The 57093-nt window shown below is 42.5% G+C and carries 57 protein-coding genes and 1 riboswitch (2 of these 58 running past the window's edge); of the genes, 28 read left to right on the top strand and 29 right to left on the bottom strand.

Annotated elements, in window-relative coordinates; genetic code table 11:
- Nucleotides 1-676: the beginning of a gamma-glutamyltransferase gene (ggt, locus tag CHA01nite_RS12655; protein ID WP_146941894.1), read on the bottom strand. Its footprint begins 1010 nt before the window's first position; only the first 676 of its 1686 coding nucleotides appear in the window; the start codon lies at nt 674-676; its stop codon lies off the left edge, out of view.
- Between the two features lie 90 nt (nt 677-766).
- Here ggt and CHA01nite_RS12650 point away from each other — a divergent pair, with 90 nt between their 5' ends.
- The 3 genes from CHA01nite_RS12650 (at nt 767) to CHA01nite_RS12640 (ending at nt 3185) form a co-directional block, all read left to right on the top strand.
- Nucleotides 767-1732: an NAD-dependent epimerase/dehydratase family protein gene (locus CHA01nite_RS12650; RefSeq protein ID WP_146941892.1), complete on the top strand. Its 966-nt coding sequence runs from the start codon at nt 767-769 to the stop codon at nt 1730-1732.
- Nucleotides 1733-1806: 74 nt separating this feature from the next.
- The gene (locus CHA01nite_RS12645; protein WP_146941890.1) at nt 1807-2559 is read left to right on the top strand and encodes a polysaccharide deacetylase family protein; all 753 of its coding nucleotides are present in this window, start codon (nt 1807-1809) and stop codon (nt 2557-2559) included.
- 2 nt (nt 2560-2561) lie between these two features.
- A complete protein-coding gene (locus CHA01nite_RS12640) occupies nt 2562-3185 on the top strand; it encodes a hypothetical protein (RefSeq protein WP_146941888.1) in 624 nt (207 codons plus the stop codon).
- Between the two features lie 18 nt (nt 3186-3203).
- Here CHA01nite_RS12640 and CHA01nite_RS12635 read toward each other — a convergent pair whose 3' ends face one another.
- A complete protein-coding gene (locus tag CHA01nite_RS12635; protein ID WP_146941886.1) occupies nt 3204-4409 on the bottom strand; it encodes a metallophosphoesterase in 1206 nt (401 codons plus the stop codon).
- 65 nt (nt 4410-4474) lie between these two features.
- The gene (locus CHA01nite_RS12630) at nt 4475-5542 is read right to left on the bottom strand and encodes a 3-oxoacyl-ACP synthase III family protein (RefSeq protein ID WP_146941884.1); all 1068 of its coding nucleotides are present in this window, start codon (nt 5540-5542) and stop codon (nt 4475-4477) included.
- Between the two features lie 100 nt (nt 5543-5642).
- Between CHA01nite_RS12630 and CHA01nite_RS12625 the strand changes: the two genes are divergently transcribed.
- The 6 genes from CHA01nite_RS12625 (at nt 5643) to rny (ending at nt 10257) form a co-directional block, all read left to right on the top strand.
- Complete coding sequence (locus CHA01nite_RS12625; protein WP_146941882.1) at nt 5643-6212, top strand: hypothetical protein; 570 nt, start codon at nt 5643-5645, stop codon at nt 6210-6212.
- Between the two features lie 3 nt (nt 6213-6215).
- Entirely contained in the window at nt 6216-6947 is a 732-nt protein-coding gene (gene ubiE / locus CHA01nite_RS12620; protein ID WP_146941880.1) for a bifunctional demethylmenaquinone methyltransferase/2-methoxy-6-polyprenyl-1,4-benzoquinol methylase UbiE, read from the top strand.
- Between the two features lie 4 nt (nt 6948-6951).
- On the top strand, nt 6952-7734 hold the full coding sequence (gene porT, locus CHA01nite_RS12615; protein ID WP_146941878.1) for a type IX secretion/gliding motility protein PorT/SprT: 783 nt from the start codon (nt 6952-6954) through the stop codon (nt 7732-7734).
- Nucleotides 7735-7873: 139 nt separating this feature from the next.
- The gene (locus CHA01nite_RS12610; RefSeq protein WP_146941876.1) at nt 7874-8176 is read left to right on the top strand and encodes a hypothetical protein; all 303 of its coding nucleotides are present in this window, start codon (nt 7874-7876) and stop codon (nt 8174-8176) included.
- Nucleotides 8176-8463 carry a cell division protein ZapA gene (locus tag CHA01nite_RS12605; protein ID WP_146941874.1) on the top strand — a complete coding sequence of 96 codons (288 nt, stop codon included), beginning with the start codon at nt 8176-8178 and terminating at the stop codon, nt 8461-8463. Before CHA01nite_RS12610 ends, CHA01nite_RS12605 begins: the two co-directional genes overlap by 1 nt.
- Before the next feature lie 225 nt (nt 8464-8688).
- Entirely contained in the window at nt 8689-10257 is a 1569-nt protein-coding gene (gene rny / locus CHA01nite_RS12600; protein WP_146941872.1) for a ribonuclease Y, read from the top strand.
- Between the two features lie 550 nt (nt 10258-10807).
- On the opposite strand, the gene CHA01nite_RS12595 is transcribed toward rny, so the two are convergent.
- From CHA01nite_RS12595 to CHA01nite_RS12570, 6 genes are read right to left on the bottom strand one after another with little or no spacing between them, the layout of a single operon-like run.
- Nucleotides 10808-11632, bottom strand: a complete 825-nt coding sequence (locus tag CHA01nite_RS12595) for a GLPGLI family protein (RefSeq protein ID WP_146941870.1) — start codon at nt 11630-11632, stop codon at nt 10808-10810.
- On the bottom strand, nt 11616-12716 hold the full coding sequence (gwsS, locus tag CHA01nite_RS12590; RefSeq protein WP_146941867.1) for a grasp-with-spasm system SPASM domain peptide maturase: 1101 nt from the start codon (nt 12714-12716) through the stop codon (nt 11616-11618). Before gwsS ends, CHA01nite_RS12595 begins: the two co-directional genes overlap by 17 nt.
- Nucleotides 12716-12904, bottom strand: coding sequence for a hypothetical protein (locus CHA01nite_RS12585; RefSeq protein ID WP_146941865.1), 189 nt, complete (start codon nt 12902-12904; stop codon nt 12716-12718). The genes gwsS and CHA01nite_RS12585 overlap by 1 nt, the downstream gene beginning before the upstream one ends.
- Nucleotides 12897-13895: a grasp-with-spasm system ATP-grasp peptide maturase gene (gene gwsG, locus CHA01nite_RS12580; protein ID WP_146941863.1), complete on the bottom strand. Its 999-nt coding sequence runs from the start codon at nt 13893-13895 to the stop codon at nt 12897-12899. Before gwsG ends, CHA01nite_RS12585 begins: the two co-directional genes overlap by 8 nt.
- Nucleotides 13892-14431, bottom strand: a complete 540-nt coding sequence (locus tag CHA01nite_RS12575; protein ID WP_146941861.1) for a hypothetical protein — start codon at nt 14429-14431, stop codon at nt 13892-13894. Before CHA01nite_RS12575 ends, gwsG begins: the two co-directional genes overlap by 4 nt.
- A 2-nt stretch (nt 14432-14433) precedes the next feature.
- Entirely contained in the window at nt 14434-14616 is a 183-nt protein-coding gene (locus tag CHA01nite_RS12570; RefSeq protein WP_146941859.1) for a hypothetical protein, read from the bottom strand.
- Between the two features lie 452 nt (nt 14617-15068).
- Here CHA01nite_RS12570 and CHA01nite_RS12565 point away from each other — a divergent pair, with 452 nt between their 5' ends.
- Nucleotides 15069-16310, top strand: a complete 1242-nt coding sequence (locus CHA01nite_RS12565; RefSeq protein ID WP_146941857.1) for an MFS transporter — start codon at nt 15069-15071, stop codon at nt 16308-16310.
- 161 nt (nt 16311-16471) lie between these two features.
- The gene (locus CHA01nite_RS12560) at nt 16472-16660 is read left to right on the top strand and encodes a hypothetical protein (protein WP_146941855.1); all 189 of its coding nucleotides are present in this window, start codon (nt 16472-16474) and stop codon (nt 16658-16660) included.
- Nucleotides 16661-17038: 378 nt separating this feature from the next.
- Here CHA01nite_RS12560 and CHA01nite_RS12555 read toward each other — a convergent pair whose 3' ends face one another.
- The 4 genes from CHA01nite_RS12555 to CHA01nite_RS12540 form a co-directional block, all read right to left on the bottom strand.
- A complete protein-coding gene (locus tag CHA01nite_RS12555; protein WP_146941853.1) occupies nt 17039-18343 on the bottom strand; it encodes a voltage-gated chloride channel family protein in 1305 nt (434 codons plus the stop codon).
- A gap of 31 nt (nt 18344-18374) precedes the next feature.
- Nucleotides 18375-18447: riboswitch (Fluoride riboswitch) on the bottom strand.
- 19 nt (nt 18448-18466) lie between these two features.
- Nucleotides 18467-19294: a GLPGLI family protein gene (locus CHA01nite_RS12550; protein ID WP_146941851.1), complete on the bottom strand. Its 828-nt coding sequence runs from the start codon at nt 19292-19294 to the stop codon at nt 18467-18469.
- 29 nt (nt 19295-19323) lie between these two features.
- Nucleotides 19324-20193 carry a sugar phosphate isomerase/epimerase family protein gene (locus CHA01nite_RS12545; protein ID WP_146941849.1) on the bottom strand — a complete coding sequence of 290 codons (870 nt, stop codon included), beginning with the start codon at nt 20191-20193 and terminating at the stop codon, nt 19324-19326.
- A gap of 1 nt (nt 20194) precedes the next feature.
- Nucleotides 20195-20662 (bottom strand): acyl-CoA thioesterase, encoded by a 468-nt coding sequence (locus CHA01nite_RS12540; protein WP_146941847.1) that lies wholly within the window; start codon nt 20660-20662, stop codon nt 20195-20197.
- 99 nt (nt 20663-20761) lie between these two features.
- Between CHA01nite_RS12540 and CHA01nite_RS12535 the strand changes: the two genes are divergently transcribed.
- The gene (locus tag CHA01nite_RS12535; protein WP_146941845.1) at nt 20762-21124 is read left to right on the top strand and encodes an arsenate reductase family protein; all 363 of its coding nucleotides are present in this window, start codon (nt 20762-20764) and stop codon (nt 21122-21124) included.
- A gap of 848 nt (nt 21125-21972) precedes the next feature.
- Here CHA01nite_RS12535 and gcvT read toward each other — a convergent pair.
- The 4 genes from gcvT to CHA01nite_RS12515 all read right to left on the bottom strand — a co-directional run bounded on the left by gcvT (nt 21973) and on the right by CHA01nite_RS12515 (nt 24869).
- Nucleotides 21973-23049: a glycine cleavage system aminomethyltransferase GcvT gene (gcvT, locus tag CHA01nite_RS12530; RefSeq protein ID WP_146941843.1), complete on the bottom strand. Its 1077-nt coding sequence runs from the start codon at nt 23047-23049 to the stop codon at nt 21973-21975.
- A gap of 9 nt (nt 23050-23058) precedes the next feature.
- A complete protein-coding gene (locus CHA01nite_RS12525) occupies nt 23059-23535 on the bottom strand; it encodes a hypothetical protein (protein WP_146941841.1) in 477 nt (158 codons plus the stop codon).
- Entirely contained in the window at nt 23532-24050 is a 519-nt protein-coding gene (idi, locus tag CHA01nite_RS12520; protein ID WP_146941839.1) for an isopentenyl-diphosphate Delta-isomerase, read from the bottom strand. Before idi ends, CHA01nite_RS12525 begins: the two co-directional genes overlap by 4 nt.
- A 177-nt stretch (nt 24051-24227) precedes the next feature.
- Nucleotides 24228-24869, bottom strand: coding sequence for a hypothetical protein (locus CHA01nite_RS12515; RefSeq protein WP_170234730.1), 642 nt, complete (start codon nt 24867-24869; stop codon nt 24228-24230).
- 209 nt (nt 24870-25078) lie between these two features.
- On the opposite strand from CHA01nite_RS12515, the gene CHA01nite_RS12510 reads away from it, so the two are divergent.
- Together CHA01nite_RS12510 and CHA01nite_RS12505 are read left to right on the top strand one after the other, a co-directional pair.
- The gene (locus tag CHA01nite_RS12510) at nt 25079-25489 is read left to right on the top strand and encodes an LNS2 domain-containing protein (RefSeq protein WP_146941924.1); all 411 of its coding nucleotides are present in this window, start codon (nt 25079-25081) and stop codon (nt 25487-25489) included.
- Between the two features lie 89 nt (nt 25490-25578).
- On the top strand, nt 25579-26538 hold the full coding sequence (locus CHA01nite_RS12505; protein WP_146941835.1) for a D-2-hydroxyacid dehydrogenase: 960 nt from the start codon (nt 25579-25581) through the stop codon (nt 26536-26538).
- A 181-nt stretch (nt 26539-26719) separates the two neighbouring features.
- Here CHA01nite_RS12505 and mscL read toward each other — a convergent pair whose 3' ends face one another.
- Nucleotides 26720-27109: a large conductance mechanosensitive channel protein MscL gene (gene mscL, locus CHA01nite_RS12500; protein WP_146941833.1), complete on the bottom strand. Its 390-nt coding sequence runs from the start codon at nt 27107-27109 to the stop codon at nt 26720-26722.
- Between the two features lie 188 nt (nt 27110-27297).
- On the opposite strand from mscL, the gene CHA01nite_RS12495 reads away from it, so the two are divergent.
- Nucleotides 27298-28812, top strand: coding sequence for an NAD(P)H-hydrate dehydratase (locus CHA01nite_RS12495; protein WP_146941831.1), 1515 nt, complete (start codon nt 27298-27300; stop codon nt 28810-28812).
- Between the two features lie 362 nt (nt 28813-29174).
- On the opposite strand, the gene lgt is transcribed toward CHA01nite_RS12495, so the two are convergent.
- Both lgt and yidD read right to left on the bottom strand, forming a co-directional pair.
- Nucleotides 29175-30041, bottom strand: coding sequence for a prolipoprotein diacylglyceryl transferase (gene lgt / locus CHA01nite_RS12490; RefSeq protein ID WP_228458411.1), 867 nt, complete (start codon nt 30039-30041; stop codon nt 29175-29177).
- A gap of 435 nt (nt 30042-30476) precedes the next feature.
- A complete protein-coding gene (yidD, locus tag CHA01nite_RS12485; protein ID WP_174771824.1) occupies nt 30477-30719 on the bottom strand; it encodes a membrane protein insertion efficiency factor YidD in 243 nt (80 codons plus the stop codon).
- Nucleotides 30720-30907: 188 nt separating this feature from the next.
- Between yidD and CHA01nite_RS12480 the strand changes: the two genes are divergently transcribed.
- Nucleotides 30908-32185 (top strand): replication-associated recombination protein A, encoded by a 1278-nt coding sequence (locus tag CHA01nite_RS12480; protein WP_146941829.1) that lies wholly within the window; start codon nt 30908-30910, stop codon nt 32183-32185.
- A 47-nt stretch (nt 32186-32232) separates the two neighbouring features.
- Here the strand turns inward: CHA01nite_RS12480 and CHA01nite_RS12475 are convergent, their stop codons facing one another.
- The 5 genes from CHA01nite_RS12475 to CHA01nite_RS12455 all read right to left on the bottom strand — a co-directional run bounded on the left by CHA01nite_RS12475 (nt 32233) and on the right by CHA01nite_RS12455 (nt 37629).
- Nucleotides 32233-32673, bottom strand: a complete 441-nt coding sequence (locus tag CHA01nite_RS12475) for a hypothetical protein (protein WP_146941827.1) — start codon at nt 32671-32673, stop codon at nt 32233-32235.
- 102 nt (nt 32674-32775) lie between these two features.
- Nucleotides 32776-34998, bottom strand: coding sequence for a DUF2339 domain-containing protein (locus CHA01nite_RS12470; protein WP_146941825.1), 2223 nt, complete (start codon nt 34996-34998; stop codon nt 32776-32778).
- Between the two features lie 149 nt (nt 34999-35147).
- Nucleotides 35148-35891, bottom strand: a complete 744-nt coding sequence (locus CHA01nite_RS12465) for a hypothetical protein (RefSeq protein WP_146941822.1) — start codon at nt 35889-35891, stop codon at nt 35148-35150.
- A gap of 340 nt (nt 35892-36231) precedes the next feature.
- Nucleotides 36232-37080, bottom strand: a complete 849-nt coding sequence (gene pheA, locus CHA01nite_RS12460) for a prephenate dehydratase (RefSeq protein WP_146941820.1) — start codon at nt 37078-37080, stop codon at nt 36232-36234.
- 138 nt (nt 37081-37218) lie between these two features.
- Complete coding sequence (locus CHA01nite_RS12455) at nt 37219-37629, bottom strand: acyl-CoA thioesterase (RefSeq protein ID WP_146941818.1); 411 nt, start codon at nt 37627-37629, stop codon at nt 37219-37221.
- A gap of 137 nt (nt 37630-37766) precedes the next feature.
- On the opposite strand from CHA01nite_RS12455, the gene dnaA reads away from it, so the two are divergent.
- The 3 genes from dnaA (at nt 37767) to CHA01nite_RS12440 (ending at nt 40492) form a co-directional block, all read left to right on the top strand.
- Entirely contained in the window at nt 37767-39221 is a 1455-nt protein-coding gene (gene dnaA, locus CHA01nite_RS12450) for a chromosomal replication initiator protein DnaA (RefSeq protein WP_146941815.1), read from the top strand.
- A gap of 83 nt (nt 39222-39304) precedes the next feature.
- On the top strand, nt 39305-39754 hold the full coding sequence (locus CHA01nite_RS12445; RefSeq protein WP_146941813.1) for a low molecular weight protein-tyrosine-phosphatase: 450 nt from the start codon (nt 39305-39307) through the stop codon (nt 39752-39754).
- A gap of 39 nt (nt 39755-39793) precedes the next feature.
- Entirely contained in the window at nt 39794-40492 is a 699-nt protein-coding gene (locus CHA01nite_RS12440; RefSeq protein ID WP_146941811.1) for an SAM-dependent methyltransferase, read from the top strand.
- A gap of 359 nt (nt 40493-40851) precedes the next feature.
- On the opposite strand, the gene CHA01nite_RS12435 is transcribed toward CHA01nite_RS12440, so the two are convergent.
- Nucleotides 40852-41673 carry a DUF4349 domain-containing protein gene (locus CHA01nite_RS12435; protein WP_146941809.1) on the bottom strand — a complete coding sequence of 274 codons (822 nt, stop codon included), beginning with the start codon at nt 41671-41673 and terminating at the stop codon, nt 40852-40854.
- 121 nt (nt 41674-41794) lie between these two features.
- On the opposite strand from CHA01nite_RS12435, the gene CHA01nite_RS12430 reads away from it, so the two are divergent.
- Entirely contained in the window at nt 41795-42862 is a 1068-nt protein-coding gene (locus CHA01nite_RS12430) for a DUF2891 domain-containing protein (protein WP_146941807.1), read from the top strand.
- A 113-nt stretch (nt 42863-42975) separates the two neighbouring features.
- Here CHA01nite_RS12430 and CHA01nite_RS12425 read toward each other — a convergent pair whose 3' ends face one another.
- A complete protein-coding gene (locus CHA01nite_RS12425; protein ID WP_228458410.1) occupies nt 42976-43449 on the bottom strand; it encodes an Mpo1 family 2-hydroxy fatty acid dioxygenase in 474 nt (157 codons plus the stop codon).
- Between the two features lie 70 nt (nt 43450-43519).
- On the opposite strand from CHA01nite_RS12425, the gene CHA01nite_RS12420 reads away from it, so the two are divergent.
- The 6 genes from CHA01nite_RS12420 to CHA01nite_RS12395 all read left to right on the top strand — a co-directional run bounded on the left by CHA01nite_RS12420 (nt 43520) and on the right by CHA01nite_RS12395 (nt 50079).
- On the top strand, nt 43520-44365 hold the full coding sequence (locus CHA01nite_RS12420; RefSeq protein WP_146941803.1) for a helix-turn-helix domain-containing protein: 846 nt from the start codon (nt 43520-43522) through the stop codon (nt 44363-44365).
- A gap of 89 nt (nt 44366-44454) precedes the next feature.
- A complete protein-coding gene (locus tag CHA01nite_RS12415; RefSeq protein ID WP_146941799.1) occupies nt 44455-45765 on the top strand; it encodes a TolC family protein in 1311 nt (436 codons plus the stop codon).
- A 16-nt stretch (nt 45766-45781) separates the two neighbouring features.
- The gene (locus CHA01nite_RS12410) at nt 45782-46897 is read left to right on the top strand and encodes an HlyD family secretion protein (RefSeq protein ID WP_146941797.1); all 1116 of its coding nucleotides are present in this window, start codon (nt 45782-45784) and stop codon (nt 46895-46897) included.
- Nucleotides 46898-46967: 70 nt separating this feature from the next.
- Nucleotides 46968-48557, top strand: a complete 1590-nt coding sequence (locus CHA01nite_RS12405) for an MFS transporter (RefSeq protein ID WP_146941795.1) — start codon at nt 46968-46970, stop codon at nt 48555-48557.
- Between the two features lie 173 nt (nt 48558-48730).
- On the top strand, nt 48731-49273 hold the full coding sequence (locus tag CHA01nite_RS12400; RefSeq protein WP_146941793.1) for a P-loop NTPase family protein: 543 nt from the start codon (nt 48731-48733) through the stop codon (nt 49271-49273).
- Between the two features lie 101 nt (nt 49274-49374).
- On the top strand, nt 49375-50079 hold the full coding sequence (locus tag CHA01nite_RS12395) for a class I SAM-dependent methyltransferase (protein ID WP_146941791.1): 705 nt from the start codon (nt 49375-49377) through the stop codon (nt 50077-50079).
- Here the strand turns inward: CHA01nite_RS12395 and CHA01nite_RS12390 are convergent.
- Nucleotides 50052-50738, bottom strand: coding sequence for a hypothetical protein (locus tag CHA01nite_RS12390; protein WP_146941789.1), 687 nt, complete (start codon nt 50736-50738; stop codon nt 50052-50054). The two genes, CHA01nite_RS12395 and CHA01nite_RS12390, sit on opposite strands and share 28 nt — an antisense overlap.
- 35 nt (nt 50739-50773) lie before the next feature.
- Complete coding sequence (gene metG, locus CHA01nite_RS12385; RefSeq protein ID WP_146941786.1) at nt 50774-52813, bottom strand: methionine--tRNA ligase; 2040 nt, start codon at nt 52811-52813, stop codon at nt 50774-50776.
- A gap of 334 nt (nt 52814-53147) precedes the next feature.
- On the opposite strand from metG, the gene CHA01nite_RS12380 reads away from it, so the two are divergent.
- Nucleotides 53148-56006, top strand: coding sequence for a SusC/RagA family TonB-linked outer membrane protein (locus tag CHA01nite_RS12380; RefSeq protein ID WP_146941784.1), 2859 nt, complete (start codon nt 53148-53150; stop codon nt 56004-56006).
- An 11-nt stretch (nt 56007-56017) separates the two neighbouring features.
- Nucleotides 56018-57093 carry the 5' portion of a RagB/SusD family nutrient uptake outer membrane protein gene (locus tag CHA01nite_RS12375; RefSeq protein WP_146941782.1) on the top strand. Its footprint extends 484 nt past the window's final position, so only the first 1076 of its 1560 coding nucleotides appear in the window; the start codon lies at nt 56018-56020; the stop codon falls past the right edge of the window.

Raw genomic sequence — 57093 nt, 5'->3', positions numbered from 1 at the left:
CGTAAAAGCCTTTTAAACCATCTTTCTGAATCAATCTTAACGTAGCAGCCAACTCCTTCTGGACCAGGATATCACCTGCTTTCCATGGGGTCTCTTTAACAAAAGCGTTGGAAGCCTGATTATACTTACGAAAAGTTTCTTTATGAGCATTCAGGAGACCGGCCTCCTGTTCGGTAACGGCAAATCCTTTTTCAGCAAGGTCGATCGCGGGCTGAATCAGCTGACTCATCGGAAGTTTTCCGTACTTTAAAGTAGCAAAGAACCCGGCAACACTTCCGGGAACCCCTACAGCCAGTCTGCCGTTCTGGGAAAGATCCGTATCGGCTTTTCCGTTTTTGTCTACATACATATCATGCGCGGCTTTGCGCGGAGCCGTTTCCCGGTAATCAATGGTGAATGTTTCACCGTTGTTTTTTACACCGACCAAAAATCCGCCGCCGCCGATATTTCCGGCTTGGGGATAGACCACCGCCAAAGCACACTGCGTAGCGACAATCGCATCGTAAGCATTGCCTCCGGATTTCAGGATTTTTGCACCGGCGTCACTGGCCAGGGGATGCGCCGAAACGACGACGCCTTTGTTTTTTACCTTAATTTCCTTTACAATGCTGATGTCTGTATATTGTGCTGATAATGTGCAGGTAAACAGAATAAGCGAAAAGACGATCTTTTTCATTTGCAGATTTTGTAACCTAAATTACAATTTTGTTTTAAGATAGGGCTTAAAATATCTATTTTTGTTTTCGATCAACTTAATATAATTAAAATGGAATCCCACACGGAAAGAATATTGATTACAGGTGCTTTAGGACAGATTGGCACCGAGCTTACCAACCGACTCGTTGAAATCCACGGAGCAGACAATGTAGTTGCTTCAGGGCTGGACCGATGGCAGAAGGGAATTACCGCTGCCGGCCATTACGAAAGAATGGATGTTACCAATACCCAGCTGGTACGGCAGATTGTAAAAGATTATGAAATTACTACGGTCTATCACCTGGCTTCATTGTTGTCCGGTACCTCAGAAAAGCAGCCGGTTTTTGCCTGGAAACTGAATCTTGAACCTCTGCTTCATTTTTGTGAAATGGCTAAAGAAGGGCTGATCCAAAAGATTTTCTGGCCAAGTTCCATCGCGGTATTCGGAAAGGGGATCCCAAAGGAGCATGTAGGCCAGGATGTCGTGCTTAATCCTACCACTGTTTACGGGATCTCTAAAATGGCAGGGGAGAAATGGTGCGAGTATTATTTTGATAAGCATGGAGTAGATGTAAGAAGTATCCGTTATCCGGGACTGATTTCATGGAAGACGCCGGCCGGAGGCGGAACCACCGACTATGCCGTGGAAATTTTCTATGAAGCGATCGAAGAAGGCAAATATACCAGCTTTATTTCTGAAAACACCGGAATGCCGATGCTGTATATGGATGATGCCATTGATGCCACGTTACAGTTAATGGACGCACCGAAAGAAAACCTGACTGTCCATTCGTCTTACAATTTAGGTGGCATGTCTTTCACTCCAAAACAGCTTGCAGAAGAAATCAGGAAAGAAATTCCGGAATTTGAAATTGATTACAAACCGGATTTCAGACAGGCGATTGCCGATTCATGGCCGGCGTCCATTGATGATTCCGTAGCGAAAAAAGACTGGGGCCTGAATTATAAGTTCGGGATCAGTGAAATGACCGGAGACATGATTAAAAATCTTAAAGCGAAATTAGGGAAAGCTTAATTTTACTTTAAATGAAAGGTGCTTTAACATCTGGTTTCTAAATCAGTATAAAATTTATCTAAAATTTAATTGAAATGGTATTGTTTACTTTCAACATTGTGGATGTAGAAGCTGAGGCTAAAAAAGGGGCCTCAATAACAGTTGAAGAAAGACTTGCAGTTACAGAAAACAATTCCAGGGCCATTCTCAGAATTTTGGATATCCATGATGTAAAAGCCAGTTTTTTTATTGAAGTTTCGATTGCAGAAAAACTGCCGCATCTCATAAAAGCAATTTCATCCAAAGGGCATGAAATTGCTTTTTACCATACGGATTCCAGCCTTCAGAAAATTGAGGAAACTAAAAAATGGATCGAGGATGTATTGGAAAAACAGATTAAAGGAATCCGCCAGAAGGATCACAAACTTCCGCACGAAGAACTGAAGATGCTGGGCTTCGGCTATGTTTCAAACATCGATCATGCCGATATTCTTTTTCCCTTCAAACGTCTCAAAAGAGATACCGAAATCGTTGAGGAAAACGGACTGAGCATTGTCCCTGAAAGCATTTCTCCGTACAGTCAGCTGCCGTATAATGATTTCGTATTTCAGGTAGTACCGATGAAGTATTACAAGAATATGGTCTTTGAAACGCTGAAGAAAGATGACTTCGTTTTGATCTATCTCAGTTCCTGGCAGTTCACCGACTTCAGCAAATACCGGTTCGATGTTCCTTTTTACCGGAAGTGGAATTCAGGAAAAAAAATCGAAGACAAACTCGACAAGCTTCTCTGCTGGATCAACGATAATGAAATGGCTACGGCAAGAATGAAAGATTATATTTTTTAAAAATGAAACCTACTTTAGAATTACCTCAAACGATAAGATTAGCAGACCGGGAGGAAATTCCCAATAATCCTGAAGTTTTAAAAAGATGGACAGAAAGCCAATCTGCTAATATTGTTCAGGGATATACCTTTCAATCAAATGAAAATAGTCCCGAAAATAAGTCGATCGGTTTTAATTTCTATTCTGAAATCAATATTGATAACTCAAACCTTTGGAATCTGGCTGTAGCCTTATCGGAAACATTACCTGATGTGGCAGCTGTATTATTCGGCCACATTGATTCTGATCTTAATTATGGCAATTACGGAGGAAAAGAAGAGGTGTTGGAATTTATCAGTCAGTATAAAAAAGAAATAACGCAGGATGCTTTCATCAGTTTCGGATTGATTTATCAAGATGATGAAAATCTCATTGAAATATTTGTCGACGAAAGTAAATATCTGAAATACTGGGGCGTGAGCGAAACCTGTTTCAGAAAGATCATGAAAGGTTTTAATCTGGAAGAAATTGAAAATCTTGAGTTTATTGATGAATATCCCAAGGTCCGGGAAGTTTTGACAGGATTTGAAAAAGATGCGGTTGATTCAGAAGCTCTTATTGAAATATTCAGTAAGCAGTATCTCTGAACGAACCGCATTTATCAGTTAAGCTAGTTCGAACAGCGTAATTTCCGGCAGGACACCCACTCTTCCGGGATAGCCGAGAACGCCGAAGCCTCTGTTCACGTACAGCATTTTTCCTTCGCTTTCATACAGGTCTGCCCATTTCGGGTACTTATACTGCACCGGCGACCATTTTACATTTTTCAGATCCAGGCCGAATTGCATCCCATGCGTATGTCCGGAAAGTGTCAGGTGAACGTTCGCAGGGTGTTTTTTCACGACATAATCAAAATGGGTAGGGTCATGGCTCATCAGGATTTTAACCGCCGATTCCGGCACGCCTTTTAAAGCATCATCCAGTCTTCCGAATTGCGGAAAAGGTTTCAGTCCCCAGTTTTCAACGCCGAGGATGTATATTTGCTCGCCGTTTTTCTCGATCACGCGGTGTTCGTTTCGGAGCATATCGAATCCGGCCTGCCTTTCATAACTGATCAGCGTTTCCAGGTTTTTCTTTTTGGCGTCCGGGGAATCCCAGGTCACATAATCTGCATAATCGTGGTTTCCCAACACGGCAAGTTTCCCGTCTTTCGCTTTGATCTTTGAAAACAATGGGATAAAAGGCCTGAATTCATCCGCCACATTGTTCACCATGTCTCCGGTAAACAGGACAAGATCAGGATTCTGTTCGTTGATCAGGTGGATGGCATGTTCCAGTTTACCCGGATCAGAGAAGCTTCCGCTGTGCACGTCTGAAATCTGGACGATTTTGTAGCCTTTAAAGCTTTTCGGCAGATTGGCAAAATTGATTCTGACCCTTCTCACTTTATGCCGGTATTTCCCGAAGGTAATGCCGTCGATAAAAAGCGCGGAAAGAACACCGCCCAGCCCAAGTCCCATCAGGCTTAAAAACTTTCTTCTTTCAGGGAAGAAGTTTTCGGAAGAACGCGTCATTCCGATCAGGTAGCTTCCGGTCCTGAAGAGGTCATCGATCAGTAAAAACAGGACAATGAAAATTTTAGGAAGGATAAAAACCAAAAAGACGGAGATCATGATCTGTGCGCGCACCATGCTTCTTTCCCCTTTGCTGAAATGCGCCATTTCGTAGGCAAAGAATCCGTAGATGGCTAATGAAACGGCCGCATATCCGATTTTGATCCAGGAATTATCGGTTAAAGTTCTTATAGCCTGGTAAATATAGACCTCCAACAGGAGGAAGAGCGCTGCAATAATTAAAAAATTTCTCTGCATAATCAGGTTTAAAAAAAGCACAAAGAATAATTCCCTGTGCTTTTTATATTTTAGTGTAAATATTTTTAAGGAAATCTGTAAACGATAGCATTGATGTTCATTCCGGCACCAACCGAAGTCATCACAATGTTACCTTTTTCTTTAAACGATTGACCCTCCATTTTTCCTTTAATTATTAAATCGAACATGGTAGGAATTGTGGCTACGGATGAGTTTCCGAAATCCTGTATCGTCATCGGGGAGATGGCGTGGTCGTAATCTTTCACGTTGTATAACTTGTGAAGTCTTTCGATCATCGCATAATCCATTTTGGCATTGGCCTGGTGGATCAGGATCTTGTTGATGTCTTCAAGGGAAAGCCCGGCGTCCTCGATGGTTTCTTTAATCGCCGCAGGAACGTTTTTCAGAGCGTACTCGTAGATTTTTCTTCCCTGCATCCTTACAAACAGACGGGTCTGGTCGGATTCTTTATTGATGGACGGTCCGTTGGCCAGGTAATCCAGCTCGATTCCGTTATCACAGATGGTATTATGGGCAATGATCCCTACATTTTCTTCATCGGTGGCTTTTACGACTACCGCTCCGGCTCCGTCTGCAAAGATCATCCGGTTCCGGTCGTACGGATCGGTTACCCGGCTTAAGGTTTCGGCCCCGATGACCAGGATGGTTCTGGCTACTCCGGCTTTAATCAGGTTGTCGGCAAGAATCATGGCTTCCACCCATCCCGGACATCCGAAAAGCATATCGTAAGTAACGCATTTCCTGTTTCTGATGCCCAGTTTATTTTTTACCCTTGCGGCCATCGTCGGCATAAAGTCGGCGTATCCGTTTACGGTAACTTCACCGAAATTGCTGGCATAAATGATATAATCCAGTTCTTCCTGATCGATGCCGGCATCTGCAATGGCCAGTTTTGAAGCTTCATAGCCGATCTGTGAGTTGGAAAGGTCGTCCTCAATAAATCTCCTGTTTTCAATTTCCGTGATTTCTACAAATTTTGCAATGGTTTCTTCAGCTGGTTTGTCGATTTTTACCCCGTCTTCAGTATAAAACTCTGAATCCAGAAAAAAATCCCTCCCGATAACTCTGCTGGGAAGATAAGATCCTGAACCAATGATGATCGTATTCGGCATTCGTTTAAATGATTTTTAAAGATGCAAAGTTAATAATTAATATTAATAACAGAGAATTAAAAATATTATTAAATTTGCAGAAATTGTACTTTACCATCCTATGAAAAACAATCCGTCCTTAAAAGGCTTACTTATTGCAGTTGTGGCGTTTATCGTTGCCTTTGGGATCTACTTCCTGTTTTTGGCCAAAAAGAACTATTATGTGGTAGACAATCCTACGCCTGATACTTTTTATTATAAAATAAACAACGGGTCCGAGGGGGTGATTGCCGGCGGGCAGACGGTTCCCGTAGATCTGGATAAAGGGAAAAATTCAATAAAAGTTTTCGACCGGAATAAAAAACTGCTTTTCGATTCCGCTTTTGAAGTAAATAAAGTCCGGGGGCTAATCAATATCGCCCATCAGGATTATTATATTAATGATCAGTACTACGGATACAACCTGAAGAAAGATTCCTTACTTTTGGCACTGGATAAAACCATCATTGACGGAAAACCGTATTACGGAGGTGCAAGACGCTTCAGTAAACTGTACACGGATGATTTTTATTACAATGTAAATGAAGATTATGATAAACTGATCAAGAACATCCAGCAGGTGGAGTCCAGATCCAAGATCTTCAGAAAGCAGGATTACCTCAATTATTATAAAGAATATTACAAGTTTTAAGTTTTGACAAAAGATATTACCAAAATTACACCCTACAATTCCGACGCTACGAAGAAGAGTCAGGTAGAGGATATGTTCGACAATATTGCACCGAAATACGATGTTCTGAATCGTGTGCTTTCCCTGAAAATTGATGTTTTATGGAGAAACACCCTGGTGAAGTGGATGAAAAAGGATCAGCCGCAGGAAGTGCTGGATGTGGCTACCGGAACGGGAGATCTGGCCATCGCCATCGAAAAGGGAACTGGTTCCCGGGTGATTGGTTTGGATTTATCGCAACAAATGTTAAATGTTGGCGTTATTAAAATAAAAAAACTTAAATTAGACGGCAAAATTTCCATGCAAAAAGGCGATGCAGAGAATTTACCTTATGAGGACAATAGATTCGATGCCGTATCCGTTGCATTTGGAGTAAGGAATTTCGAAAACCTTACCAAAGGTTTGGCAGAGTTGAGAAGAGTAGTTAAAGATAACAAGAGTGTTTATATACTGGAGTTTTCAAAAGTTGAAGGGGTTATGGGGCCATTGTATATGTTTTATTTCAAAAACATTCTACCTGCCATCGGCAGACTGGTTTCCAAAGATAACAGGGCATATACATACCTTCCGGATTCTGTAAACGCTTTTCCTTTCGGGGAAAAGATGAGACAAATTCTTTTAGATACAGGATTTAAAAAAGTTGAATATAAAAAACTAAGTTTAGGTATAGCCACAATTTATAAAGCAACAAAGTAACCCTATGAATAAATTTTTATTAAGAGCACTGGTTTTAGCGTCAGTAAACGTTGCCGTTTTAGCGAACGCGCAATTCAGAACCCGTAACAGAATGGATAAGCTGGAAGATTTCGACGAGCAGAAATTCAGCTGGGGTTTTTATCTGAACGGTAACAGGCTGGACTACCGTATCGTTCTGAATCCGAGATACGGCATGAACAATAATCAGAACCTGGTGTCATCCAAGGAGAGTTACAGTTTCGGAGCCGGTCTTATCGCGAAATGGAGACTGAACGATTATCTGGATGTACGGTTGGAACCGGGGTTACAGTTCGGCCAGAGACAGTTGACTTTTAATACACAGTCCAACGACCAGTATGCAGCGGGTACTTTAACGAACGATCCTTTCATTCCGATCCCTTTACAGGAAAAAGACAGGGTGAGGGATATCAAAAGTACGCTGGTAGATGTTCCGGTATTACTGGAGCTTCACGGCCAGCGATGGTACAATTCCAGGCCTTATATTGCGGCAGGGGTAAACTATATCGTGAACCTTCAGTCCAACTCCAGCTCTACGGATGACAACCTTCAGCAGGTGTTCCGTTCTACCACGCATAATTTTGCATGGTCTGCCGAAATGGGGATTCAGTTTTACTTCAACAAGTTTAAGCTGACGCCGGCGGTAAGAGGAACCTTCATCATGAATAACGAAATCGTAGCGGACAATGCAACAACGCCTCCGTACTGGACGTCTGCCATGTCCACTTTACAGACAAGAGCCATCTTCTTCGTTCTGAAATTCGAATAAGAATAAGCTTTAAAACAGAGAAAGGAGGTGCGGTTTGCATCTCCTTTTTTGTTTTGCGTCAAAATATAGACCGTTTTATTTTTGTTAGTATTAATATTTTGTTATTTTTGCTAACAGTTAGAATATACGAAAACCTGAAATGCTTCAAGATTTAGAAAACCATTTTTCAGAATTAGAGAAAAAGATTTTACAATTACAGAAAAGTTATAAAAATCTTACTGAAGAATTTTCTGAACTGAATGTTGAGCATGAAGCACTGAAGAAGAAATATGATGAGGAAAGAAGAAAAAATCAGGTATTAGCAGAAGAACAAAAAAATATAAAATTGTATTCGGCAATATCCGGAAATCCTGAACATAACCGGCTGATGAAAAACCACATCAACCGATTGGTAAAAGAAATAGATTTCTGTATTGCCCAGCTTCAAAACAGTGGATTATAATGGAGGTAAGAAGAATAACCATTAACATCGCCGGAAGGGTATATCCGCTGAATGTACCGGCAGCAGAAGAAGAAACGCTGCGTAAAGTCGGGAAGCAGATTGAAAATATGATTAAGGATTTTGAACAGAATTTCGATGTGAGAGACAAGCAGGATGCTTTGGCCATGTGTGCCCTGAAACTGGGAACCAATGCCGAAGTGGTGTCTTTGAACTACGATAAAACGATACAATCTACCAACGAAAGATTGGCAAAAATCAATCAATCGTTGAATGAAACAGGGAAATAGATTTTTTTTCCCGGCCAACTGCCTACAATGATTCTAACACATTAAAGGTAAACTCAACGCTAAACAATTACCGAACAAATGTCCATCGAATGGCGTGCCGGTTCTCCGGATTACAGACAGTGGAAATCAGTTCAAATCGTGTTGATTAGGAGTTTACTCTCAATCTTTGAATTGTTGTAGGCTTTTTTATGCAAAATTGAGGACAATTAAAACTTATATATAGATATGACAACAGCCATTATAGTCGGCGTAATTTGTTTGGTCATCGGTGCAGCGGCAGGAATGCTTTTTTCCAAAAGTTCACTGAATACCAAGGCAAAATTTATTATAGATGATGCAAAGAAAAATGCTGAGAACCTAATAGAGAAAGCCAACGTACAAGCCGAATCCATAAAGAAAGAAAAAAACATCCAGGCCAAGGAAAAATTCCTTGAGCTGAAATCCCAGCATGATGCAGACATCCAGTCCCGCGAAAAGAAAATGCAGGAAGTGGAAAAAAGAATCAAAGACAAGGAACACAAGCTGAACGACGAGCTCAGCAAAGTAGGGAAACTTGAAAAAGATCTTGACAAGCAGATCGGCGATTACGCGAAAAAAACGGAGATTCTGGAAAGAAAACAGCAGGAGCTTGACGTTGCCACAGCTAGGAAAGTTGAAATCCTGGAAAAAATATCCAATTACTCTGCGGAAGAAGCAAAAGCAGAACTGGTAGAATCGTTGAAAGCGGAAGCAAAGACCAGAGCACAGGCGCATGTTCAGAGCATCATGGAGGAAGCCCAGCTTAACGCGAAAGGCGAAGCGAGAAAAATCGTTATTCAGACGATCCAGAGAATCGGAACGGAACAGGCGATCGAAAACTCGGTTTCGGTATTCAACATCGAGTCCGACGAGGTGAAAGGTAGAATTATCGGCAGGGAAGGTAGAAACATCCGTGCGCTGGAAGCCGTTACCGGTGTAGAGATTATCGTTGACGATACCCCTGAAGCCATCCTTCTTTCATGTTTCGATCCGGTAAGGAGAGAGATCGCCAGATTATCGCTTCACCGCCTGGTAACGGACGGAAGAATCCACCCGGCAAGAATCGAGGAAGTCGTTGAGAAAACAAGAAAGCAGATCGAAGAGGAAATCATTGAGGTAGGAAAGAGAACGATCATCGATCTCGGAATCCACGGATTACATCCTGAACTGATCAAAATCGTAGGTCGGATGAAATACCGTTCTTCTTACGGACAAAACTTGCTGCAGCACTCCAGAGAAGTTGCCAACATTGCGGCAACCATGGCCGCTGAATTGGGATTGAACGTGAAATTAGCGAAGAGAGCAGGTCTTTTACACGATATCGGTAAGGTTCCTGAGCAGGAATCCGAACTTCCTCACGCTTTACTGGGAATGCAGTGGGCTGAGAAATACGGTGAAAATGCGGAAGTTATCAATGCCATCGGAGCCCACCACGACGAAGTGGAAATGACTTCATTGTTATCACCGATCATTCAGGTGGCCGATGCGATTTCCGGAGCAAGACCGGGTGCCAGAAGACAGGTACTGGAGTCTTACATCCAGAGGCTGAAAGATCTTGAATCTGCCGCCTTAAGCTTCGACGGCGTATCTTCAGCTTATGCGATCCAGGCCGGTAGAGAACTCAGAGTAATGGTAGAAAGCGGAAAAGTAAATGACGAAGTTGCTTCCCAGCTATCCTATGACATTTCTGAAAAGATCCAGAATGAACTGACCTATCCGGGACAGGTAAAAGTAACCGTTATCCGGGAAACCAGGGCGGTAAACATTGCAAGATAAAGGACCCTCAGAATATTGAAAAAACCTCTCAAGAAATTGGGAGGTTTTTTGTTTATTAAAACGAAGCATATTACCGTAATTTTTAATGCCAGCCTTTATCCTTTTGATAAGTTTAACGTGAGCTCGACGAAGGGTCTGGATTAATAGGCCTGAAGCAGGAAGCCGGATGTCGGAAGTTTCTCTTGTCAGACATAGAGTCAAAGATCTTGATCAGCAAGCTGATTATATTATTGTTCGATCTATCCAAAGAATTCTTATTTAATCCTGAATCATCGGGCCTGGTTATTTTATTTAGATCGTTTTAAAATCCTGAAGGGATGGCTTAGTACAGGATAGGATGAAGTCCTGTCAGAACCGTGAACCGTTTATTTGTTCCGGCAAGATGAGAGTTATTAAACTCCGAAGCTATTGATATTCGTTTCAATGGATTGATTATAAACTGATTTAATCATTTGTTTTCGGATTAAAATCATAGCATAAAAAAAGCATTCCGGTAGGATGCTTTTTTTATTTCTTGCTGTCAGTAAACTCAAATCCTTGTCAATATATTTTAAGGATAGTGGATGGCATAAGACAATTCTATTGGATTATTATTTTTCTTAAGGTATTGCTGCTCGGTTTTCGTCAGCTCTTTATAATCCGGGACGAATTTTTTTCCGTTGGCGTCCTGCCAGAGCACTTTTACATTTCCTGATTTCATTTCACGGTACGGGTCATTGTAATAGTCTTGCTGAACTTTTATCCACTGCTTTTGGGTAATATCTAAAGGTTTGGTGGAAAAATAAGACACCTGGATATTTTCTTCTTTCCGGATGGCGGTGAGAGAAAACTGATAATTGTTTTTTGAATCTTTCATGGAAATGATTAACCCCGGAAGACCGTCAAACACATAAGGGCCGTTCTGCAAAGCGACGTCGGTGGTAAACCAGGCTTCCCAGAGGCGGCCTGAATAGGTGAGTACTGCTTTCTGACAGGTATAGTCCCCGATTTTTTTGACGTCTCTGGTAATTTCCCATTTAAACGGCGGGCTTTTTTCTGTGATCCGGTAAAGATCCCTGAGCAGAACGGTAAACCGGTACATCTTTTTTTGCCGGTTGTCTTTGATGACCATCCACTGATAATCGTATTTTTTCCGGACCTCTTCTCCTGCTTTTTCTTTTTCAATGATCAAGGAATCGTTCAGGTACTGATCCCGGGAACAGAACCTGGATTCTTTCCCTTTAATCAGCAGCACCATATCCTTTGTCTGCATTTCTTCAGACAGGGAATCGGTTCTGTAATTCATCCGGTAGTTAATTTTATAGCTCTGTGCATCTATCGTATTCGAAAACAGAACCGTAAAGAGGATGATTTTAAATCTATTTATCCATTTCATAATATTGAATTGCTTTTTGTTTTAAAGGGTGGGTGCTCCATTCTTCCCATTCGCCGGTGTAAGGGTCATAGCCGCATTTCAAGGGCTTTGAAAGATCAAGGCCTGCTTCATCCGTATGCGTCTGTTCCGTATATGCCCTGCAATCGGTGCAGACATACCGGAATTCACAATCTTTACAGCCTTCAATATCATCTTTGGTCATATTCCAGTACCGTTTGAAATCTTGATGGCGGAGGCCCGCTTCCAGGGTTGTATCTGCGATATTTCCAAAGCTCTGCTTCATGGAAGGGCAATTCTTGATGTTTCCCGAAGCGTCAATCGAAAGCTTGCAGTTGAGGCAGGAGTTATGATGCATCGATTCCGAAATGATATCCAGGTTTATCGCATCAATATTCCCCTGTATGGTTCCGCAGCTTTCCGGTCCTTTTACGGATTTTTCCAGGTAGTGAATCTTGCCGGATTCTATCGGGTTCTTTAATAATTTCCGGCTTAAAGTATAAACGGTTACCGTACTGACAATGGGCAGCCTGGCAATTTGTATGAGGTCAGCGCCTGTTTTCTGCGGATGGGATTTTTCCGGCAGGCTGATTTCAAGCTGGATATCACACAGCCGGTTAAGGGGATCATCATTCAGGGAAATCATATATTTCTTAAGCTCCCTTAATCTTTCTTCTGAAAAACAGCGGAACAGGACTGCTTCCAAACCCAGTTTTCCGAACTCCCCACTGATTGTTGATAATAAATCGAAAGACGTTTCAGAACCAATATCAATGATCATATTGGTAATGCTGCCTGGTTTATGCCAGTCCATCTGTATTGACGGGAAGGCATGGATTTCGTCATGAAGAATTTCGAAAATGAGATCATTGTCCTGTAGAAACTTTTTATATTCCTTCAATGTTTTACGGTCCTGAGGATAGCGTTCGGACAGGTTTTGAAAATCGATCTCTTTGACAAGAATCCCGTACAGCTCATTGGGAATATACCAATATCTGTTTTTTGTCATATCAAACAGGATCGAACGGGAGTATCCTTTAACAGGGATAATGTCCGCGTACAGTTTATAGATGGTATCGGATGACATCAAAACTTGGCTATTTTTTTATAAAATTTTTTACTCAGGTAAATTCGGGATCCGTTCTGCAGAGAAGACTTTATATTGCAGTCCCGGTAATCCGGAAGTTTTTCATTGGGGCTGAACAGCCTGTTCAGATCTCTTACGATATAGGATCCCCTGTTCTTTTTAATAATCTTCTTTAAATAATCAGGCATACGTTCTCTGTTGGATTAAAAATTCGGCAACTTCTTTTTCCAGATGGTAATTGCAAGGCAGGGAAACCATCCCGAATTGCCCTACAGGGTTGATTTCTAAAAAGACATATCTTCCGTCCATATCCTTAATCATATCGATGGATCCCGAGGAAAGATTCAGATCGTCCATCAGATAGATCAGGCTTTCTCTGATCGTCTGTGGCAGTTCATAAGGCACACACCGGTTCGGATTGAAAATATCGTAATTCCTGAAATCCGTCCGGGTCTGGCTGTTTTTGGATGAAAAAATGGCCATTGCGTAGAATTTACGGTTCAGACAGAATATTCTCAGCTCAAACCTTTTCCTGATGTTTTCCTGGAATAAAGAGGGCGTGAATTCTTTGATGTTACCGTCTTTTACAATTTGGGTGTGGGTACCATACATTCCTTTAGTATCGGCAAAGGTAATGCCCTCGAAAATAGGCTTTGTAATCAGGTTTTTATTCAGATCGGTAACTTTACGCAAAGATTCCCTGCTGTTGGCAATATAGGTTTCAGGAATCGTCAGCCCATACTTCTCAGCCAGTCCCAGAACTTCGATTTTGTCGATTTTAAGTGAATCTTTGTAGTAGTCGAACCACTTCCATTCCGGATAAAAATCATAGAGGATCCTTAAGAACCGGTTTCGCTCTGCGGCATGAAACTTGGCAAACTTAAGTACGTTTTCATCAATTTCATTTTCCTTTCGGATTACCTGATCGTACACCAGATCGATGAACCTTCTGCACCAGACAACCTTTATCTTTTCAAGATCGATTTTCTTATGATTTATCTTATCAAAAATCTCCAGCTTGTGTGTATTGACATGAATAAAAACGTCATAACAGGCAGGATCGGAGATCTGATCCACATTCAGTCTTATAAAAGGAACTCCGTAATGGTTCAGCCAGTCGCATACGCTGTTGGTAGTGAGTTCCAGGTCCGCTTTTGAGATAATTAAAATTTCAGTCATAATTCCAATCCTTCCATTTCCTGAGACATATGGCGTTCATAAATCGCAGGCTCATCCTTATAAAATCTTTTATATTCTCCAATGAAGAGATAGTTCGCATTACCGGAAGTAAAATACCTTTTATAGATTTTTTTCCTTCCCTGTCCGGCATTTTCGCTGAAGCTGATGATTTTCTTATGGTAAAGTTTCACCGTTACCGTATCATTTTTCCGCAGAATGTCATCCGGGATCTTTTTTACGATAAACAGACTGTAATACACATCGTTTCCTTTTTCCTTTTTAATTTGCCTTAACCGGTCATAATAGGTAAAGACCAGCTTTCCATATTTTCTGTAAAATACCCTGTGGACCAGATGCCGTCCGCCATAGCTGTGAAATTTAACATCATGATCGTTACTGGTAAACAAATAACGGTAACTGTCATTCTCCCCATGCCAATCGGAGGCCGTTGCATGATAACCGGAGCATGAGACCAGCAGGACCAAAGAAACGAAAGCCAATAAAAATTGGCTTTCTGCTTTTTTCAGGATCGTCATACTTATAAATCTGAACCGGAAGCCCAGTCTGAATCATCTGTTGATCCGTCATCCGAGGTATGCCCGTTGCTGTTGGTAAGAACCATGGTTTTGGTCGGCTCAAGAGCCTTTTTTCCTCCTTTCACGGAAATCATGTCATTGGAATTCAATTTCTTGCCTTGTAAAGACTTTAGCTGTTTTTTCATTTTGTAATGTTTTATAATTAATATCAGATCGGAGTTTAGGCACATCAGATCCTTATGGGTGCTGCCTGCAGGCGTATTTATTCATTTTTCGGCTGCATTACGTACTACAGCATACTCCATGTTTAAATATTTTATTTCCTAGCTGATCATATTCCGAATGATGATCGCAGAGATTTGACTATTGTTCTCTGTATTTTGAAAACAATAATTTGTTTAATTTTTTACAATGTTAAATATATTTTTTGATTTAAAAAAACGATTTTTGAATTCTTTTAAAGATTTCCGGGCAGCATTAACTTTATCGAAGAAAGGGTAGAAGAAAGACACAAAATATTGATTTAAAAATTAAAAATATCAACGGATCATTGTTTTTAAATTAAATTCATTTAATCATGAATTAAAGTGCCGGACGATTGAAATTAATTTTTATTTTTAGCAAAATTTAAAGTACCATGCAGGAACCCGCCCTGTCTTCAAAAATGAAGTACATTTTTTCGATTCCCGTGATCATTTCCGCTCTGGGATATTTTGTAGATATTTACGACCTGCTGCTGTTCGGCATTGTCAGGATTCCGAGTCTGAAAGCGCTGGGCCTCAATCCGGATACCGATGGAACCTTTATCCTGAACGCCCAGATGATCGGTCTGCTGATCGGCGGAATTTTCTGGGGGATCTTCGGGGATAAAAAGGGGCGGCTTTCCGTACTGTTCGGGTCGATCCTTGTGTATTCCCTCGCCAATATTGCCTGCGGTTTCCTGCCCTATTTTCCGAGAGAGCATCTGGTCTACCAATATGCAGGCTTACGGTTTATTGCCGGGATCGGTCTTGCCGGAGAGCTCGGGGCCGGAATCACACTGGTTTCCGAAAGCCTTCCAAAAAATTTAAGGGCCATCGGCACCTCCGTGGTAGCCGGTTTCGGCCTGATGGGAGCCGTGGTTGCCCAGCTGACGGTAGAACTGGCCGGCGGATGGAATATATCGTATATGATCGGGGGCGTCCTGGGGATCATGCTGCTTTTCCTCAGGATCAGCGTTTCCGAATCCGGGATTTACAAAAATATAGAGCATCAATCGGTCTCCAAAGGGAATTTTCTTTCATTTTTTACCGATAGAAACCGTCTGACCCGGTACCTGAAATGTATTGCGGTCGGCCTCCCCACCTGGTACTGCATCGGGATTTTAGCGGTATTGGCCAACCAGTTTGCTCCGGAAATGGGCATTGCCGGTCTTAATCCCGGCAAAGCGATTATGTGGGCTTATATAGGGATTTCCGTCGGCGATTTAGCCAGCGGGTTTATTTCACACTTTCTGAAGTCCCGGAAAATGGCGATTTTCTATATGCTTGTTTTCACCATTATCGGCGTAGTGATTATGCTGTTCGGGAATACGGATTCGGAAACAAAATACTATATGTTCTGTGTATGGCTGGGGCTGGGAACAGGCTATTGGGCAATGTTTGTAACGCTGGCTGCGGAACAGTTCGGTACAAATATCAGGAATACCGCAACCACTACAGTTCCGAATATGGTCCGGGGACTGGTTCCGGTAATGATCTTTGGTTTCGACTTTTTCAAAAAGGATTTTCCGGTAATTACCAGCGCTGCTCTGGTAGGGGTTATCGTATTCGGACTGGCCTTCTATTCCGCCCTGACCTTATCGGAAACCCATGATAAAGATCTGGAATTTACAGAATAATTTCATCTGTTTAAGAAATATTTCAGATACCTTTTACGTTATACCAACAATAACTGAAACAAAATAAACAAATTATCAAATTTCATATTAAATTATGCTTTGAATAATGAATATTTGTTTAACTTTGAACATCGTAAAATGTTAACCAAAACCAAATCACAATGCAAAATTTTCTAAAAAACGCTAAAAAACTAAAAAAAGCAGACCTTAGAGACATTACAGGAGGCGTAAGCGGGACACCGGATCTGTCAAAATGCGGATGCAGTTGTTCAGGCTCTGTTACAGGACCCCTTTACTGTGTACAGTATATCGCCTGTCCGCAGGTGTATACCTGCAAAGATGTTTATTAAACCTATTTCAATCAGAAAGAAACATTTCCACATTTAATACGCAAAAGCCTCTTGGATCTTCCGGGAGGTTTTTGTCATTTTTGAAATGGGCTTTTTATGATCACGAAGCTCTGAGAGCTTTCGAAATAATACTGTTTAAAGGTTCACAAAGCCGCCTGCGCTTAAACCTCCGTAGGAGCGACCTATTAATAGCTATGAATCAACGGATTTAATAAGCCCCGTAGGGGCGACCTATCCAACCCGGCGGCCGGAAAAGGGGATTGACGAAAAACTTTTACCAGACCACCTTTTTAGGTGTACAAAACCGCCTGCGCTTGTACGACCGTTGTGTAAACTGATGTTAAGTTTAATCCTGTTATCATTACCTACTCCCATCACTCATAGATCCTTAAAGCTCTTATCCACAAGATGCTCAAACCTTCTGTTTTTGGCTTCCCCGATTTTCTGTTTTATATAAATGCTGTTGTTGCCGGAGAACAGGTAAGAGACAACACAGGCAATGGCCACATAGACTCCGCAATCGGCTCCGAACAGTTCGATGCCCATCAGGGTGCAGGCCAACGGCGTATTGGTGGCTCCTGCAAAAACGGCTACGAATCCCATCCCTGCAAGCAGCCCGTACGGAAGCGGAATAAACAGGGATAAAGCACTTCCCAGGGAAGCTCCGATAAAGAAAAGCGGAGTGACTTCACCGCCTTTAAAACCTGCCGAAAGCGTAACAATCGTAAAAATCATTTTTAAGGCAAAATCGTAAAAGGGAAGGGGGTGGGTAAAGGATTCCAGGATGGTGGGAATTCCAAGTCCGGCATATCGGGGGGTTCCCATGGCAAAAACGGCAGCTGCCACGAGGATTCCGCCGATAACCGGACGGAGCGGCGGATATTTTATTGTGGATTTAAAGAGCATACCGGTTTTATGGAGCAGTTTACTGAATAAAGCGGCACAGATTCCAAAGGCAATCCCTGCCAGGATGCTGTAGATTACCGGAATAAATTCAGGTTTCGGAATAAAATCAATATGGTAATGGGTATGTTTTGCCTTCCAGAAGTTGGTAACGGCGTCGGCTAAAATTGCGGAGGCAAAAGCCGGAAAAATAGCATGGTAGCGGATCTTTCCGATCAGGAACACTTCCAGTCCGAAAACAGCTCCCGCCAGAGGGGTTCCGAAAACCGAACCGAATCCTGCAGCCATTGCTGAAATAAGCAAAACTTTCCGGTCAGCTTTATCAAGCCTGAAGGGTTTGGCCAGCTGGTCGGCAATCGCTCCGGCCATCTGCAGCGCGGTACCTTCACGGCCTGCCGATCCTCCAAAAAAGTGGGTAACGATGGTTCCTAAGTAAACGAAGGGCGCCATTTTCAGGGGAATGGTCTCCTTCGGCTCATGGATGCTTTCAAGAAGAAGGTTATTGCCCGCTTCAACGTCTTTACCGAAATAATGATACAAAGCCCCGACCAGAAATCCGGCGACCGGCAAAAAAATGATGATCCATACATGGCTTTCCCTGAAATCCGTCGCCCATTGCAGAGAGGTGAGAAACCCTGCAGAAACGGTTCCGACCAGGCTGCCGATAATGAGGCTGATGAAAAGCCATTTGATGATATAAGGGAACGAAGGGTATTTCCTGAAAAATAATTGCAGATGCAGTATAAAAGCTGTACTTAAAGTCCGATGAATTTTAGACATGATATTCCTGATCAAATTATGGTTGATAATCTATTAATCAGGCGTCATCAGCCCGTTTGGAACGAGGCGGTTGGGGAAGGAAGAACACCATTTCCTTTTGTAGGGCAAAGATAAAAATAATTTTTAATTTTTATAATGCATCGCCTTGTCGATTTCAACCGGATTATTGTATTTTTTGATAACCTCCTGCATGTTTTTAACCTGGGCATTCAGTTCATCAATGGTAGAAATTTCTATTCCGTTGATATTGATGTGCAAAGTGTCATTTTTGGTGAAGTTTGTTCTTTCAAATGAAAAAGGATCGTTAAAAAATTCGGTTAAAAGCTTTTGCTTCTGTTTCTCAGTAATGGAGATGGCTTTATTGCCGAAATTGGATTCCAGAAAGTCTTCTGTAGAAAATTGGACCTGCAGCTCCTCACTTTTAAGAAGGGTATAGATGAAATTTTTTCTGGTATCGTAAATTTCGAAAATCAGACCCGGAAGTCCTGAAAATTTAAAAGGTCCCTCATTGAAGGGAATCTCCTTGCTGAACCAGGCTATCCAGTTTCTTCCTCCAAACCCGGCCGTTGCCTTCTGCAGCGTATACTGCTGGACTTTTTTGGTTTCGCCGGAAATATGCCAGTTGATTTTATCGGTTGTTTTAAATGAATAATATCCAAATTTAATATTGATAAAATTTTCATTTTCACCGGTATTCGTTTTTCTCTTCACCACCTGTCCGGTCATATCGATATGCCTGTTATCCAGATTTCCAAACTTTTTATTAAGGGAATCGGCAGTCAGGAGGTTTCTTCCGTAAAATTTCACTTCCTTGGGGTTGATATCCAGAATCATATTGTATTTCTGATAACCGGTGTCGGTAGAATCCATTTTTAACTGCAGTTCATATATAAACCGGTGCGTTTGTGCATGTAGGACAATAATAAACAACAGGCAAAAAAAGGACGGCATTTTTTTCATGATTTATTTTTGCTTGGTTCTTATCTAAAGTAAGCATGTTCAAGAATATACTTTTTACTTATCATGATACTTTCAAACATATCCTTATCGCTTGCGTCCTGCTCCAAAAACCAATAATCCAGTCCTGCTTTTTCGCGGGCTTCAAAAATTTTCTTAAAGTCGATGGTTCCGTTTCCGATTTCGGCAAAATCTTTTGAGCCGGCTTTCATGTCTTTCACGTGCCACAGCGGAAAACGTTTCGGATGCTGTTCAAAATAAACCAAAGGATCGATTCCTGCTTTGGCCATCCAGTACAGGTCCAGCTCCATTTTTATCAGTTCAGGGGAAGAATGCTTTAAAATAAAATCATAGACATTGCCTGACTCATCAAACTTTTCAAACTCAAAATCATGGTTGTGGTAAGCAAACTGGATTCCGGCTTTACGGGTTGCTTCCCCCGATTGATCCAGCAGCTCGGGAAGTTTTCTGTAATTTTCCCCGGTTCTCTCTTCAGGAAAAAGATAGGAGCAGACCATATAGCCCGCGCCGATCGAATGCAGGTCTTCCACCGACTGTTCCCAGCCGTTCAGCAAAGTTCCGCGTTCGTTGTGAAGGATTCCGGTGGTGTGGTGGGAACTGATGACTTTCAGTCCGGTATTTTTAAGGATGGCCTGAAATTCATTCCGGGTTTTCCCGAAAAACGTTCCGTTGTAGCCGTAGATTTCAAGTTTTGTGAAGCCTAAGCCGGCCAGCCGTTCGAATGTTTTTTCCAGGTCTGCGGAAATGGCGTCCCGGACGGTGTATAGTTGAATGCCCAATGTCTCTGTTTTGCTTTTAGAATGAGAAATCCCACAGGAATACAGACCCAGGAATCCCAGGGATGAAAGCAGGATAAAATCTTTTCGCTGCATGTTATAAAAAAGGTTTCATTTCGTCTTCGATCTGGGTCCGGAGCTGCATCAGGCGGATGGCATACTGCTCCTGCTGCTTTTCCTCTTCCGTTTCCGGGATCCATTTGGGAACCGGAAGCTTTTTACCGTTTTCATCCACCGCCACAAAAACGATGATGCAGTGGGTTTTCTTATCGAATTTCGGCTGTTTCAGGTTTCTTGAAGATACGTTGATGGAAATATGCATGCTCGATGAACCCGTATAAATGACCTGCGCTTCCACTTTGACTACTTCCCCGATCTTGATCGGCTCATAAAAACGGATCCCGCCCACATAGACGGTCACGGAATAATTTCCGCTCCAGGTCGTAGCGCAGGCGTAGCCTGCCTGATCGATCCATTTCATTACACTTCCGCCATGTACATTTCCCCCGTAGTTCACATCCGAAGGTTCTGAAATAAACTGAAAGGTAACCGGTTTGTTCTCCATCCTTTTAAAAATTTGAATAAAGGTATCCATAATTTTTAAAAGTTTGGATTAAATCTTACTTTTGAAAACCGAAATGTAAATAAACGGCTGAAAATAATAATGAAAAAAGTATTCTACCTGAAAACCTGCGACACCTGCCGGAAAATTCTTGTGCAATTCGACCTTACCGGCTGGGAGATCCGGGAAATCAAGAAAGAGCCGGTCACCGGAAATGAACTTGCCGAAATGTATGGGAAAACAAATTCTTATGAAGCCCTGTTCAGCAAAAAATCCACCCAGATCAGGCAGAGAGGATTGGATGCAAAATCCCTGACAGAGAATGATTTTAAAGATTTATTGCTTGATCACTATTCCTTTCTGAAACGTCCGGTTTTTATGACGGATGACCGGATTTTTATTGGGAATGAGAAAAAGAATCTGGAAGAATTAAAGGAATTCATGAATAATAACCAAATTTCATAGGGTTCAGAAAACCTGTGAAATTTTTATGTGATGAAAACACTGGGTTTTTTAAGCTGGCTGACCGTGATTTTAAACGGCTGCATTGTCATTGGTGCGGGACACGGGATCGGCATCTTGTTCATTTATGAAATTCTCGGCTTTAAATTTATATGGGATGAGGATGTGAATCTCTTAGGATCCTATGATGATAGATTGTTGCCCGTCGCTCTTGTTTCATTCTTTTGCCAGATATTGCTCTTAATAAGTTTACAGGTTAAAATCTGGAAAATGAAGAAAATGCTTATTACGGTTTTCTCTCTGATCCTGTTGCTGGCATTTCTTTTTCTGGTCCGGGATTTTCCGGATTCCGGGCTTGATACATTTTCACTAATAGGAGGGATTCCGTTTTTCATATCAGCCGTGATCTTATTAATCAGAGTAAATTTTGTGATAAAAGAACGATAAAACTCATAGGTTTTCAAAACCTATGAGGTTTTTGAGAGCTGCGATTGTCCTGTTAATCAGAGGGAATTTTTTAATGGGAAACGACAAACCTGACTGGTTTTCGAAACCCTTTAAGTTTTGCTGCAGGTAAGAAGTACATTCAAAAGACCGGAAGTTCGGAAAAGGAGGTCATCCTGGCCCGGAAAGGGACGGCATCCTTTTTTGTTTTTTACCGAACCTTGATTATTAAAGCCCGAAGGTCGTAAGAACAAAAAAGATACAGTACTTTGACAGGCTCAGCATAAATTCCAAACCGGATAAAGCTCCTGAAAAAATAAAACCTGCAGCGAGGCAGGTTTTTAGGGTGTTCTAAACGCTTACACTTCGTCAAAGATTCTGAACTTTGACAATGTAAGGGTAAATGTTTATACGAAAGGTGCTTTTACTACTTTGGCAGGAATGTTTTTGTTTCTTACCTGGATGAAGATTTCAGAACCCAGCTTGAAGTGAGGCTTGTCTACATACGCAAGACCCAGACCTACTTTTTTCATCGGCGACTGGGTACCGGAAGTTACTTTTCCGATTACGTTGCCTTCGGCATCCACCACAGGGTAGTCGTGTCTCGGTACACCTTTATCCATCAGTTCGAAACCAACCAGCTTTCTGGTCACGCCTTCTTCTTTCTGCGTAGCGAAGGTTTCTTTGGAAACAAAATCCTTATCGAATTTTGTAATCCATCCCAACCCAGCCTCAATCGGGGAAGTGGTATCGTCGATATCGTTTCCGTACAGGCAAAATCCTTTCTCAAGACGCAGGGTATCTCTCGCCGCCAGTCCGCAAGGGATGATTCCTTCTTCAGCACCGGCCTCGATGATGGCATCCCAGAGTTGTACGGCATTTTCATTGTTGAAATAAATTTCAAAACCTCCGCTTCCGGTGTAGCCGGTGTTGGAAATAATCACATCATTCACTCCAGCCACAGAACCTACGGTGAAGTGGTAGTAAGGAATTTCGGAAAGGTTGGTTTCCGTCAGTTTCTGAAGGATTTCTGTTGCTTTCGGACCCTGAACAGCCAGTAAGGACATGTCGTCTGAAGCATTCGTCATTTTTGCCCCGAAGGTATTGTATTTGGAAATATGGTTCCAGTCTTTATCGATGTTTGAAGCATTAACGACCACGAAGTATTTGTCGTCTTCCATTCTGTAGACGATCAGGTCGTCCACGATCCCTCCGTTTTCATTCGGAAGACAAGAATATTGTGCTTTTCCGTTTTCAAGGGCATCCACATTGTTTGTGGTCACGTACTGCAGAAGTTCTCTTGAGCCCGGTCCTTCGATGAAAAACTGTCCCATGTGGGAAACATCAAAGAGGCCTGCCTTTTCCCTTACGGCAAAATGTTCTTCGGTAACCCCGGAATACTGTACAGGCATTTCAAATCCTGCAAAAGGTACGATTTTAGCGCCTAGAGAGGCATGCTTGTCGTACAATGCTGTTTTCTTCATTTTTAATTTTTATTTCTTTATTTTAAAACTGTCAAAAGCTTCGTTGAAAAGCTTCGCATAATTTCCGTTCCAGTATTTCTGCCCGCAGTTGACGGTGACGAGAAACAGGTCTTTATCCTTCTGAAGAACTTTGGTGATCCAGAACAGCTTCTGCTTTTCATCAAAATGTTCGTACCGGTATTCGGTGTAGCCTTTCTTTCCGCTTCTGGATCTGATCTTGCTTTCGTCATCGGAGGAATGATAAAGGGCCAGGATGAACTTTTTGGTTTCCGTTTTCGGAAGGTTCAGGCCGTGGTATTCCGAGATGGTGACGGCGCCGACTTCGTTGCCTGGGAAAATATTGATGATGTTGCTGTCATCCGTTACTTTCCAGCCTTCCGGAAGCGTGATGGAATAGTTCTCATTTTCATAGACTTTTGTAGGAACCGACTGGGAAAACACCAGCGATCCGGTAAAAAGAAATCCGGCTGCAATTAATTTTTTCATCGGGTTGCAAAATAATGTTTGTATTCTTCCAGGATGATTTTGAACCATTCTGTAAAATGGTCAGGCTGCCCGGTCATTTCTTGATCGAGGTCTTCCATGGAAATGTAGCGTACTTCTTCTACTTCGTCGATATTCAGGTGGAATTCATCTTCAAAAACCCCGGTGAAAACATGGTCAAGTTCATGTTCCCAGAGTCCGTTGCCGACATCGGCTTTATAGATAAAATTAAATTTATGAGTCAGTTCCGCATCGATGCCCAGTTCTTCCTTGAGCCTTCTTCTGGCGCCTTCCAGATAAGTTTCTTCCATTCTGGGATGCGAGCAGACGGCGTTGGTCCATTTCAGAGGGGAGTGGTATTTGCCGGAAGCCCTTTTCTGGAGCAGCATTTCGCCGTTCCGGTTGAAGAGAAAAACGGAGAAAGCACGGTGTAACAGGCCGTTGACATGAGCCTGCTGCTTTTCCATAAGGCCAAGAACTTCATCTTCGGGATTCACTAAAACTACGAATTCTTCCATTTCTACAAATGTAAGTGTAATAAATGTATTTTGGAAATTTTTGGTGAAACATCATGGTTTTTTGAATGGCCGTAGCCCTGTCGTTTGCTGAAGCCAGCTGTTGCTGATCAATCCTGTTCGTTTCAATAAAAAAGCCGTTTCCCGAAAGGCAAACCGCATGTTGTGAGTGGTTGAAAATCACCTTACGTCTTTCCAGATATTCCGGTGAAGGGTTTTGATCGTATTTCCTTTGATAACGAACCGGTCAGGTCCCATGATGTAGCCTGTTTCTCCATGGCTGTAGGTCATTAAATTATAATCAACCGTTACGGTATCTCCTTTTTGCCTGAAAGCCAGTGACCGGAAATCCGAGAAATCGGAAGAAGAATTCGGTGCTTGGTAAAAATCCTGTTTAATTAACTGTTCTGCTGCGGCATCTTTCCGAAACCATTTTCTCACCAGATTCTTTTGTGCCTGGGAACCTTGTTTTCCGAGACCTAAAGCAGCAGTAAGCCCGCAACTGTCTTCTTCGCAGCCGGAACCTCCCAAGCCGCTGTATAAGGCCGCAATGGCTTTTAATGGTTCAGTGAGTTTGGCAATATCATCTGCATTAATTTTTCCGGGAGTATCCTGGGATCCGGTGATTAAGCGGTAGGTTTCCGTTTTTGCGAGCTCTTCAGTTTCTTCGACCGGAGTATGATCTTTTTCAGGCGGGGTCATGGTGATGCTGTCAGAATAATGGGAAACTGCTTTTTCCGGTCTGTCTTTTTTACTGCATAAAAAAATCATTACGATACAGATTGCAAAGGTCAGCAATTGAAATCTCATAGTTGATTTCATATTTTAGAATTCTCAAAAATACCATATTAAAAGGTTAAAAAGTTCTTATACCTTTAAAAAGAGAAATTAGAAGTATCATCGTCAGAAAACGGAGGGGTTGCAAATATTATTCTTAAAACAAATATTTTCTGAGTAAAAATTTAATATAAAGTAAGTTTAACCCATCTCTTTACGGCAAAAACCCTAACTTTGTGATTCAAATTTTTATGATGGAATTAGAATACATAGATCACTTGAGTCCGATTCTGAAGGACGGCGTAAAAAATTATTTAATTGATATCGACGGAACCATTACCGAAGACGTTCCGAATGAAGAACCGGAAAGAATGGTGACCTGTGAACCTTTCCCGGATGCCCTGGAAACCATCAACAAATGGTATGACGAAGGCCACCAGATCTGTTTCTTCACTTCAAGAACCGAAAACCTGAAGCAGATTACCATCGACTGGCTGGATAAGCACGGTTTCAAATACCACAGCGTGTTATGCGGAAAACCGAGGGGAGGGAACTACCACTGGATCGATAACCATCTGGTAAGGGCTACACGGTACAAAGGGAGGTTTACCGATCTTGTGGAAAAGCAGGTAACGATTGAGGTATTCAAAGAAGAGGAAGAATAAAAAATTTACCGGTAAGATTAAACGATTAAATGTTGCGGAAGCAGGGTTGATCTTTAGTTTTTTTAATAATTAAATCAATAAAAAGTTTTATGAAAGTTTTAGCAAACGACGGCCTGGACCAGTCCGGGATTGATGCATTGACGGAGAAAGGTTTTGAAGTAATCACCACCAAAGTTCCGCAGGAGCAATTGGTTGATTATATCAATGAACATAAGATCCGTACGGTTTTGGTGCGCAGCGCCACGCAGATCCGTAAAGACCTTATTGATCAGTGCCCTTCAATCGAGATCATCGGGAGAGGCGGGGTAGGAATGGATAATATTGATGTAGACTACGCCAGAGGAAAAGGCATCCATGTGATTAATACGCCTTCGGCTTCTTCAGAATCTGTGGCTGAGCTGGTTTTTGCCCACCTGTTTTCAGGAGCAAGATTCTTACAGGACTCCAACAGGAAAATGCCGGTGGTTGGCGATACCGAGTTTGCCGGTCTTAAGAAGGCGTATTCTGCCGGAATTGAACTGAAAGAAAAAACGATCGGAATCGTAGGAATGGGACGGATCGGACAGGAGGTTGCCAAGATCGCCTTAGGCCTGGGAATGCGAGTGATCGCGGCCGACAGCAATGTCGGGAACGCCAGTATTAAAGTAAAATTCTATAACAACCAGTTCATCAATGTGGACATCGAAACGGAACCACTTCAGGATGTGCTGAAACATTCGGACTTTATCACCCTTCACGTTCCGGCCCAGAAAGACGGCTACATGATCGGGAGAAATGAATTTAAGATGATGAAGGATGGCGTGGCAATCGTCAACTGCTCCAGAGGAGGCGTTATCGATGAAGCAGCCCTGATTGAAGCGCTGGATTCGGGAAAAGTGAAGTTTGCAGGGCTTGATGTATTCATCAACGAACCTACACCTTCCAAAGACATCCTTACCCATCCGAAAATATCCATGACTCCGCACACGGGAGCCGCTACCCTGGAAGCCCAGGACCGGATCGGACTTTCACTGGCCGAACAGATCTCCAGCATTTTACAGATTCAGTAAGAAATTCAATATTGAAACAGATAACAAAGCACTTCGGATGAAGTGCTTTGTTATTTAACCTGAATTTTATACTCTTTATTTTAAACAGTCGGTGAAAGAAAACAGAGGTTACTGAAAAAAACGTCCAGCCAGCTTTCCTCTTACAATCTTTTAATCCGGTTTTTACTTCGGGTTCAGCATATTATAAACTGCTTTTGCTTTTCAGCAGGTCCCTGATTTCAGCCAGAAGCTTCTGGTCTTCAGTTGGTCCGGCAGGAACTACCGGTACAGGTTCCGGCTTTCTGTTCAGTTTATTGATCGCCGTAATCAGAAGAAACAGGACCAGGGCTACAATGAAAAAGCTGATTACTGCCGACAGGAAACTTCCGTATTTGACGCCGTTCCATGATAGCTCGGCAATATTCTTCACATGGGCTTTCTCCAGAGCCGGGTTTAAAAGCAGAGGCGTAATGATGTCATCGACAAATGATTTTACGATCGCACTGAACGCTGCACCGATGATCACCCCTACGGCAAGGTCAAGGACATTCCCCTTGAAGGCAAATTGTTTAAATTCTTTTACAAATCCCATAACGTATTTTTTTTGGTTTATTATTCAGAAAAATAAAGGATTAAGGTACAAAAAAAAATGAATTCTTTAGTTCCGGATTACAATTTTAGCGGATAATTCGAAAAAAGTAGTTTTATTCATGTCATAGGACAATTTTTTTTAGCATTAGTTTTCGTAAATTGCTGGGGAAACACTAATAGCATTCAGATATGAAAATCTTTACAGCAGAGCAAATTCAAAGGGGAGACCGGTATACCATTGAACATGAGCCCGTGCTTTCCATACAGCTTATGGAAAGGGCTGCAGAATCCTGCGTCAACTGGATTTCCGAAAACTGTAAGAACCACCGGAATTTTGCCATTTTCTGCGGGAACGGAAATAATGGCGGCGATGGCTTCGCTATTGCCAGGATGTTGTATCAGAAAGGTTTTGATATCGATGTTTTTACCAATTCAAAAGCTAAATTTTCTCCCGATGCCCAAAACAACTTCAGGGAGCTGAAGGAAATTTCCGGGATTTCGGTAAGGGAATTCAGGGAAGCGAAAGACTACCGTTTCGACAGCAGGACGGTGATTATCGATGCGCTTTTCGGTACCGGATTATCAAGACCTCTGGAGGGAGAATTCAAAGACCTGGTCGAATTATTAAACAGGACCGCCAATATCAAAATCTCCATCGATCTGCCGTCCGGACTTTTTGCCGATTCGGTTTCTCCGGAAGGGAACTCTGTCTTTAAAGCCGATTATACCCTCAGCTTCCAGTTCTGGAAAAAGACGTTTCTCCACCCCGAAACCGGTAAATATGCCGGAAAAGTACGGATTCTGGATATTCAGATCAGTGAGGATTACATTGCCGAAACGGAAACGGAAAATTTTGTGATCAACGATAAAGCGGTGAAGCAGATCTTTAAGCCGAGACAGGAATTTTCCCATAAAGGCACCTATGGAAAAGTAGTGATTATCGGAGGAAGCTATGGTAAAATGGGAGCAGCAGTTTTGTCAACAAAAGCAGCCCTGAAAACCGGGGCCGGCCTTACATTCACCCTTGCTCCGAAATGCGGTTACGAGATTTTACAGACCTCCAATCCTGAAGCGATGTTCCTTGAAGGCGGGACGGAGTTTATTAATCATATTGAAGCAGATGACCAGGCTGTTTACGGGGCAGGGCCCGGGCTCGGAACCCATGAAGAAACGGTAAAAACTTTCCTCAGCTTTTTAAAAGCACACGCAAAACCTTTGATTCTGGACGCCGATGCGCTCAACATGATTTCACAGGAACCTGAAAATATAAAGCTGATCCCTGAAGGATCCGTCATCACGCCTCATCCCAAAGAATTCGAAAGGCTGTTCGGAGCTACGGGGAATTCTTTTGAACGGGTTGAGCTCGCAAAAACCAAGGCCAGAGAACATCATCTTTATATTGTTTTGAAAGACCACCGGACCCAGGTGGTAACGCCTGAAGGAAAGGTCTATTACAACGTTACGGGAAATTCCGGACTGGCCAAAGGAGGGAGCGGGGATATCCTGACGGGAATCATCACCTCATTTTCGGCACAGAACTATACCCAGGAAGAAGCCGCTATTTTAGGTGTCTGGTTCCATGGCCGGGCCGCAGAATTCGCTTCCGAAAAGTATTCGAAAGAATCGATGCTTCCAACCGATGTCATCCATGAATTCGGAAGGGTGTTTACTGAACTGAATGAATTGGTGGTGAGAGCGTTGTAACGATCGTTATAACGCTGAAATATTAATAGAACGAGGGCTCAGCCGATTTTACTGATTATTAATCCTAAGATGAATTCGAAAGTATATGGCTTATATTCGGTTGTTTAATTGATTTAAAATAAAGTTAAAATTATTCCGCCAGGATTTTATATAGATTCCTCTTGGCAGAATGGATAAATGATTCACGCTGCGGATAGGATTTTATCACACTCTATAGAAAGCCGTCCTTTCGGGACTTTAAGACAACATTATAGATCATATTCAACCTGTTAATCCGGATTCTTCTTTTACTTAAGACTATTGTAAATAAAAAAGCAAGCCTGCATCATACAGACTTGCCTTTTTTTATTTTGAATCAATTTTTACTCAGGCTTTTCGTTTTCTGCCTGGGTAATTCTGAATTTTTTAGAAATTATCATAATAATAACACCGGCGATCATGAAAGGAATGGAGAGGACCTGGCCGGTATTCAGTCCGCCGAACTGGATGAATTCGTCGCCCTGAGGCTCTTTCAGGAATTCCACAAAGAACCGGATGGCCCAAAGAATGATGAAGAATAATCCGAACAGCCATCCCTGCTGGTATTTTTTATTGGTTTTTCTGTACAGGATCCATAGCAGCACAAAAAGGCAGACGTAGCCGAAAGCTTCAAAGAGCTGTGACGGATAACGCGGAACCGTTACGCCGTATTCGCTGCTCTGCTGCGGGAAAAGCAAGGCAAAGGGGGAGTTGGGATCAGCTGGCTTGCCAATGATCTCCGAATTGAAGAAGTTTCCTAACCGTACAAAAGCGCCGCCCAGGGAAACCACGATTCCCAAACGGTCATACACCCAGAACGGATTCTTTTTGATGATTTTAAATGAATAATATAAAGTGGTAAGGATCAGGGCAATGGTAGCCCCATGGCTGGCCAGTCCGGAAAATCCGGTGAATTTCAATCCGTTCTTGGTGCTGATGGGCAGGAACACACTCCAGAAATCTTCTTTGAAAAGTTCGGGCTGGTAGAAAATAACGTGCCCCATTCTTGCTCCGAGGATGGTTCCGATCAGGGTCCATGTGAAAAGCGGCTCCAGGTATTTCTGGTTCACATTATCGATCTTGAAGATCCTGTTCATCAGCAGATAACCGAAACCGAAAGCAAAAATGAACATCAGGCTGTAAAAATGAAGGGTCACCGGGCCAAGTTCGATGCCTTTTGAAGGGTTCCAGATTTTGAAAGGCGTATCCAGGCTCACCTGGTCGGCTTCTGTGATCGGCTTCCGGATTTTTACGGCATATCTGAAAGTTCCCACATTGTCATTGGTTGCCGGCGTGTCGATCAGTCTGAAGTTTTTATCCAGAAACTGATAATGAACCATTTTATATTTGGCTAAAGTTGCCGTACTGTAATTGACATAAGCCGGTTCAAAGTTGGTTTCGTTGAGAATAACCAATACATTTTCTTTAATCGGTTTATCTGCAAATTCATTGAGGTCCTGAACTTCTGTTGTGGAATAGATTTTAACGGGAACGTTCGTGGAATTAACGTGCAGGGTTCCGTCGGACAGGCCATCGGAATAGTTCTGTGCAAAAAGACACTGGGTAATCAGCGCAAAAATGACGAGATACATTCTGAAAAAAATATTGCTCATTGCTATTTTTTTAATAGTTTGTTTGTTTAAATATTACTTCTTTGGCGGTACCGGATCATATCCGCTTCCGCCCCACGGATGGCATCTTGAAATTCTTCTTACACCGAGCCACAATCCTTTGAAAATCCCGTGAACCTGCAGCGCCTGTATCATGTAATGGGAGCATGTAGGCTGATAACGGCAGTTTTTGGGAAGCAGCGGCGAAATAAACCATTGGTAAAACCGGATAAAGATTACCAAAGGGAAAGTGATTATTTTGTTGAATGTAAGTTTCAAAACAATGCAAAAATAGGGTAAAAAATTGAAAATTAGTTTAAATTTGTTAGAACTTTAAGTGCATTGAAGGGCTGTTTACCGGAGAAATTCTGGCGTTTGCAGATTTATTTATCCTACCGGATAAATCCGGAAAATCTTTATTGGTTTGAACGTTGCTCTTAATTTAATTATACTTAAATCTTAAAATTTTGAATCAAAATATTCCATTAGCTGAAAAACTGAGACCTAAAATGCTGGACGATGTGCTCGGACAGGAGCATCTGACGGGCGAGAGAGGGACCATCAGGAAAATGATGCAGAACAATTCCCTGAACTCCATGATATTCTGGGGACCGCCGGGCACCGGAAAAACAACGCTGGCCGAGATCATCTCGGAGAACTCGGGACGGAAGTTTTACAAGCTTTCGGCGGTTTCATCAGGTGTAAAAGATGTCCGTGACGTAATTGAAGATGCGAAGAAGCAAAACCTGTTTTCCGGGAAATCACCGATCCTGTTTATTGATGAAATTCACCGGTTCAATAAATCCCAGCAGGATTCCCTGCTCCATGCGGTGGAAAAAGGCTGGATCGTCCTGATCGGGGCCACAACGGAAAACCCCAGCTTTGAAGTGGTTTCGGCATTGCTGTCCAGGAGCCAGGTGTATGTTTTAAAAGCACTGACTTACGAAAAGCTGGAAGAACTGATCGATACTGCTTCCGGAAGATACAACCTGGATGAGCACACTTCTTTTAAAATTACCGAAAAAGAGGCCTTTATCCAGTATTCAGGCGGCGATGCAAGGAAGCTGATCAATTCTGTGGAGCTGGTGCTGAACCAGTTTAAGAATTCGGGGAAAACTGAGATCATTAATGAAGATGTCCTGGAAGTGCTTCAGGAAAACATGGCGCTGTATGATAAGAACGGGGAACAGCACTATGATATTATTTCGGCATTCATTAAATCCATGCGGGGGAGCGATCCCAACGGTGCCGTGTACTGGCTCGCGAGAATGCTGGCCGGCGGGGAAGATATTAAGTTTATCGCCAGAAGAATGCTGATCCTGGCATCGGAGGATATCGGTCTGGCCAATCCGAATGCACTTGTCATTGCGAACAACTGTTTCCAGGCGGTGAATGTTATCGGGAATCCCGAAGCGCGAATCATCCTGAGTGAAACGGCGGTGTATCTGGCTGTTTCACCCAAAAGCAATTCTACCTATATGGCGATCAACGAAGCGTTGGCTTTGGTAAAGAAAACGGGGAATCTGCCGGTACCGCTGCATCTCAGAAATGCACCGACCAAGCTGATGAAAGATCTCGATTATGGCAAAGAATACAAATATGCCCATTCTTATGACGGTAATTTTGTAGATCAGACGTTCCTGCCGGAAGAAATCAAGGATGCCCGGCTTTATGAACCCGGAAACAATGCCACCGAAAAGAAAATCTACGACGAGCTGAAAAAGAAATGGAACAATAAATATTAAAAGGATACTCTGCGGAGTATCCTTTGCTTTACGTATGACTGTAAGAATTATTTTTTTGTAGTAATGGACACGGCCTTGCTTCCTTTGTTATCGACTACCTGAACATCGATCAGCAGGTCTCCGAAAACTTTCATGTCCGTATCGGCAAATTCGTATCCGTCAATCAGGACAGGCGTATTTTTTTCAAGATTGTATTGTGCGTTAAGATCCGACAGCGGCAACCGGTCCAGAGCACCCAATCCCGGTTTCAGCTTGTATTCTACCAATCCGTTTCCCGCGATGGCATTGAACTTTTTCAGGTTTTGAGGAAGTTCTGCCGCAGATTTGAAAGTACGTGAACTCTGTACAAAACCTTTAAGATTTGTACTGTTGAACATATCCACCGTTCCGACCACATCATTGGCAACGGCAAACCGGGTTGATGCATTCTTCTGTGCAAACAGCGTTGCCGAAGACAAAAGTAAAAAAGAGTAGAATAATTTTTTCATAATGGTTTAGGAATAAGCAATGATTAAAACGTGATAAATATAGTTATTTTTTGGAAAACGGGAATGAAATTTATGATAATATAGAAATCAGAGAAATACGTTTTAAGGAAATGTATTTCCGGGATCCGTATTTTCTTCTTTTCTCTCCACCATATTCCGGATGATTTTTTTTACCCTCTGAAAAAGGAATGAACTTAACAGCAGGATAATTCCGAGCATGATGAATGCGATAATTCTTGAGACATTATCCATTTCCCAGACGTCATAAGCATAAAGCTTGAAGATCATTAGGGAGATAAGCACAAAGCCGGCTTTATTATATTCCGCTGTTCCGCTTTTCAGTCCTTTGTAAAGGAAGAGGCTGGCAAGCACGGCCCATATAATAGGAAGGTAAAGCAGGCTGAAATGTTTCGTCAGCGGAGCCATATCAGAAAAGTGACCGGCACGGGACATTATATATATATGGTATAGCTCACCACTCACTGCAACGGTGAAAGTAAGTAAGACGGCCCAATAAGAAAGTTTGATTTTAAAAAAATCGGATTTGGCTAAAAGGGATGCCATGATCACAGCAAACGGGATCCAGTACAGCAGGTAAGCAGGATAATAGGCGAAAGGCAGTTTTCCCGATAAACAATCTGAAATGATCCCGGAACCGGAAATTAACGTATTGATGATTATCAATACAAAAAATATATACAGGAGAATTACTTCCAGAATTTTGTTAAGTTCCAGCTTTCTCCTGAATAGCAGGATAATAAAAATAAAGAACAGGCTGTACAGCATGGCCGTACTGAAGATCACGATCCATGGCTTTTCTGAAAGGTGGTAAACAATTTCCAGCAGAAGCGCTATGTAAATGACCCCGTAGCTCACTACCGCAAACATATTCTTGAAGAGACCGGTTTTCTCATCCTTGAAATCCTCCAGTTTTCTCAGTAAGATTAGATTCACGAAAGTGGCAGTTACCGTAACGGCACTGGTCAGGAATACCGGATTGAAAACAACGGCCAGGTTTTTAGTATCAATATATCCGGTCCAGGTAATCAGTTGGGCCATGATGACCAGGGGAAACAGGATATAAAAACAGCGTTTAAAGATATTCAGTTGAGTCCTTTTCCAGATGAACAGCATCAGTGTTGATTCGATTGCCCAGAGACTTGTTATCAGATGCGTCTTAAACTGCAAGGCAACGGCTGCGGTAAAAAGACTTACTGCAATCCCTGCAAAAACGGAATAGGGAATTTCGAATTTCCTGCGGGCGTATTCCCGGTACAGCAGGCTGAGGTTCACCAGCGCAAAAATAACAGGGAAAATAACCACCGGCTCGTACCTCAGGGTCTCAAAGAGGTAAACCAGTCCGGTAATACTCGTAAAGTTAATCAGTACCAGCATCAAAATATCATACGGAAGCAGGAGGTTATTTTTATTATAATCCCGTAGGGCAAACAGATAAAAAACAAGGTAAGTGATGATATAAAAATATACACTTCGCATTTCCGCGTGTTCCGCGGTCCAGTAAGCCAGATAAACGGTTGTAAACAGAAAAGAGATCCAACCGGCACGCTTCCAGTTCTTAAGGAAAGCAATGGCCAGCATTCCTATATTCAGGATGGTAAGATATGAAAAGAGAAAAAGGTAATTGTTTTCTCCGGAACTGATCATCAGGGGAGCGAGAAAACCTCCGGACAATGAAAAAACATTCAGGGTTTCACTGTTGTAAAAGGATGAAATCAGGATACAGATCAGCGTTATAAAACAGATGATCCCGAAGGCAGACATCTGAGAAAACAGGTGGTATTCCCGGAAGGCGATGGTAATCGTGAAATACAGGACGGCAATACCTCCTCCGGTAATGATGGAAGCAAATACAGCATAATTTTTTCTCAGGAAATGTCCCAGACCTATAATTCCTGTACCTGCCAGAACACCGATTCCCACGCGTGATGTTTCACCAATCCAGTTTTTGTCCAGGGCATATTTTACAAAATAACCGATGCCCAGCACCAGCGTAAAAATTCCGATGATGGTTAAAGCATTCTGTTTCAGGAATTCAAATGCCGGTGAGAGCCGGTCTTCGTCCTGTTTAGGATGCTGTTTATCATCCGCGGGCCCGGGCGAACTGGATACCGGAGTTTCCTGTATTGCGGTAGTCTCAGCAGTTTCAGGGGGTTGCCGAACGGTGTCCGGACGCTTATAAAAAACATCCTCGTTTATTTTCCGCTTCAGTTCGGCAATTTCCCGTTCCAGTCTTCTGATCCTTCCGTTGTAATTGGTAAAGATAAAGAGGGCCAGCAGGGTGATAATGATAATTGCATACGTCATTTCAGATCATTGGTCTACCAAATATAGTCAAATGTTTACATCGGTAAAAAATTAATCCACTATACCTGGTATAGTGGATTAAAATTAAGATATAGTGATTAACACGGTTAGTAAATAGATTGTATAAGATTTATTTTAATAAGATAATTTTAGTTAGATACTTTATAAATATAGAAGGAACTTGTACTGGTACCCAGGATATTTCCGTCCAGTAATGATGATCCTGTAAGTCCGAAGGAAATCTTATCCCCTGCTTGTAAAGGGTAGAGGGAATTCACGCTGGATTCCGAAATCGTCAGGCTGAGAAGTCCTAAATTCGCTCCGCTGAATGATCTGCTGTCGATCAGTGTGGATACTCCGTTCCTGGTTCTTACAATCCCTACTCCCGGAGCATTCGCTAATAAAGCTGCCTGAATTCCAGTGCCGTAACGGAAAGAAAATCCCATAGCATAAATGCCTGTACTCGGTACATTGTAAGTGTTGTCAGTATCTGTAAAAACTGCAGAAGCTCCTACTGTTCTTTCTGCGTTTATGAAATTTACAGACTGAAAACCCGTTGGGAAAACAGTAGCGGATACCAGAGTGACCCCAGATGTTTTTCTGGCAGCATACACCGAAGCGGCAACGCCTGTTGTTCCTCCGGAAGTCGCAAGGTCCGCAATAAGCTGCGGATTCAATCGTGATACTTCAAAATCACCGCCCGTATTCTGGTTGATGGCCAGGATCTGGTATCCTGTAGTGGACGCAGCGGTAGGAGCCTGCCTGATTTTTAAATTTCCGTTTATGTCCAGGGTTGCCTGCGGAGTGGTGGTATTAATACCTACTGCACCACTCTGGGCCGCAAAAGGAAGTGCCATTAGTGCTAAAACGGCACTGCAAATTTTAGTTTTCATGTTCATAAAATTTAATTTAGTTAGAGGTTTATTCTCAGATAGTTTTTCACAAATATAGCATCAAATACCATGCAGAAGGCTAATTTAAATTAAATTTTTTTTGTTTTTTTAACGTTATTAGTGAAAATATTATTTAAATATTGTGTTTATATTGAATTATTTTCAAAAAATATAATTTGTCAATAATTAGAGAAATATAAAAAGAGAAGGTTCTTCTTTTGCCTGTTTATGGGATGGTGAAAGGATTCAGCAATTCCAGCAGATTATACTTAAAAATTTGAATTATCTGGATTTGATACTGAATCAGCAGGGATTAATAAATTAATGGTACATAATTCTGTCAGCTTTTCAGAAGAAATTCTTTATAATTTCCTAAAAAACCGGTATGGGTACCCAAAGCTGCCAATTCTTCCAGGGCGTGGTAGTGCATGGCAGATTCCCAACGGCCAACGACATTAATGAAAAAGAAATAATTTCCAAGCCCCGTTTTCAGGGTTCTTGATTCTATTTTACTGAGATTCATTTTCCGCCAGGCAAAAACCGAAAGTACCTGGTGGAGCCCTCCGGCGTGGTCTTCGGGAAGGGTAATCAGCAATCCCGATTTTTCGCCCAGAACTTCGAGATCGTCATTCGTATATTCTTCCTGCTGTTTAGAGATAATAATAAATCGGGTATGATTCTGCTCAATATCCTGGATATCCCGGTGAATGATCTTCAGATCGTACAGATTTGCGGCAAATTGGTTGGCTACTGCCGCCAGGCTTCTTTCCGGGTTTTCGGAAACGTGTTTTGCCGCCGCCGCCGTGGAGGAATATTCCTGTTTCGGAATCCCTTTAAACCGGGAATCCAGAAAATGAAAGCTTTGCGCCAGTGCCTGCGGATGGGAATAAATTTTCTCTATATTATCAATGTCACAGTCCGGATGAACCATCAGATGGTGGGCAATGGGCATTACTGCTTCCGCTTCGATTCTGATATCCCTGGTTTTATAGAGGTAGTCCAAAGTCAGGGAAACTGTGCCTTCAATGGAATTTTCCAGCGGAACGACGGCTTTGTCGGCTTCTCCCTGTTCAACGGCTTTGAAGCAGTCCAGGATGTTGGCCTGCGGCAAAAGTTCTCCGACAGGAAAAAGCTGGCTGGCGGCTAATTGGGTAAAACTGGCGTACGGGCCTAAAAATGCAATCTTCATAATCTTTCTTTTAAATTCATATGCTGAAAAGAATGCAAGGTAAGTATATTCTTTCTTTTCAGTGTTTTCTAACGGCTAAAATTCCGGCATCAGCCTCTCTTTTCCGGCTTTTGTACTGTTCTCTGCTTCGGGCTCAAATTACTTATTCCAGTGGGCCTCAATAAGCTTCATCAGGTAGTCTGGGCATTTTACCACTTTATTGGTCCGGGCATCCAGGAAAAAGAGGGTAGTGGAGGCTTCCGTAATTTTTATATTCTGCTCATTGAAAATTTCATATTCAAATTCGATCCTTACGCCCGGAATTTTTTTTACATAGGTATGGATTTCCAATTTTTCATCATAAAAAGCAGGTCTCAGGTACTTGATTTTATACTCTGAAACAGGCAGCCAAATTCCTTGATTTTCAATCTCATTATACGACATTCCGATGCTGCGGAAAAGTTCTACCCTGCCGATTTCGAGATACTCTGCATAGTTGCCGTAATAAACGTATTTCATTGGGTCTGTTTCTCCGTAACGTACTCGTAATGAGTGTTTTGTGTGTATCATTTTTAAGGCCTATTTATACATACAAATATATTTTTAAATAATCAATAAGTGCAAAATTTTTTTTTGAAATAAAAATTATGGACCTTTGTCCTCCTTCTAAATAGAGTACTAACAAAGAATTAATCGGGGCATAGTTTATGGATGAAAATTTAATGATGATATGGCAGAGGTGCCTTCAGTTTATGCGCGATAATCTCAACGCAGCTGAAGATAGTTCTGACCTGAAAAAACTTGAAAAATCTTTCGATCTTTTGTTCGATAAGGTGCGGCCGCTTTCTTTGGTGGACAACAACCTTACCCTGATCGTTCCGAGTGATTTTTACAAGGAATATATAGAGGATAATTACCTGTCCCTCCTTTCGGCTGCCCTGAAAAAAAATATCGGAAAAGGAGTGAAATTATGGTATTCCGTAATCGAAAACAAACCTGCGGGTCTGGATAAGCCGATTACCATGAATATGAAAGGCAAAAGCACGCCTACACCGAAAGTGCAGGAGACGATGCCTCAAGGCTTTTCATCCAATATCGTAAATCCTTTCGTCGTTCCGGGAATCAAGAAGGTCAATATTAATTCCAACCTGAAAGCAGATTTTTCTTTTGACAATTATATAGAAGGGGAAAGCAATAAATTTGCAGCTACCGTAGCAAGATCGATTGCCAAAAGACCCGGAGCCACGGCTTTCAATCCTTTATTTTTATACGGAGGATACGGAGTCGGGAAAACCCACCTTGGCCAGGCCGTAGGTCTGGAAGTAAAAAGCCAGTTCCCGGATAAGATCGTTCTTTATCTTTCTTCAGAAAAGTTTATCCAGCAGTTTATTTCTGCTGCAAAGGCTCATAAACAGACCGAATTTGCGAATTTCTACCAGATGGTGGATGTACTGATTATCGATGATATCCAGTTCCTTTCCGGAAAATCGGCAACCCAGGACAGTTTCTTCCATATTTTCGACCACCTGCACCAGAACGGAAAACAGATCATTTTGACTTCCGATAAGGCGCCGGCTGATATTATGGACATCCAGGACCGGATCGTTTCCCGCTTCAAATGGGGGCTTTCTGCAGAGATCAAATCACCGGACATTTCTACCCGTAAGAAAATCATTATCGATAAACTGAGCAGGGACGGAATCGTTCTTCCTGATGATATGCTCGATTTTCTGGCAGCAGAAGCAAAAACCAACGTAAGGGAGCTGATCGGGATTATTAATTCAGTGATTGCTTATTCTACCGTGTATAAAACGGATCTTAGCCTTGAGTTACTGAAGGAGACCATCAGCAAAATTGCCGCTACCCAGAAAAAGGTGATCAATATTCCTTATATCCAGGAGGTGGTATGCGATTATTTCGGGATTAAAAAAGAGCAGCTTTTATCCAAAACCAGAAAACGGGAAATTGCACTTCCGAGACAGTTGGCGATGTATTTCTCCAAAGAACTTACCAATTCCACCTTTACCAAAATCGGTGCTGAAATGGGAGGGAAGGACCACTCAACGGTTATGTATGCCTGCGATACGATTAAAGATGTTTCAAAGATCGATAAGGAGATCAAGAAATATGTGAAAGAACTGGGCGAAAGAATCAGACAGTAAGAATACCTGTTATCAATATAGAAATGGAGAATAATTTTATTCTCCATTTTTTATTTAGCTTTGTAGCTTAATTAATTTGAACAATGAACATATTAATGGTATGCCTCGGAAACATCTGCCGGAGTCCGCTGGCCGAAGGGATTATGAAGACAAAGGTTCCTGATGGCTTTCTGATCGATTCTGCCGGAACGATTTCTATGCACGAGGGCAAACATCCCGATAAAAGAGCTGTTGAAACGGCTGCAAAACACGGAATCGATATCTCAAAGCAGAGATCCAGGCCAATTACAGCCGGGGATTTTGAAAAGTTCGATAAAATTTACTGTATGGATATCGATGTGATGGCGGACGTGGTGTCAAAAGCCCGTACCGAAAAGCAGAGACAGAAAGTTTCGCTTTTCCTGGAAGTTCTTGGAGATCATGAAAATGCCGAGGTTCCGGATCCCTACTGGGGCGGAGCAGACGAATTTGAAAATGTTTTTCAGCTTTTGGAAGGAGGCTGCAACAAAATTGCCGGACAGATCTTATCTTAACAATCCATCCATTCTATTTCAAATAAAAATTATATCAAAATGCTTTTTTTACTTCCTGCTTATCTCTCGGAAAACACCTCCATCACCCACTTTGCGCCTGTTATTAAAGATTACCTCATGCAGACGGACTACTTCTTCGTTGAAAATGAAAAAACGGCCCGAAAGGTGGTTAAGTTTTTCGCACCTGATAAAAAACAATCTGATCTGAAACTCTTTCTCCTTGATAAATACACGGAAAACGCCGATATTAACGAAGCGCAGGAGCTGATGCTGAAAGGTCAGGATTTCGGGCTGCTTTCTGAAGCGGGGCTGCCGTGTATTGCCGATCCCGGTAACCTGATGGTAAAGTGGTGTCATGAAAAAAACATCCGTGTCGTACCGATTTCCGGTCCGTCATCCATCATTCTGGCTTTGATCTCCAGCGGTTTCAACGGGCAGGAGTTTACCTTCAACGGCTATCTTCCGATTGAGAAAGGGGAAAAGAAAAAACAGATCCTGCAACTGGAAAGCCTGGTGCAGAAAACAGGCTACTCCCAGATCTTTATGGAAACCCCTTACCGCAACAATGCACTTTTCGAAGACCTCACGAAGTTTCTTTCACCGAATACCAAACTCTGTATCGCCGCAAACATCAACGATCCCGAACACGAATTTATCAAAACGAAAACCATTAAGGAATGGCAGAAACAAAAACCGGAACTGCATAAGATTCCGGCGGTGTTTGTACTGGGGAAATAGTTTTCAAATAGTCCCACACCGATTTTGCAGATGGCGTAATTTTTTTTTAAGGAATTTTTCGACATAAAAATGAAGGTCTCATCCCGCTGGTTTTAGGCGGTTAAGGAAAATAAATTTGCTGAGCGAAGCGAATCCGTACGCTTTAGCAATCAGCTTGCTGATTTCTTATTTACTACCTTTGAATATGCATCCGAAAAGTAAAGACTTTGCGTTAAATAAATCTCAAGCCGATTTACAGCGTATCTTGTTAAAGTGTTGATTTTTATTTTAATAGAGAGCTTATTCTGTTGAAATTAATCTGCAAAATCTGCGAGAAAAACTTCCGGCACCCTGCATCCCTCTTCCAGCCGTTCTGTAAATTACTTTTTTCTATTTCTCCATTTTCTCCACAGAAACACGATTACCGGAACCAGCAGAAGAAACGGCCATAACGAAATAATGCCTAAAAGGAATTCGACAAAGCTGTTCCAGCCTTCCTTTAAGGAATCGCCGAACCGGCTTCCGAAACCGATTCGTGATGTCGCTGAGCTTCTTACTTTTTCCTTGTACAGGCTCAGGTTGAGGGTGCTGTAGTTTACGCGGTCGTCGATAAAACGGAGCCGCCCTTCCGATACGTCGATCTCATCTTCCAAATCGCGGATATTTTCCTGGATTTCCAGCATATCCTTTGTTGTTTTGGCGCTTTTCAGCATTTCCCTGTATTTTTCAAGGTAGATCTTCTTATTGGCAAGCTTGATTGAAACATCGGTGTACTCCTCCGTGACATCATCAGACGATATGTTTTTGGAAAGAACGGAGCCGATGCCGTTTGAAAATGAATTGATCAGGGAATCAAAATTTTGGTACGGAACCCGGATGGTCAGATCCAGGTTTTCATCAACATCCGTATTTTGAAATTCTTCTTTCTGTATATATGCCTTGTTATTTTTCAGGAGGATGCTGATCTGGCTCTGAATCTTATTGATATCCGCAACCTGAATTTTCATATTCCCGTTTTTAATGACTTTCTTTGAAATGGTAGTTGTCTTTTCACGTATCGTCTTTTCTGATGAAAATTTGATGGATGCATCTACTTTATCGTGCTGAAGAATATTTACGGAATTGGCATTTAGGGACTGGGGTTCATTTTTCTTACAATAGATAAGAACCAAGCAGCATAAGGCTAAAAATAATTTTTTCATGAATAAAAGTTTTTATCAGTAATATCAAAAATTGTGTTTGAACAACTCTTTCCAAATAAACTTTTAAAGAGGATAAATATTGTATCAGCATAAAGTTATAATAATTTTATATTTTTAAAACATGAAAAAATGTCTTCTAGCCTTTGTGTTTTCTCCGTTTCTGATGTTCGCTCAGGAAATTCCCAAACTTACCGACGAGATGGCGGTAAAGCTTTCTGAGAAACCGTTGCACTGCATCACTCAGGAATATCCGAATAAAACGGCACATATCATCAATACGGCCAGTGAAGTTCCGCTGAGTCCGAAAGACCTGCATCCCAGCTTTTACGGATGTTTCGACTGGCACAGTTCGGTTCACGGGCACTGGATGCTCGTGCGACTGCTGAAGACCAAACCCGATTTGTCCGTGGCGAAAGACATCGAAGCGATCCTTGATAATTCCTTTAAAAAAGAAAATCTGCAGACCGAGGCTGATTATTTCATCAAGTATCAGTTAACCGGGACTTTTGAAAGGACCTACGGGTGGGCGTGGCTCTTAAAGCTCGATGAGGAACTGGCAACCTGGAACCATCCGAAAGCCAAAATCTGGCATCAGAACCTGAAGCCGCTGACCGACAAGATCCTGAGTTCCTGGAAAGCTTTTCTACCGAAACAGACGTATCCCAACCGGACGGGCGTTCATCCGAACACGGCGTTTGCCATGGTTTTCGCGCTGGACTGGGCCAGAGCCACCGGTGATAAAGAGTTTGAAAAACAGCTTATAGAAAAGGCCCGATATTTTTATCTGAACAATACCAAAACCCCGGCTTACCTGGAACCGGACGGATCGGATTTCTTTTCGCCAAGCCTGGAAATTGCCGACCTGATGCGCAGGGTATTGCCGCAGAAAGAATTTGTTTCCTGGCTGAATAAATTTTATGAGAAAAAAAGCCTTGAAAATATTGAAAAAATTCCGGTCGTGAGCGATCTTTCAGATTACCAGACGGTTCACCTGGTCGGTCTGTCTTTTACCCGGGCGTGGTGCATGAAAGGAATTGCCGAATCACTTCCCACAAACCATCGGTTGAAAAGCGAATTTGAGAAAACAGCTGCAAAGTTCTTAAATAATGGGCTGCCTTTGCTTTTCCAGGGGAATTACGGGGGTGACCACTGGCTGGCCAGTTTTGCCGTTTACGCTTTGGAAGACTGATAGGACAGGAGACGGGAAATATTTCTAAAACTCACGGTTTAAAAGTTATGATAAAACCTTATTTTCTGATATTCAGTATTTAACCTCCAGCATCCGGCACCCATCTTCCGGCTTTAATACCTGATCCCCAGTTTCTTCAGAATAAAGCTCAGCAGCCAGATCGGTCCTACCAGCAGGAACTGCAGGTCTTTCAGGAAAGAGGGCTTCTTCCCTTCGATCTTGTGACCGAAAAACTGCAAAATCCAGGTGGCAATGAATATGGAAAGATAGACCATCCAGGAATCCCCTTTGAAACGGATGTTGATTCCGTAGGCAAAACTTTCCATCAGGATCATTACCAGAAACATGATCACGCTGATTAAAACGGAAAGCCGCATGTAAAACAGGGTAACCAGTCCGATGGCAATAAAGCTTACATAGCTGATTTCCCCGATATACCGGAAACCGATGGACTTGGACGGGATCATGGAAATAAAGCCCAGGATGGTCCAGAAAATTAACGGGACACAGATCCAGTGGATCAGCTTATTGGTAGCATTCCTGTGGCTTTCGGCATATTCTGCAAACAGTAAATCGATCTTTCTCATATCGGTCATTTGGAAACCGCTAAAATAATAAAATTTTGCAATCGCTGAAGAGATTGCTTACATTTGTCTTATGTCTGTCCTGGAAAAATTCGGCGTTGAGATTTTTACGCAACACAATATTTTCGAACGTATTGCGGTCGATAAGCCGTTCCGTCCTGATAATCCGGCTTTTATTTTTGTAAAGACCGGTACCATTAAGCTCAAGCAGCATTTCCGGGATCTTGAGCTTTCTGCCAATATGTTTATGGTCACCGATCCGCAGACGGTCTATGAAATGATTTCTGTCAGCGAAGATTTCCAGTCGCGGATGGTTTCCTACAAAAGAGAATTCATCTCGGCTTTATCACTGAAGTTCAACCGTCTCATTACCTATCGATATTTCAGGCAGCAGATGAACATCGGGGTCCCTTTTGAGCCTGCTGAAATGGAAGTCGTCTGGAAAAGTGTGAATTTCCTGAAATACATCCTGAATTCGGAGACTGAAATGACCTATAAAAAAGAAATCGTAGAGCATCTGTTTTCCGTATTCTGCTACCAGATGGCCGGCGTTATTTCCAGGGAAGACAATAATTCCATGAGCCAGATGTCGAGACAGGAGGAAATTGTTTTCGTTTTCCTGAATGATATTGCCAGATATCACCATACCGAGCGCAGCCTGGATTTCTATTCCCAACGGCAATCCATGACAAGCAGACATCTTTCGGCGGTCGTGAAGGAGATTACCGGGAAGCCGGCGAGCCAGATCCTTGCCCTGATCATCATGAATGAGGCAAAAGTACTGCTGAATTCCTCTACAAAGCCTGTTTCCGAGATTTCTTCCATGCTCGGTTTCAGCGATCAGTACTCATTTTCCCATTTTTTCAAAAAACATCTGGGCGAAAGTCCTTCACAGTACAGGAATCAGTTCGAAAGCTGAAATCTTACATCTGAACATCTTTTTCCAATTCTTAAACATTTGTTTGAGCTTTTTACCGCCCTACCTTTGTATCTGTAAAACAAGGTAAAATGGTTAAGAACATAAAAACAGCGCTATCCCTCGTGATAGCCCTATTACCTGCGCTGTTTTTTGCACAGGAAATAAAACAGATGACCGCCGGTGAGGCAGCCGAACTTGCCGTACAGAATCATCAGCAACTGAAAGTTTCGGCACGGAACATCGACATTGCAAGACAGAATAAAAACATTGTCAAACTACAGAAGCTTCCTGCGATCACCGCTTCGACCAGCCAGTTTTATCTGGGTGATGCCGTAGCCATCGACAAAGATTTCTCCAATTCCACCAATATTCCGATGCCGCATTACGGAAGCTCCTATGCGGTTCAGGCTACCCAACTGATCTTTAAAGGCGGATTGGTCAACCGAACCATAGAAATGGCCGGGCTTCGTGAACAGCTTTCGGAACTGGATCTGGAAAAGAACCAACAGGAAGTGAAATTTTTGGTGATTTCCAACTATCTGGATGTGTATAAAATGATCAATCAGCAGAAAGTTTTCGAAAACAATAAAAAACTGGCACAGGAACGGCTGGAAAATATCCGGAAATTTTATCAGCAGGGAATGGTGACACGGAATGAAGTCATCCGTAGCGAGTTGGCGATCAAGAATCTGGATCAGGGAATTTTAACATTGGTCAATAACAGAAAGATCCTCAATTACAATTTGAATCTGGCTCTGGGATTACCGGAAGATACCGAAATCGTTCCCGTGGAAAGCCTGGACATCAAAGAGGCAGGAATCGGAATGCCGTATTATATGAACCTCGCTCATGAAAGCAACCCGTTGTTAAAATCGGCAAAAACCAATATTGACGTCGCCGATAAGAACATCGATATTATTAAAACAGATAAAATGCCTACCATCGCAGGTTTTGGGGGATATTCGGTCCAACGCCCCATCACGACAAGAAATCCGGTTCTGGATATGTATTCCGGAGGGTGGCAGACCGGGATTTCCATCAGTTACAATATTGATAATCTGTACAAAACGAAAGAAAGGGTAAAACTCGGAGAAATCCAGAAGAACCAGGCCGGTGATGCCCTGACGCTGACGCAGCAAAATGTGGATATGGCCGTAAATGCAGCTTATGTAAAATACCAGGAGTCGATACAGCAGGCTGAAATTCTGGATGATGCTAAAAGACTGGCGGAAGAAAACTATAAGATTACCGAAGCCAAATACCTCAACCAGCTGGCCGTACAGGCGGAAATGACCGATGCCCAGAACCAGAAACTGCAGTCGGAGCTGGATTATGCCAATGCTGAAATCAACGTGCTTTACCAGTACTATAATCTTCTGAAATCTACCGGAACCCTATAATTTAAAACTCAAAATAATGGAAAACAAGGAACAGAATATCCAACCCACACCACAGGCTCCCGCTAAAACCGGAGGCGCAGCCAACAAAAAAGAAAGAAAGAAAAATAAAATAAAAGCAGTTGTTTCCAACATCGTCGTTTTTGCCGTGATCGGTTTCGGCCTGTACTGGCTGATTGCCCGGTACTTCCACATCGGCGATAAAACTTATACGGAAGCTGCGCAGGTAGAGGAGTTCATCAATCCGATCAATACCCGGGTCTCCGCTTATATTAAAGAAATTAAATTCATCGAGCATCAGAAAGTAAAAAAAGGCGATACGCTGATGATCCTCGACGACCGCGAGATTCTGACGCAGATCGGACAGGCGGAAGCGGCGTATCAGAACGCCCTGGCCCAACGTGCGGCAACCAGATCATCCGTAAATACCGTTTCCAACAACGTGAATGTCATGGAATCCAACATGGCCGGTGCCAAAGCCCGCCTTTGGAATGCCGAACAGAATTTAAGCCGTTACAAAAACCTGCTGGCTTCCGAAGCCGTAACCCGGCAGCAGTACGACCAGGTGAAAACCGAATATGATGCACAGAAAGCGGCTTATGAAACTTTAGTCAGCCAAAAAAGATCGGCCAGCCTTTCCACCACGGAGGTGAAGAGTAAATTCGGGATCATCGATGCGGAGATTAAGAGAACAAAGTCCGCTTTGGATATGGTAAAAATCAATCTTTCATATACGGTCATTACTGCTCCTTACGATGGGGTGATGGGAAGAAGAACCATTTCCGAAGGACAGCTGATCCAGCCGGGACAGCAGGTGGCGACCATTGTACTGAACGGACAGAAATGGGTGACGGCCAATTTCCTGGAAAGCCAGATGCCGAATGTGAAGATCGGTGAGAAAATGATGATGACCGCCGATGCTTTAGGCGGAAAACAGTTTGAAGGAGTGGTAACCGCGATTTCTGCCGCTACCGGCTCGCGGTATTCCAGTGTTCCTACGGACAATTCTACCGGAAACTTCATTAAAGTCCAGCAGCGGATCCCGGTGCGCATCGAATTTACCGCGGCCAATAAAAAAGAAGACATCGGTAAGCTGAGCGCCGGGATGAACATTAATGTAAATATTAAAAAATAGTCAATTGTCAATGGTAAATGGTCAATTTTAAATTCACAATTGACCATTCACCATTCACAACAAAAATAGTATGTACAACAAAGGATTATACCACGATTGGGTACCAAAACCCGTCCAGCTTTTCCTGATCGTCCTGATTATGGCGGTGGTCATGCCGCTGGGCGGGGTGTATACGGGAAACATCAGCTATATGGTTGGTGGAACCGGTGCGCTTTCAGAATATTATATTTGGGCCAATTACGCTTCGACCATCGGGATGGGAGCCGCCATGCCGATTGTTTTAAGGCTGAAAATGCGGTTTAAGATCCGGGATAAAATCACTTTTGTCCTGATGCTTCTGGGAATTCTGAATTACATCAATGCCACGACCTCAGAACCGGCGGTAATCATCGGAAGTTCCGTGCTGATCGGATTCTGTAAAATGATCGTTTCCATCGAACTGTTTTTACCCGTTATGGCGATGATCGGAAACCGGGGGATGTTTTATGGGGTGTTTTATGCTTTTGTGCTGGTGCTGAATCAATTGGCTGGGTATTGGGCAGTTGAGGTTTCTGTGCTGTACAACTGGCAGCAGTTTTTCATCATCGTCTCCGTACTGTGTTTCGTACTGGCCTTAATCCAGTGGATTTTTATGCATAACCAATATTTTGCCCTGAAGGTTCCGCTGCATTACATCGACTGGCTGAGCATTCTGCTTTTTGTGTCGACCTTTATGTTTTCGGCCTATGTTTTTGCTTTCGGAAAACAGCAGGACTGGCTGAATTCAACAAAGATTATCAATGCGGGTATTGCTGCTTTCGTAAGCTTTGCCCTGTTGGTGACCCGGCAGACCCATCTGAAAAGACCGTATTTGTCTTTTAAGATCTTTTCAAGAAATAATGTCATGCACGGACTGTTCATGCTGCTTTGTCTCGGAATGTTCATGGCGACAGCCTCTATTCAGAATATTTTTGCGGTGGGTGTTCTCGGGTACGATCAGCTGACCAATGCCCGGCTGAACCTGATGATGATTCCCGGGATTCTGCTGGCCGGAACCATTGCCGTCTTCTGGTTTAAAAAAGAGAAACCTCTAAAAATGTATATCTTTTCCGGATTTGCAGCAATGCTGAGCTATTCGGTCATCATGTATTTTTCCATGGTGCTGGAATTCAGTTATGATAACTGGTACCTGCCGTTGTTTCTGAAAGGATTCGGAATGACTGCCCTGTTTATCTCGGTCTGGTTCTATACCCTGGATAAGCTGGAGATGGATGATATGCTGGCAGCCATCGGGCTTGCCCTGGTCTGGAGGACTTTCCTTACGGTAGGCTTATTCTCAGCCTTGTTCTCATGGTTCCAGTATCAGTTCCAGATTGAAAGTTTAGGAAATCTTGCGGTCTACATGGACGGCATGACGGTCACTTCCCAGAATGTAGCCGCCAACCTGAAAACCATTCAGCTGAATGCGATTATTGCAGCCAATAAAAAGATTTTCGGCTACATCGTTGTCGCAGGCTTCGGAATTCTGGTGTACGTTCTTACCCATCATTTCGGAAGGGAACGTATTACTGCGAGGTTTGTACGGCTGCTCAGCGGAAAATCGGTGATCGCCCGGAGAAGGCTCCGCGAAAGAAAAAGATTATCGGAAGAAATAAAAGACGCAGCCGGAACTGCATTTTAAAGAAACCTTGTTTTTCATTTACTCCGAAGCCTCATTTTATTATTGAAATGGGGCTTCTTTTTAGTAACAAATTTTACTCTTACTGATCGTAATGCCAGGGATTGTAAGTTTTGAAGTCTTTTCATTTAAAACGTTTAATTTTGCAGACTGATTATTTATGTTTATTGCTTAAAATGATATTTTTAAACGATTTAGGAAAAAAGATTTGTATCATCGGGCCGAGTTCGGTCGGAAAGTCCACGCTGGCAAAAGCCCTGGCTGAAAAACTACAGGTCAGCATCTGTCACCTGGATCAGATTGCCCATGTACCGGGAACTAACTGGCAACCAAGGGATGAAGAGCTATTCAGAAAAGATCATGACCGGTTTATCGCAGAAAACAGCGGGTGGATCATCGAAGGGAATTACAGTTTTTTGATGAAGGAAAGATTTTTGAATGCCACGGCAGTGATCTGGCTGGATTTTAATGTTCGGGGTTCCGTTCTCCGGTATCTGCTGAGAACATGGAAGGGGTCAGCTTCCCGTCCGGGAAATCTTCCGGGCGCTACCGGGCAGTTTAGCTGGAGCCTGGTAAAATACATTATTTTTAAAGCACCCAAAAACAGGGTAAAATACCGTGAATTTATTGCTGAAACGAAAGTTCCTTTACTGTATCTGTCATCTTTTAATGAGCTGAAAAAATATTTTCGGTTCTGGCAGTTGGAAAGGGAAAACTGAGCGATGTGAACGGTAACTGAATGCAATTCAATAGACAGATGGAAAAAGAAGATATAAATTTAATGTGGGAAACAGTATCTTTGCACCCATAAATAAAAAGTATGAAAGACTTAATGGGCAAAGCCATCCGGGATTATTACCACAATGAAAATCCGGAAGACCTGCAGACCGAAACTTCCATTTCCGAACAGGATGAGCTACCGGTAAACTATCTGTTCCGTGATTTTGATCAGATGAATAAGATTGAGCAGAAAGCTTTGAAGCTTGCTCAGGGGAAAGTCCTCGACATCGGGGCAGGAGCAGGCTCCCATTCATTGTATCTTCAGGAGAAAAGAAACCTGGATGTTACGGCTTTGGATATTTCGCCGGAATCCATCGAAGTCTGTAAACTGAGAGGCGTTAAGAAAGCGGTCGCCGAAAATATGCTGCATTATTCGGGCGAAACTTTCGACACCATTCTTTTATTGATGAATGGAACTGGGATTTTTCAGAGCCTCCATGTGATCGACATTTACCTGAAAAAGCTTTACGGTTTACTCAATGCCAAAGGACAGATTTTAATCGACAGCACCGATATCCTGTATATGTTTGATGCGGACGAAGACGGCGGCGTTTACATTCCGGCGGAAGGCTATTACGGCGAGCTGGATTACATCGTCCACTATAAAGGCGAATCCGAAGATCCGATCAAATGGCTGTACCTGGATTTCAATACCCTGAAAAATGCAGCGGAAAACAACGGTTTCAAGATTGAGAAAGTCTTGCAGGAAGAGGATTCTTATCTGGCTAAAATGACGAAGAGATAAGACGGGGAGTATCCGTAATAATTCATGTAGCTCAAAAAAGCGGATAACGATCCGATGATCATCGGGACCATTAATGAATTCTTGCGGTAAGGGAGCTTTTTTATGGTTTCTATCCATAGAAAATAAAGCAGTAAAAATCCCGTAACGGCAAACAACAATTCAGGACTCCGGTTGAAAACCGTGGTTTTTCCAGAGGTTCCTGTCTCATACATTAATGGGATTCCAAAATACTGGATGATAGAATACGCAATACCAAGAAAAATAATACCGGTACCTTCCTTGTACTTTTTCAGTTTAAAGAGGTTCAGGCTCAGAAGAATCGCACCGGAAATAAACCCCAGACAAAGGCCGAAAAGCATAATCAGTTCTCTGGAGTGCAGACGGACAGCTTCAGGATCCTCAGTAATGTGATCTTTCTGCAGTTCTTCCTGTTCCAGTCTTTTACGCTCCTCGTCTTCATTTTTTTTCCTGATAAGCTTCCGGATACGGAATTTTTCATCATCCGTAAAAATCCGGCCTCTTTCTTCAAGAATTTCAGCGGCCAGCTTCATTGCCTCCGGCGTGAACCGGCTGTCTTCCCGTAAGTACCGCTCGAGTTCCGGATCGGTAAGCTTCTGTAACACTTTTTTCTGTACCATGGCAGATAAAAAAATGGGCATAGATTGCCCATTTTTATAATATAATTATTGAAAAATTACCCGATCTCGATACCGTTTTCTACATTGTTGTCATCCGGCGTTACAAAAGACAATTTTCCATCGGGTTTTGTGGTCAGCAACAGCATTCCCTGGGATTCGATGCCTCTGATCTTTCTCGGTGCAAGGTTTAATAAAATCATCACCTGCTTTCCGATCACTTCTTCCGGCGTAAAGCTTTCCGCGATTCCGGAAACCACCGTTCTTACATCCACCCCTGTATCAACGGTCAGCTTCAGCAGCTTATCAGCTTTTTCCACTTTTTCAGCTTCTAAAATAGTTGCGGTTCTCAGGTCGATTTTCGTAAAATCATCAAAAGTGATCTCGTCTTTCATAGGGTTGGCGTTAGGGTTGGTTTTTTTATTGTTTTGCTTGGTTTGTTCTAGTTTTTCTATTTGGGCATCAATTACTTGGTCATCAATTTTAGAATAAATAAGGGGTGCCTTTTCAACGATTTTATGACCCGCTTCAATTAAAACTTTTGAATTTTCAATTGTCGTCCAGTCTAATTGAGTAACATTGAAAATTTCATAAATTTTCTCAGCTGTGAAAGGAAGGAAAGGTTCTGCTAAATTTCCTAGTGCAACAGCAATTTGAGCTCCGATAAATAATGTGTTTTTTGTTTTTTCAACATCATTTTCGAAAGTTTTCCATGGCTCTTCGTTTTGCAGATATCCATTTCCAAATCTTGCTAAGTTCATGAATGCTGTCAAGGCATTTCTGAATTCATAATTATCCAGATAATTTCTTATCTCAATTGCACTTTTGCTGATTTGTTCAAGTTCTGGAGCGTTGATGTTTCCTTCAGGAACTTTGCCTTCAAAATATTTATTAATTAAAACAGCAACACGATTAATGAAGTTTCCAAAAATATTTACCAATTCAGAATTGTTCTTCGTCTGGAAGTCTTTCCATGTAAAATTATTATCCTTGGTTTCCGGAGCGGAGGACAGAAGCGCGTACCGCAGTACATCCTGCTGTCCAGGGAAATCTTCTACATATTCATGTGCCCAGACCGCCCAGTTTCGGGAAGTTGAAATCTTGTCATTTTCCAGGTTCAGGAATTCAAAGGCAGGAACGTTCTTCGGCATGATGTAATCGCCGTGAGCTTTCATCATCGAAGGGAAGATAATACAGTGGAACACGATATTGTCTTTTCCGATGAAGTGGACCAGGTCGGATTCTTCGCTCTGCCAGTAATCTTTCCAGTCTTTGCCGTTTTTCTCCGCCCATTCTTTAGTAAACGAAATATAACCGATCGGGGCATCGAACCATACGTACAATACTTTTCCTTCGGCACCCGGCAACGGAACCGGAACGCCCCAGTTCAGGTCTCTGGTCATGGCACGAGGTTTCAGCCCGTCATTCAGCCATGATTTTACCTGTCCGTATACGTTGGTCTTCCAGTCGTCCTTATGGCCTTCGATGATCCATTCGTTCAGGAAATCTTCATATTCGTTTAAAGGCAGGTACCAGTTTTTTGTTTCTTTTAAAATAGGAACGTTTCCGCTCAGCATTGATTTGGGATTGATCAGCTCGGACGGCGATAGGGTAGAACCGCATTTTTCACACTGGTCGCCGTAAGCATTTTCGTTGCCGCAGTTGGGGCAGGTTCCTACAATGTAACGGTCGGCAAGGAATTCTCCTGCCTGCTCATCAAAATACTGTTCAGACATTTCTTCGGTGAATTTGCCTTTTTCATAAAGCACCTTAAAAAAATCCTGACTGGTTTCATAATGCTTTTCAGACGTTGTCCTGGAATATTCATCAAAGGAAATCCCCAGATCCGAAAAGGATTTTTTAATGATCTCATGGTACTTATCAACAATATCCTGAGGCGTTACGCCTTCTTTTTTAGCTCTTATGGTAATGGGAATTCCGTGCTCATCCGAACCACAGATAAACGCGACCTCTTTCCCTGATCTTCTCTGAAATCTTGCATATACATCCGCAGGAATATAAACCCCTGCCAAATGCCCAATATGAACCGGTCCGTTTGCGTAAGGCAAAGCTGCCGTAATCATCTTTCTGTTTGACATTTATAGTAAAGTTTTTTGAACTGCAAAGATAAGGATAATCATCGAAAGTAGAGAAGATAACAAGATTGAGGCTTTCGGAGAGTGCCAAATTGATGAAAAGGGTATATTTAGTTAAACGATTGTTTAACTTTTTGTTAAAATTATATTAATATTATGTTTTGCATATTTTAATCTAAAATATTGGTTATTAATGTACTAAATAAATGTGCGCTTTTAATTTACATAAATTTATGTAATTTTTAATTAAAATTAAGTTAATTATAATTTTTTTATAAATTGCATCAGGCCTTTCGGCTAAAAGATAAGTACGAAGAAACTATATAAAAATAATATTGTGAAAAACTTTACAACGGTATTAAAAATTGCGCCTGCCTTCCTGTTGGCCAGCGCAATGGTCCATGCACAGACGGACTCTACAACCAAGGAGAAAAAAATTGATGAGGTGGTACTCGTCGGTTACGGCAGGCAGAAAAAATCTGACCTAACCGGTTCCATTACTGCGGTCTCGGAAAAAGAATTCAACAGAGGGGCGATTGTTTCTGCAGATCAGCTGATTACGGGGAAAGCCCCGGGGGTAAGGATCACCAACTCCGGAGGTTCGCCCGATGCCACCCCGAATATCAGAATCAGAGGCGGATCCTCTTTTACGGCCAACAATAACCCATTGATCGTTATTGACGGAGTTCCGCTTGATACCAGCAACCCGGCGGGGGTAGCCAATCCGCTGAACCTGATCAACCCGAACGATATCGAATCTTTTTCCATATTGAAAGATGCATCTGCCACCGCTATTTACGGGAACAGGGGATCCAACGGGGTAATCATCATCAAGACCAAAAGAGGCGGCGGAAAGCTCAGGGTAAACCTGAATACCTATGTTTCCGTAGGCACGGTAAGCAGGTATATCGACGTCATGGACGCCGGCGAATTTACCCGTTTTATCAATCAGAACTATCCGGATTTCAATTATCTCTTAGGAGTCGGAGGGGACGTAAATAATAAAACGGTACCGGGAAAAATATATAATACGGATTGGCAGAAAGTCATTTACCGGAATTCCGTTTCTTCGGATAACAACCTGAGTGTTTCGGGAAGCTTATTCAATAAGGTGCCTACCCGGCTGTCATTAGGCTACAACAGGACGGAAGGAGTGATCAGGACCAGTGATTACGAAAGGTTTTCTGCAGGGTTAAATATTACGCCTACGTTCTTTGACAACCATCTGAAAATCGATTTCAGCTTGAAGGGACTGTTTTCCAAGCTCAATGCCATTGATGACGGAGCGGCAATCGGCGGTGCACTGAATATGAATCCTACTTTACCCGTTTATGTATCCGAAACCGGTTTAACGGGCGAGCCTTATGACAGGTTCGGAGGGTATTACCAGAACGTTGTGCCGAAAGGAAACCAATATCTTATCCAGGGGCAGAGCAACCCGTTGGCAGTTCTTCTCCAGCGGCAGTCTCCTCAAAAAGTAACCAAGTTTTTAGGAAATGCCGAAATCAATTATAAATTTCATTTCCTACCCGATTTACGGGCTATTGTAAACCTGGGACTGGAAGCTTCCAAGTCTGATCTGAAAACGGTTTTCAGCAACAACGCCGTTGCTACCTATAGGAACCCGCAGAATGCTCTGATTCCTAATGACTATGTATTCAGTCCGGGAGTGGATTATGCCGAAAATCAGACCATTGTGAATCAGACCATGGACGCTTATCTCGTCTATGAAAAAAGATATTCAGGTTTTCTTTCGCATTTTCTGGTTCAGGGAGGGTATTCCTATCAGAATTTCAAAAAAGACGGGTATAAGGACCAATACCGGTACGATGACGCCAGCGGTCTGAGGGTTCCGAATCCGGGAACCCCTTTGAACCCTAACAACCGATACTACAATGTACTCAATCTGCAGTCGTTCCTGGGAAGGGCCAATATTGATTTTTACGATAAATATTTATTCACCCTGAATTTCAGGGCGGATGCTTCCTCACTGTTTCAGAAAGGTGAACGATGGGGCTACTTCCCGGGAGTTGGTTTTGCCTGGAAGGTAAATAAAGACTTTTTAAAGGAATCTGCAAACGTAAACGATCTTAAACTCAGGCTGGGATGGGGTAGGACCGGTAATGCCGATATCACGAACGTAGCAGGATATTATCCTTCCAGTGCATATTTTTCAATCGGAGGAACCAATTCACAGTATTTTCCGGGAGTGGGTACTTATAGTGCATTACCGTTTAATCCGGGCTTAAGCTGGGAAACTGCAGAAACATGGAACGGGGGAATTGATTTCTCATTTTTCAGACAGGAAAGAATATCAGGTAGCGTTGATGTTTATCAAAGAAAAACAACCAATCTTTTAGCAAAAGTAACTTTGCCGCCGGGACAGGGTCTTACCAATGAGTTTACGAAAAACGTCGGTTCCCTGGAAAATAAAGGGGTCGAGCTTAATCTAACCGTCATTCCCGTAAAAAATGAAACTACCAGCTGGTCTGTATCCGGAAACTTCGGGTATAACGATTCCAAAATTTTAGACCTGGGAGATGTTAAAAACATCCAGGTTCTGGAAAGCACATTACCGGTAGGAACGGGGGTAAAGCTGGCCACCAATGTGGTGGGCGGGCAGCCTTATTCTGCATGGGTACTGCAACAGGTTTATGACGCAAACGGAAAGCCTCTTGATAATGTATACGTTGACCGGAATAATGACGGGGTCATCAATGACGACGATAAATACTTTAAAGCGATCAGGCCGCGGTGGACTTACGGGTTCAGCACAACAGTCAACTATAAAAACTGGGACCTTAATGCAGCGTTCCGCGGACAGATCGGCGGGCTTATGTACAACACGAGAAGGATTGCCCAGGGCCTGAAAAGCGCTACCATTCCTTCAAATTCATTAAACCTGAACAATACGCTGGCTTCTACCGCAGATTCGCCGTTTACCATTTCGGATAACCTGTATTTATCGGATTATTTCCTTGAAGATGCTTCTTTCCTGAAACTGGACAATGTGACAGTGGGCTATTTATTTAAAAATGTATTTAAAAGTACCAATGTGCGAGTATATGCCTCTGTAAATAACGTGTATACATGGACTGATTATTCGGGCCAGGATCCTGAAAATTTTTCGGGCATTGATAACAATTTTTATCCGAGACCGAGAATCTATACCGTCGGATTTAACTTTAATTTTTAAAAAATACCAAAATGAAAAATACCAAATATAAAGTACTGGCCCTTTTAACATTCCTTGCTGTAAATACGGCCTGTATAAATGACCTGGATACACAGCCGAAGGTAGAGCAGACTTTGGCAAACCTCCTGGCAGCAGATCCGAACGCCGTAGAAGGTCTTCTTTCGAGGCTATATGCCAGTTTTGCGCTTTCCAGTGTGGAGGGCCCCGATAAATCCGATATCTCGGGAGCCGATCCGGGAGAATCGCCGTTCGTAAGAGGATTGGTGAACCTGCAGGATTTTACTGCTGACGACATGAAGAACAGATGGGGAGACAACGGGTTGGATCAGTTGACCACCACTTCAAACTGGACTTCAAACAATAAGTTTTTTAAATACGTATACGACCGGATTTACTATACGGTTCCGCAGGCTACCAACCTGATCCTTATCATGAAAAGCGACCAGGTGAATTATGCCAACAAGAACCAGGTAGTTGACGAATTGAGGTTCCTGAGGTCTTTGTCCTATTATTATCTGATCGACCTGTTTGGAAAAGGAGTATTGGTGAATGACCAGAATTTCAACACTGCCGCACCGTTGCCCGAATCTTCAAGAAAGGATCTTTTCAACTATGTGGAAAGCGAGCTTTTGGCCATTGAAGCAACGTTACCGGTAACCAACTCTTACGGAAGGGCAAATAAAGCCTGCGCAAGGATGCTGCTGGCTAAACTATATCTTAACGCCGAAGTCTACACCGGAACAGCAAGATATAATGATGCAGCCACCTACCTCAATAAAATCATAAATGAAGGAGGTTATCAGCTGGAATCCAATATAAGAAAGAATTTTTCATCAGATAACAACACTTCCAAAGAAATCATATTTCCGCTGATCGCAGATGCGGTATCCAGCCAGAGTTTCGGAAATACGACGTATCTGGTTAACGGAAGCATTAGTACGGACACCATGGTTCCTGCTGATTTCGGTGCCAAACAAGGCTGGGCCGGGCACAGGGCTACAAAAGCATGGTATGGTTTATTCGGAAACAGTATTGCCGATCTTCAGGCCAGTCCTGATAAAAGAGCAAAACTGTTCTGGACACAAGG

The organism is Chryseobacterium hagamense, from assembly GCF_007991455.1.
Taxonomy (GTDB): domain Bacteria; phylum Bacteroidota; class Bacteroidia; order Flavobacteriales; family Weeksellaceae; genus Chryseobacterium; species Chryseobacterium hagamense.
This window is presented reverse-complemented; position numbering and strand designations above follow the sequence as displayed.

Bases quoted from the DNA above. Each gene is read 5' to 3' on its own strand.
- CHA01nite_RS12650 (WP_146941892.1), top strand. From the start codon at position 767: ATGGAATCCCACACGGAAAGAATATTGATTACAGGTGCTTTAGGACAG.
- CHA01nite_RS12645 (WP_146941890.1), top strand. From the start codon at position 1,807: ATGGTATTGTTTACTTTCAACATTGTGGATGTAGAAGCTGAGGCTAAA.
- CHA01nite_RS12640 (WP_146941888.1), top strand. From the start codon at position 2,562: ATGAAACCTACTTTAGAATTACCTCAAACGATAAGATTAGCAGACCGG.
- CHA01nite_RS12635 (WP_146941886.1), bottom strand. From the start codon at position 4,409: ATGCAGAGAAATTTTTTAATTATTGCAGCGCTCTTCCTCCTGTTGGAG.
- CHA01nite_RS12630 (WP_146941884.1), bottom strand. From the start codon at position 5,542: ATGCCGAATACGATCATCATTGGTTCAGGATCTTATCTTCCCAGCAGA.
- CHA01nite_RS12625 (WP_146941882.1), top strand. From the start codon at position 5,643: ATGAAAAACAATCCGTCCTTAAAAGGCTTACTTATTGCAGTTGTGGCG.
- porT (WP_146941878.1), top strand. From the start codon at position 6,952: ATGAATAAATTTTTATTAAGAGCACTGGTTTTAGCGTCAGTAAACGTT.
- CHA01nite_RS12610 (WP_146941876.1), top strand. From the start codon at position 7,874: ATGCTTCAAGATTTAGAAAACCATTTTTCAGAATTAGAGAAAAAGATT.
- CHA01nite_RS12605 (WP_146941874.1), top strand. From the start codon at position 8,176: ATGGAGGTAAGAAGAATAACCATTAACATCGCCGGAAGGGTATATCCG.
- rny (WP_146941872.1), top strand. From the start codon at position 8,689: ATGACAACAGCCATTATAGTCGGCGTAATTTGTTTGGTCATCGGTGCA.
- CHA01nite_RS12595 (WP_146941870.1), bottom strand. From the start codon at position 11,632: ATGAAATGGATAAATAGATTTAAAATCATCCTCTTTACGGTTCTGTTT.
- gwsS (WP_146941867.1), bottom strand. From the start codon at position 12,716: ATGTCATCCGATACCATCTATAAACTGTACGCGGACATTATCCCTGTT.
- CHA01nite_RS12585 (WP_146941865.1), bottom strand. From the start codon at position 12,904: ATGCCTGATTATTTAAAGAAGATTATTAAAAAGAACAGGGGATCCTAT.
- gwsG (WP_146941863.1), bottom strand. From the start codon at position 13,895: ATGACTGAAATTTTAATTATCTCAAAAGCGGACCTGGAACTCACTACC.
- CHA01nite_RS12575 (WP_146941861.1), bottom strand. From the start codon at position 14,431: ATGACGATCCTGAAAAAAGCAGAAAGCCAATTTTTATTGGCTTTCGTT.
- CHA01nite_RS12570 (WP_146941859.1), bottom strand. From the start codon at position 14,616: ATGAAAAAACAGCTAAAGTCTTTACAAGGCAAGAAATTGAATTCCAAT.
- CHA01nite_RS12565 (WP_146941857.1), top strand. From the start codon at position 15,069: ATGCAGGAACCCGCCCTGTCTTCAAAAATGAAGTACATTTTTTCGATT.
- CHA01nite_RS12560 (WP_146941855.1), top strand. From the start codon at position 16,472: ATGCAAAATTTTCTAAAAAACGCTAAAAAACTAAAAAAAGCAGACCTT.
- CHA01nite_RS12555 (WP_146941853.1), bottom strand. From the start codon at position 18,343: ATGTCTAAAATTCATCGGACTTTAAGTACAGCTTTTATACTGCATCTG.
- CHA01nite_RS12550 (WP_146941851.1), bottom strand. From the start codon at position 19,294: ATGCCGTCCTTTTTTTGCCTGTTGTTTATTATTGTCCTACATGCACAA.
- CHA01nite_RS12545 (WP_146941849.1), bottom strand. From the start codon at position 20,193: ATGCAGCGAAAAGATTTTATCCTGCTTTCATCCCTGGGATTCCTGGGT.
- CHA01nite_RS12540 (WP_146941847.1), bottom strand. From the start codon at position 20,662: ATGGAGAACAAACCGGTTACCTTTCAGTTTATTTCAGAACCTTCGGAT.
- CHA01nite_RS12535 (WP_146941845.1), top strand. From the start codon at position 20,762: ATGAAAAAAGTATTCTACCTGAAAACCTGCGACACCTGCCGGAAAATT.
- gcvT (WP_146941843.1), bottom strand. From the start codon at position 23,049: ATGAAGAAAACAGCATTGTACGACAAGCATGCCTCTCTAGGCGCTAAA.
- CHA01nite_RS12525 (WP_146941841.1), bottom strand. From the start codon at position 23,535: ATGAAAAAATTAATTGCAGCCGGATTTCTTTTTACCGGATCGCTGGTG.
- idi (WP_146941839.1), bottom strand. From the start codon at position 24,050: ATGGAAGAATTCGTAGTTTTAGTGAATCCCGAAGATGAAGTTCTTGGC.
- CHA01nite_RS12515 (WP_170234730.1), bottom strand. From the start codon at position 24,869: ATGAAATCAACTATGAGATTTCAATTGCTGACCTTTGCAATCTGTATC.
- CHA01nite_RS12510 (WP_146941924.1), top strand. From the start codon at position 25,079: ATGGAATTAGAATACATAGATCACTTGAGTCCGATTCTGAAGGACGGC.
- CHA01nite_RS12505 (WP_146941835.1), top strand. From the start codon at position 25,579: ATGAAAGTTTTAGCAAACGACGGCCTGGACCAGTCCGGGATTGATGCA.
- mscL (WP_146941833.1), bottom strand. From the start codon at position 27,109: ATGGGATTTGTAAAAGAATTTAAACAATTTGCCTTCAAGGGGAATGTC.
- CHA01nite_RS12495 (WP_146941831.1), top strand. From the start codon at position 27,298: ATGAAAATCTTTACAGCAGAGCAAATTCAAAGGGGAGACCGGTATACC.
- CHA01nite_RS12475 (WP_146941827.1), bottom strand. From the start codon at position 32,673: ATGAAAAAATTATTCTACTCTTTTTTACTTTTGTCTTCGGCAACGCTG.
- CHA01nite_RS12470 (WP_146941825.1), bottom strand. From the start codon at position 34,998: ATGACGTATGCAATTATCATTATCACCCTGCTGGCCCTCTTTATCTTT.
- CHA01nite_RS12465 (WP_146941822.1), bottom strand. From the start codon at position 35,891: ATGAAAACTAAAATTTGCAGTGCCGTTTTAGCACTAATGGCACTTCCT.
- pheA (WP_146941820.1), bottom strand. From the start codon at position 37,080: ATGAAGATTGCATTTTTAGGCCCGTACGCCAGTTTTACCCAATTAGCC.
- CHA01nite_RS12455 (WP_146941818.1), bottom strand. From the start codon at position 37,629: ATGATACACACAAAACACTCATTACGAGTACGTTACGGAGAAACAGAC.
- dnaA (WP_146941815.1), top strand. From the start codon at position 37,767: ATGGATGAAAATTTAATGATGATATGGCAGAGGTGCCTTCAGTTTATG.
- CHA01nite_RS12445 (WP_146941813.1), top strand. From the start codon at position 39,305: ATGAACATATTAATGGTATGCCTCGGAAACATCTGCCGGAGTCCGCTG.
- CHA01nite_RS12440 (WP_146941811.1), top strand. From the start codon at position 39,794: ATGCTTTTTTTACTTCCTGCTTATCTCTCGGAAAACACCTCCATCACC.
- CHA01nite_RS12435 (WP_146941809.1), bottom strand. From the start codon at position 41,673: ATGAAAAAATTATTTTTAGCCTTATGCTGCTTGGTTCTTATCTATTGT.
- CHA01nite_RS12430 (WP_146941807.1), top strand. From the start codon at position 41,795: ATGAAAAAATGTCTTCTAGCCTTTGTGTTTTCTCCGTTTCTGATGTTC.
- CHA01nite_RS12425 (WP_228458410.1), bottom strand. From the start codon at position 43,449: ATGAGAAAGATCGATTTACTGTTTGCAGAATATGCCGAAAGCCACAGG.
- CHA01nite_RS12420 (WP_146941803.1), top strand. From the start codon at position 43,520: ATGTCTGTCCTGGAAAAATTCGGCGTTGAGATTTTTACGCAACACAAT.
- CHA01nite_RS12415 (WP_146941799.1), top strand. From the start codon at position 44,455: ATGGTTAAGAACATAAAAACAGCGCTATCCCTCGTGATAGCCCTATTA.
- CHA01nite_RS12410 (WP_146941797.1), top strand. From the start codon at position 45,782: ATGGAAAACAAGGAACAGAATATCCAACCCACACCACAGGCTCCCGCT.
- CHA01nite_RS12405 (WP_146941795.1), top strand. From the start codon at position 46,968: ATGTACAACAAAGGATTATACCACGATTGGGTACCAAAACCCGTCCAG.
- CHA01nite_RS12400 (WP_146941793.1), top strand. From the start codon at position 48,731: ATGATATTTTTAAACGATTTAGGAAAAAAGATTTGTATCATCGGGCCG.
- CHA01nite_RS12395 (WP_146941791.1), top strand. From the start codon at position 49,375: ATGAAAGACTTAATGGGCAAAGCCATCCGGGATTATTACCACAATGAA.
- CHA01nite_RS12390 (WP_146941789.1), bottom strand. From the start codon at position 50,738: ATGCCCATTTTTTTATCTGCCATGGTACAGAAAAAAGTGTTACAGAAG.
- metG (WP_146941786.1), bottom strand. From the start codon at position 52,813: ATGTCAAACAGAAAGATGATTACGGCAGCTTTGCCTTACGCAAACGGA.